Below are 56,951 nucleotides of genomic sequence, written 5' to 3'. Positions count from 1 at the left end.
TTCGACGCGTTCGGCAGCGGCAGCGGTAGCGGCAGCAAGGGGTGGGTGGGCGAGCCGTTGTCCCACTCCGCGGCCGAGACCCGGCTGATACCCGAGCAGCCGGAGACACGGTCGTTTCTGGAGGTCCCGGAAGTCACGGAGGCCACGGGAGTCCCGGCCGCCCTGACCGACCCGGCTGCCGGAACGCAGTCCCTCCGGTCCTCCGGCAACGGCAAGCAGCGGGCCGACAAGCCGGCCCCGGCACCGAGCGGTTGGCCGGAAATACGCCGCGGCAAGGCGCCCGGCACGGGTCCGGGCCCGAGGTCGGACACACGAGCGAGCGTCAGGCCGGACACCCGGACCTTCGTGGACCCGGACACCCGGCAACTGGGGCGGCTTTCGGTCCCCCCGGCCGTCCCGACCGCCCCGGCCACTCCGCACGGCTCCTCGGCGCCGGCCGAGGACACCGGCCACACCCACGACCCCCACGAGGTCACCGTCCAGATGGACGTGGTGGGCCCCCAGATGCAGGACTGGCTCGTCCAGCAGGCCAAGGGCGCGCCGGGCGGCAACGACTCGGAGGCCGCCCCGGTCTTCGTCGACGAGTCCGGCCGCCGCGCGGGCTGGCTGCGCCGTCTAGGCATCCTCGTCGGCGTGGCCTGCGCGGTCTACGCCGTCGTCATCGTCGCCACGCTCCTGTCGGGCAACTCCGACGCGCCCTGGGTGCCGGTGGAGAGCCAGGAGGGCGACAAGCCGGCCGGCCAGGTCGACAGCTCCCCGCAGCCCGACGTGTCGGCCGACCCGTCCGAGACGGCCGACGTGCCGCCGCAGGCGGACCCGACCTCGACCGTCGACATCGTCCCGGCCCCCGGGACCGGTACCGTCGTGGACCCGTCGGACGAACTCCCGGCGCCGGAGGCTTCCCCCGACCCCGAGCTGCCGGCCGGTGGGGAAGCCGACACGGCGCCCTCCGGCGGCGACCAGGACGTCGAGTCGCCCGTCGCCCCGACGATCACGGCGCCGTCCGGCTCCGTCGACTCGCCCGACGCCTCACCCGAGGTCACGGACAGTCCGTCCGCCGAGGAGGCCCCGCTCGACGGCCTCGCCGCGGGTGACCGTTCCGGCACCGCCGCCGGCGGCTCCGCCTCCCGCAAGCCCGCGCTCGCCGCGGCGGGCACGTCCGACTCCCCCGACTCATCGCCCCCGGAGAACATCGTCTGATGGCCCGCTCCCCCCGCCACGGCTCGGCCTCGCGAGCCCGGCGCCGTCGGCTCCCCCTGCGTTACCTGCTGCCCGTCCTCGTCCTCACCGCGCTGATGGCGATGCTGATGCTGCGCGGGTACGTGCACAGCGAGATCCTCGCCGACCACCGCGTCCGCCCCCCGGCCGCCACCGACCAGGTGCCGAAGGAGATCCTCGAGGGCGACCCGGTCATCGACACCCGCGACGGCACCCCCAGCACCCTGAGCGTGCCCGACCGCCGGCTCGTCCTCACCTTCGACGACGGCCCGGACCCCGAGTGGACGCCCAAGGTCCTCGAGGTACTGAAGAAGCACGACGCGCACGCCGTCTTCTTCATCACCGGCACCATGGCCTCGCGCTACCCCGACCTCGTCCAGCGCATGGTCGACGAGGGCCACGAGATCGGCCTGCACACCTTCAACCACCCCGACCTGTCGTACCAGTCGCAGGCGCGCATCGACTGGGAGCTGTCGCAGAACCAGCTGGCGCTCGCGGGCGCCGCCGGCATCCGCACCTCGATCTTCCGGCCGCCGTACTCGTCGTTCTCCGCCGCCATGGACAACAAGTCCTGGCCGGTCACCGACTACATCGGCAGCCGCGGCTACCTCACCGTCCTCAACGACGCCGACACCGAGGACTGGAAGCGGCCGGGCGTCGACGCGATCGTCCGCGCGGCCACGCCGAAGGGCGGCGAGGGCGCCATCGTCCTGATGCACGACTCCGGCGGTGACCGCAGCCAGACCGTCGCGGCCCTCGACCGGTTCCTGCCGGACCTCGCCGCCCAGGGGTACGAGTTCGACAACCTGACCGAGGCCCTCGGCGCGCCCAGCGCGCACACGGAGGTGGCGGGGCTCGAGGCGGTCAAGGGCAAGGCGTGGATCGTCCTGGTCCAGGCCTCGGAGCACATCACCGCCGTCCTGACGGTCGGGCTCGCCGTGATCGGCGTCCTCGTCTTCTCCCGCTTCGGCCTGATGCTCCTGCTGTCCGGCATCCACGCGCGCCGGGTACGGAAGAAGAACTTCCGTTGGGGGCCGAGGGGCCCGGTCACCGAACCGGTGTCGGTGCTGGTGCCCGCGTACAACGAGGCCAAGTGCATCGAGAACACGGTGCGCTCGCTGATGGCTAGCGACCACCCCGTCGAGGTCATCGTCATCGACGACGGCTCGAGCGACGGCACGGCCCGGATCGTGGAGAACCTGCGCCTGCCCAACGTCCGCGTCGTCCGCCAGCTCAACGCGGGTAAGCCCGCCGCGCTCAACCGGGGCGTCGCCAACGCCCGCTACGACCTGATCGTGATGATGGACGGCGACACGGTGTTCGAGCCGTCCACCGTCCGCGAGCTGGTGCAGCCCTTCGCCGACCCGAGCGTCGGCGCGGTCGCGGGCAACGCCAAGGTGGGCAACAAGGACTCCCTGATCGGTGCCTGGCAGCACATCGAGTACGTGATGGGCTTCAACCTCGACCGCCGCATGTACGACGTCCTGCGCTGCATGCCGACGATCCCCGGTGCGGTCGGCGCGTTCCGGCGCACGGCCCTGGAGCGCGTCGGCGGCATGAGCGACGACACGCTCGCCGAGGACACCGACATCACCATGGCGATGCACCGCGACGGCTGGCGCGTCGTCTACGCGGAGAACGCCCGCGCCTGGACCGAGGCCCCCGAGTCCGTCCAGCAGCTGTGGTCGCAGCGCTACCGCTGGTCGTACGGCACGATGCAGGCGATCTGGAAGCACCGCAAGGCGCTCGTCGAGAAGGGCCCGTCGGGCCGCTTCGGCCGGGTCGGCCTGCCGTTCGTGTCGTTGTTCATGGTGGTGGCGCCGCTGCTGGCCCCCCTGATCGACGTCTTTCTCCTCTACGGCCTCATCTTCGGCCCGACCGGCAAGACGATCGGCGCCTGGCTGGGCGTCCTCGCCATCCAGGCGGTCTGCGCGGCCTACGCGTTCCGCCTCGACAAGGAGCGCATGACCCACCTCATCTCGCTCCCGCTCCAGCAGATCCTCTACCGCCAGCTCATGTACGTCGTCCTGCTCCAGTCCTGGATCACCGCCCTCACCGGCGGCCGCCTGCGCTGGCAGAAACTGCGCCGCACGGGCGTGGTGGGGGCGCCCCCGCCGGAGGCGTCGATGCCGGGCCAGCGGACGTACGGCGCTGACGAGCGGAGGCCGGTGGGATGACTCAGCAGCATCAGGGTGCGCAGGGTCACCAGGGGTCCACCGGTACGGAGGACCTGTACCTGCAGCCGTACGGCGGAGTCCCGTACGACCTCCCGCAGCAGCGGGGGGAGCAGCCGCCGCTGCCCGGGGGCGCGGAGGGTGCCGGAACGCGAACGGGGACCGAGCCCGCCGAGCCGGCCGGGTCGACCGAGCCCTCCGCGCCACCGAGGCCCGCGAAGCCCGGCCGCGACCGCTACCTCGACCTGCTGCGCACCATCGCGCTGGTCCGTGTCGTGGTCTACCACGTCTTTGGCTGGGCGTGGCTGTCGATCCTGTTCCCCTCGATGGGCGTGATGTTCGCGCTGGCGGGCTCGCTGATGGCGCGTTCGCTGAGCCGCCCGGCACTCGGAGTGATCCGGGGCAGGGTGCGCCGGCTGCTGCCCCCGCTGTGGGTGTTCGGCGCGGTGGTGGTGACGCTGCTCCTCCTGGGCGGCTGGAACCCCGCCGACGGGGGCACCTGGAGCCTGGCGAGTGCGCTGAACTACGTGTTCCCGCTCGGCGCTCCCCCCTACCCGGAGGAGATCGGCTTCCCGGGCGGGCTGCTGGACGCGAGCTGGGCGGCGCAGGCGGCGGAGGTGCTGTGGTACCTGCGCACCTACCTTTGGTTCGTGCTCGCGTCCCCGCTGCTGCTGTGGGCGTTCCGCCGGGCGCCGTGGGTGACGCTCGCCGCGCCGATGGCGCTGACGGCGGTCGTGGGCACCGGACTGGTGCCCATCCCCGGCGAGACCGGCAACGCCGTCACCGACTTCGCCGTCTACGGCAGCTGCTGGGTCCTGGGCTTCGCCCACCAGGAGGGCCTGCTGGCGAGGGTGCCCCGCTACCTCGCCGTCTCGGTCTCCGCCCTGATCATGGCCTTCGGCCTGTGGTGGGCGTCCGGTCACCTCACCGAGGACGGCTGGGACCTGAACAGCATCCCGCTCGCCCAGGCGACCTGGTCCTTCGGCTTCGTGGTCATCCTGCTCTCGTACTCGCCGTCCTGGCAGGAGCTGCCCGGCCGCCTCGCCAAGTGGGACTGGCTCGTGACGCTCTTCAACAACCGGGCCGTCACGATCTACCTCTGGCACAACCTGCTGATCGCGGTCACGTCCCCGATCATCGACCAGTTCTACAGCCTGCCGTTCATGGACGAACGGATGATGGACGCGCTGACGACGACGTACTCGATGTGGATGTTCGTCCTGGTCTGGCCGCTGATCGGACTGTCGATCGTGGCGGTGGGCTGGATCGAGGACATCGCGGCGAAGCGGAGCCCGAGGCTGTGGCCGATCGGGGTGGAGCGGGGGCAGGGTCGGCGCAAGGGCTGAGCGATCGGCCCAGGCAAGACAGTGATGCACCCCTTTGCGCTGGCAGCGCGAACTGCTCACACGCCGGTGGTCGGTGAAATCGCCCTCGGCATCGTCTTGATGTGCTTGGGAGGATTCGCGGCGTCCAACTTCCGGGGATGGTCGGAGAGCACATCCGACTACATCGGAAGTCGCTACGTCTCGGCGCTCTACGGCAACGGAAGCCTGTTGAGGATCGTCGCCGGGTTCTTCTGTGTCATCGGCATCGTGCTGATCGTCATGAACGCCAGGCTGCACTTCATGGATTTCTGACGGCGCTGTCACCTCGGTTCAGTGCAGCGTGCGTCGTGGTGCGCTCTCTGCGACGTACGCGAGGAACGAAGTCCACGCGGTGGGGGACAAGGAGACCCGCCGGGCTTCGGGTGTGGTGGAGTCGCGTAGGTGAATGGCGGTGGGGTGAGTGGCTACTTCCAGGCAATTAGCGGCTTCGGCGCTGTAAGTCGATCTCCGCCAGGCGAGTTCGGGCATCGGGGTCCTCACAGGTCTTGGAAGATGCGTTGGATGAGGGCTCGGGGCCGGCCATCGGACGCTGAGGCACTCATCGTGCGGAGCGCGGACCGGCAGCGTCAGGGTCGAGCGACGCAGCCAGTCTGAGTACGCGTACGCAGGGACAGCCGTCTCCGAGTGTGCCAGGCGGTGAGCCTTGCCTTGCTCAACGCGACGTAAACCGTGGTGCGTTCCCTGCGACGTACGCGAGAAACAAATTCCACGCGGTGGAAGACAGGGAGACCTGCCGAGTCTCGGGTGTCTTTGAGTCGCGTATGAGGATGGTGGTGGGCGTAACGGCGACCTCCACGCAGTTGGAGCCGTCGCCGCTGTAAGTCGACTTACGCCAGTGGGTGGTCTGCACGGTCGGTCTCCTTTAGATGTCCTGGAAACGGCGCTGGATGAAGTCGCGTGATGCTGCGCTGCTCAAGGCGCACGAGTTCATGGCGTCCAGTACCGCGCGGTACGTGCACAACTGAGTGTCCGCGTCGAGAAAGTCACAGCCTCCATGCTGAGAGTCCAGTTGCACCGTGTCGAGCTGCGCGACCGGTCCCTCGGCGTAGTCGAACGACTGCCCCGTGGTCGGGAAGCGGATCGCTCCGAACGGGATGACGCGGATGAGGGCGGCAGCCGCCGTACCCATGGCACACGGCCGCTGCCGCTGCCGGTCCCGTCAGTCGACAGGTGCCACCCGGATCAGGTTCCCGTCCGGGTCCGCGACGACGAAGGTGCGGCCGAAGACGTCGTCGTGGGGCTCGCTGACCGCTCGGGCCCCCTTCGCCACCCACTGCTCGAAGAGGCGGTCGACGACGTCGGGGCCGTCGCCCAGGGTGAGGCAGATTTCGCTGGTGCGCGGGGTCGCCGGGGTCACGGTGTCGGTCTGTCCGCTCCAGAGGGCGAGTTCGGCGCCGTCGCCGAGGTTGAAGGCGATGTAACGGGGGGTCTCGAAGGTCGGCTCGATGTCCAGGAGGTCCGCGTAGAAAAGGGCAGCCGCGGGGGCGTCGTTGACGTAGACGATGAACGCGATCGACTTCTTCGGCATCGCTCACTCCATGAGTCGGTGGGTCGGTGGGTCTGTTGCGACGGACCACTGGAGCGTGCCGGGCAATCATGACGGGATCCGTCGTGTTTCCCGGGAAGTCCTGGGAATCTTGGTTGCGTGACCCCTGACCGCTTCTTCTCGCTGCTGCTGGCACTGCAGTCCCGACAGACCACGACGACCGCCGACCTGGCGGCTCAGGTCGGTGTGTCGGTCCGTACCGTCCTGCGGGACCTGCGGTGGCTGCAGGAGGCGGGCTTTCCGCTGCTGGTGCGGCGCGGTCGCACGGGTGGGGTGACGCTCCTGCCCGGGGGGCGGCTCGACGCGGCGCGGCTCACCCCGGACGAACGGGACCACCTCGCGCTCCACGGCCTCGACGACCAGCAGCGCGAGCAACTGGGAGCCGCGGGCCAGACCCGGCGCGCGCACCAGAAGGTGCGGTCGGTGCTGCGTCCGTCCGTCGTCGACGGGCTGCCGCTCAGCGCGGTCGTCACCACCGACAACCGGCCGTGGTTCCTCCGAGACGCGGAGAGCGAAGATCTGCCGTCGGCAGCTCTGGTAAGTGATCTGCGGCGCGGTGTACGACTGCGTGTTCGTTACCGCCGGTCCGAGGAGAACGCGCCCACGTGGCGGGTCGTCGATCCCTACGGCCTGCTGGCCAAGGCCGGGCGGTGGTACCTCGTGGCGGACTGCGCGGGCCGTCCCCGACTGCACGCCCTGGAGCGGCTGAGTGAGTGGGAGGCCCTGCGCGTACCCCGTCGACTGCGGCCGGAGGCGACCCTGAACAGCGTCGCGGCACAGCTGACGGCGAGCTGGGAGAGTCCGGACGGCCCGGACACCGTCCGGATCCACGCCGAGCTCGACGCGGACCAGCTCGACAGGGCGAGGCGTATCCTCGGCCGCCGGCTGACCGTTCAGGACGCCGTGGACTCGCGGCGCGTGCGCATCACGCTCTCCGGCCGGAACGTGGACGACGTCCGCATGCTCCTGCAGTTCGGCGACCGGGTCACCGTGACCGGCCCTCCGGCAGCGCGCGAGCGCGTCCGGCAGCTGGCTGCGGAGCTTCTGCGGACACATGCGTGAGGCGAGGCGCTCCTGCGCCTGCTCCACGGGTCGTTCCGGCAGGTAGCGACCGTGTAACCGTGTACGGGACGCACTTGCGAGCGTGCGTGGCGTGGTGGTTGTTTGGAGCGTGGGGCGGGTGTTCCTTCGACTCGCCGACGTGATCCGAGGAGTGACACCCGCCGATGACCCAGCCTCCCGGCCCGCCGCCGCAGGACGACGGTTACGAGCTTCAGCCGCCGCAGCCTCCTCAGCAGCAGCAAGCGCAGCAACCACAGCAGCCGCCGTATCCCGGGTCGTACGGCCAGTCGCCGCAGCCCCAGCAGCCCTACGGCGCCCCCGTGCCGCCCCCCTACCCGGGCCAGGCCCCGCCCCCGTACGGGGCGCCGTACGGCAGCTACCCGCCCCCGCCCGCGCCGCCGGGCGACGGGGGCGCCAGGAAGAAGACGGCCCTGATCGTCGCGGCCGCCGCGGTGATCGTGGCGGTGTGCGGCGTCGGGATCTTCCTCGCCACCGGCAGCGGGGGCGACGACGGCGAACGCACGGCCGGCGGCAGCGTCTCGGCGGCGCCGAGCGTGACCGCGGGGGAGAGCGAGGCGGCGGCCGGCCTCCCGTCCCCGTCGGTGGAGGAGTCGGACGAGGAGCCGTACGGCCTCGGCTCCGGCGGCGCCTCGGACGACGAGGCCGGTGACAAGGCCGGTGACGCGCCGGCCGAGCCCGCCGTCGAGGGGCAGTGGCAGGACGCGGAGATCAGGACCCTCACGGTCGGCTCGAAGTACGAGTCCGGCGACATGAAGGACAAGTACGCCCTCTCCTACATAGACATCGCCGGCGGCAAGGGCATCCTGACCGGTCTCGGTGCCTATCGCGACGACGACTCCTTCCGCATGGCCCTGAAGCCCATGGGGACGGCGAGCACGGACGACTCCGACCTCATCTACGGCACGGTGCGCCGTGACGGCGACGACGTGGTCATCAGCTGGGACGAGGGCGGCAGCGACACCCTCGAGTACATCGGGGCGGTGCCGTGAGCAAGCGGCAGACGCGGAAGATGCTCCAGCTGATGGCCACGGGAGAACCCGTCGAGGTCACCAGCGCCATGGCGTCCGTGACGAAGCTGGCCCGACTGGCCTACGTGGCGCAGCAGTTCGGGTACGAGTACGCGGACGTACGGCAGGGCAGCGGTCACAACAGCGCGCTGAGGATGCTCATCGTGCCCGACCCGAGCCCCCGGGCGCGGGAACGGGCCGCGCGCACCTGGGCGCAGTACCCGAACGCCGGGGACGGCACCTCCCTGCCGCCGGCCCCACCGGACGCCCTCGAACTGCTCAAGGCCCGCATCAACTTCGACCTGACCGGCCGGAGCGCCGAGCGGCGCGTGGTCCTCGGCGCGCTCGGGCTGACCGTCGGCATGGTCATCGGCCTGGTGCGGGTGGGCGAGGGCGGACGGCCCTTCGTGCTCGGGGTGTGGGGCGCGCTCATGGCCGTGCTGGGCATCGGGTTCCTCGTCAACCGCAAGCGCAACGCGCGGTTCGCGGCCCGGCTCCGGGCGGCCGGTTTCGTCGCGGTGACGGACGAGCGGGGACGGGTCCGCCAGGTGCCGCCCGGCGGACAGCTGCCGGGCCACGGGAACCCGTTCGCGGCACAGCAGCAAGGGCAGTACCAAGGACACCAGCCGGGGCAGTACCACGGACAACCGTACGGTTCGTTCCCGCAGCAACCGAACCCCTACCAGCAGCCCGGCCCCTACGGCTACGCCCAGCCCAACCCCTACCAGCAGCCCAGCCCCTACCAGCAGCAGCCGGCTCCACCGCCACCGCCTCCCCCTGCCCCTCCCCACCCCCGGCCCTGACCGCCTCCACCTCACCGCCGCGCCCGCGGGCCGGTGAGAGCAACGTTCCCTACCGGTCACCCATGGCCACAGGGCGGAAACGCGCCCTCCCTACCTTCGGATCTCGTCACCCCAGGCGAGCACCGGAGAACGTGGAGGCGTCATGACAGCCCCGAGCACGACCCCCGCACCGCGCAGGGGAGGCCGCTGGATCGAGCACTGGGATCCGGAGGACGAGGCCTTCTGGAACGAGACCGGTGAGCGCGTCGCCCGCCGCAACCTGTGGTTCTCCGTGCTGTCCGAGCACATCGGGTTCTCGATCTGGACCCTGTGGTCGGTGATGGTGCTGTTCATGGGCCCGGAGTACGGGCTCGGCGCGGCCGACAAGTTCACCATCGTGTCGATGGCGACGCTGGTCGGCGCGATCGTGCGGGTGCCGTACACCTTCGCGGTCGCCGTGTTCGGCGGGCGGAACTGGACGATCGTCTCGGCGGGACTGCTGCTCGTGCCGACGGTCGCCGCGTTCGTGGTGATGGAGCCGGGGACGTCGTTCACCACGTTCCTGGTGTGCGCCATGCTCGCGGGCATCGGCGGCGGCAACTTCGCCTCCAGCATGACCAACATCAACGCCTTCTTCCCGCTGCGGAAGAAGGGCTGGGCCCTCGGCCTCAACGCGGGCGGCGGCAACGTCGGCGTGCCCGTCGTCCAGCTCATCGGCCTCGCCGTCATCGGGGCGAGCGGCGGCCCGCGCGTGCTGCTCGGCATCTACATCCCGTTCATCGTGGTCGCCGCCGTGCTCGCCGCGCTGCGCATGGACAACATCGCCTCCCTGTCGAACGACACCGGCGCCGCCAAGGACGCCGTGCGGGAGCCGCACACCTGGGTCATGTCGTTCCTGTACGTCGGCACGTTCGGCTCGTTCATCGGCTACAGCTTCGCGTTCGGTCTCGTGCTGCAGACCCAGTTCGGCCGTACGCCGCTGCAGGCCGCGTACGTCACCTTCATCGGCCCGCTGCTCGGCTCGCTGATCCGGCCGGTGGGCGGCGCGCTCGCCGACCGTTACGGCGGGGCGCGGATCACGCTGTGGAACTACGTCGGCATGGCCGCGGCCACCGGTGTCGTCGTGATCGCGTCCATGCGGGAGTCGCTGCCGCTGTTCACCGTCGCGTTCATCGCCCTGTTCGTGCTCAGCGGCCTCGGCAACGGCTCGACGTACAAGATGATCCCCGGCATCTTCCAGGCGAAGGCGCTGGCCGAGGGGATGCGGGGCGAGGAGGCGGCCGCGTACGGGCGCCGGCTGTCCGGTGCCTCCATGGGGCTCATCGGCGCGGTGGGCGCGCTCGGCGGGCTCGGCATCAACCTCGCCTTCCGGCAGTCCTTCCTCTCGGTCGGCTCCGGCACCGGCGCCTTCGTCGCCTTCCTCGCCTTCTACGCGGTCTGCTTCGCGGTCACCTGGGCCGTATACCTTCGCCGTCCGGCGGGCGAGGGTGCGCAGGTCACGGCCACCGCCGAGGCGAAGCCGCAGCGGAGCTACGCGGAGGTGTGACGGGAACCCGCCCCGTCCGGGGGACACTGGAACGAGAGCCGGTGACGGTGGCGGAAGAGCGCAGCCGGCCCCTTCGCACGCACGGGGCGGCATCGGTAACGCCGCCGACATGAACCGGAACCGAGTCTGTCACGCGCCGTTGACAGGCTCGTTTCCGCACGCAGGCGCAGGGCAGGCGCACCGAGTCGACCGCGGGACGGGGCATGCACGACGTACAGCAGCGACCAGAGCGTCCGGACCACGGGCCCCTCGCCGGGTTCACCGTGGGCGTGACGGCAGCGCGGCGCGCCGACGAGCTCGGCGCCCTGCTCCAGCGGCGTGGTGCGTCCGTCCTCCATGCCCCCGCCCTGCGCATCGTGCCGCTCGCCGATGACAGCGAACTGCTCGCCGCCACCAAGGACCTCCTCGACCGGGCGCCGGACGTCGTCGTCGCCACCACGGCCATCGGCTTCCGCGGCTGGATCGAGGCCGCCGAGGGCTGGGGGCTCGGCGAGGCCCTGCTCGGCCGGCTCGGAGAGGTGGAGCTGCTGGCCCGCGGACCCAAGGTCAAGGGCGCCATACGGGCCGCCGGGCTGACGGAGGAGTGGTCGCCCTCCTCGGAGTCCATGGCGGAGGTGCTCGACCGGCTGCTGGAGGAGGGGGTGGACGGCCGGCGCGTCGCCGTCCAGCTGCACGGCGAACCGCTGCCCGGCTTCGTCGAGGCGCTGAGGGCCGGGGGAGCGGAGGTGGTGGGCGTCCCCGTCTACCGCTGGATGCCCCCGGAGGACCTCGGCCCCGTCGACCGGCTGCTGGACACGACGGTCGCCCGCGGTCTGGACGCGGTCACCTTCACGAGCGCGCCCGCGGCGGCCTCCCTGCTGTCCCGGGCCGAGGACCGCGGGCTGCTGCCGGAGCTGCTCGCCGCCCTCCGCCACGACGTGCTGCCCGCGTGCGTGGGCCCGGTCACCGCGCTGCCCCTGCAGTCGCGGGGCGTGGACACGGTGCAGCCCGAGCGGTTCCGGCTCGGGCCGCTGGTGCAGCTGCTCTGCCAGGAGCTGCCCGGGCGGGCCAGGGTGCTGCCCGTCGCCGGTCACCGGCTGGAGATCCGCGGCCACGCGGTGCTCGTGGACGGCGCGCTGCGGCCCGTGCCGCCCGCCGGGATGTCCTTGCTGCGGACGCTGTGCAAACGGCCGGGCTGGGTCGTGTCCCGGGCGGAGCTGCTGCGGGCGCTGCCGGGGGCCGGGCGCGACGAACACGCCGTGGAGACGGCGATGGCCCGGCTGCGGACGGCGCTCGGGGCGCCGAAGCTGGTCCAGACGGTGGTCAAGCGGGGGTACCGGCTGGCGCTGGACCCGGCCGCGGACTCGAAGTACGGGGACGGCTGAGCGCGTCCGGACGGGGGCCGGCCCGGCGACGGCGGCGTGGCAGAAGTGGGTGCGCGGCCTTCCGGTCGGGCGCGCGTGCGGGCACTGTAGGGGGTACGAACCGTGGGTGACCCCAAGGCGGTGACAGGCACATGGCACCCGGCACGGCATCCGGCACAGCCACGGCCCCGGCCACGACTTCGCGCGTGTCCTCCCCCTCCTCTCCCTCCTCTCCCTCCTCTCCCTCCTCTTCTTCCGCACCCCCGCCCCCGTACGAGCCCCGATTCGACTGCGGCAGGCTCTGTCTCGACCTCCTCGCGACCACGCACCCCGAGGAACAGCTCCGCTCGCCGGACCGGCTGCGGGCCTGGATCGCGGGGGCCGGCCTCGTTCCCGCGGGGACGCCGCTGGCGGAGACCGACGCGTCCTGGGTGACGGGCTTCCGGCACCTGCGCGGCAGTGTCGGTCTGCTGGTGCGGGGCGCGGGGGACGCCCGGCTGTACGAGGCCGCGCTCGGCCGGGTCAACGCGTTCGCGCGCGCGGCGACACCGACACCGCGTGCCGTACGGACGGACGAGGGGACCCTGGTCCGGGTGCTGGAGACGCCGCCGGACTGCGCGGCGCTGCTGGCCGTGGTCGCGCGGGACGCGGTGGAGCTGCTGACCGATCCGGTGGCGTGGGGCGGGCTGCGGCAGTGCGCCGGGGACAACTGCCCCCTCGTGTACGTCGACACCTCCCGGGGCCGGCGGCGCCGGTGGTGCTCCAGCGACACGTGCGGCAACCGGGAGCGGGTGGCCCGGCACCGGAGGCGGGCCGCCGCGCTGGCGCGCACCTGACGTATTCGCGTACTCCGTAATCAGGAGTCACCGGGAAAAATTCGCCGAAGGTCATTCCTTCCCGACCGGTGCGCGCCTTCCGCTAGAAATGCGCGACAAATGGACAATTGGCCGCGCGAAGCGAAGAAACCTGCGAACCCCCTGGTCACATGCGGTCCGCAGGGGGAATTCCCCTACCTTGTACCCCGAGGTCTCGGCGAGATCACAGAAATGTGCGCGTCCTTTGAACATGCGGCCGGTCCCCTCCGTACCTCGGGATGAGCGACCGACTGGGGGACCCCGGTCGAATCGGGGACACCGGAGGTAGCCGTGCGCAAGGATTCCGCTGTGGCCGATGACCGCCCGCACAGGGCCCGACATCGAGCGTCACAGTCGTCATCGGAGCCCGATGAGGAACTGATGCGTGCGCTCTACCGCGAACATGCGGGACCGTTGCTCGCGTACGTGCTGCGTCTGGTCGCGGGGGACCGGCAACGTGCCGAGGACGTGGTGCAGGAAACGCTCATCCGTGCCTGGAAGAACGCCGGTCAGCTCAACAGAGCGACCGGTTCGGTACGCCCCTGGCTGGTGACGGTCGCACGCCGCATCGTCATCGACGGCCACCGCAGCCGGCAGGCCCGGCCGCAGGAGGTCGACCCGTCGCCGCTGGAGGTCATCCCCGCGGAGGACGAGATCGACAAGGCGCTGTGGCTGATGACACTCTCGGACGCACTGGACGACCTGACCCCTGCCCACCGGGAGGTCCTGGTGGAAACGTACTTCAAAGGACGTACCGTCAATGAGGCGGCCGAGACGCTGGGCATCCCCAGCGGCACGGTCCGCTCACGGGTGTTCTACGCCCTGCGGTCGATGAAGCTGGCTCTCGAGGAGCGCGGGGTGACGGCATGAACATGTACGGGGGACACGGAGCCGCCGGCGGTTCCGGTCCACTGCGGGGCCTGCAACCGGGCGACGGTCCCGGCGACATCCACGAGACCGTGGGCGCCTACGCCCTCGGCATCCTGGACGACGCCGAGGCGTCCCAGTTCGAGGCGCACCTCGCGGGCTGCGAATGGTGCGCCCAGCAACTCGACGAACTGGCCGGGATGGAGCCGATGCTGGCCGCGCTCGCGGACCTGCCCGGCGCGCAGGGCAGCCCCGCCCTCGGGGAGACCCTGGCGGCCAAGCCGAGTCCGCGGCTCACCGAGCGGCTGGTCGACGAGGTCGCCGAACGCCGTGCGCGCAAACGCCGGCGCAACTACTACATGGTCGCGGCCGCGGCCGCGCTCATCGTCGGCGGGCCCGTGACGGCGATCGCGGTCACCGGCGGCGACGGGAGCACAAACGTTCAGGCGGGGGAGACCCGGAGCGCCACCAGCCCGGCCAAGGACGCGTTCCTGAACCGGGACGACAAGGTGACCGCCACCGACCCGACCACCGAGGCCAGCGCCACCGTCGCCGTGGAGTCCAAGGCCTGGGGCACCGACACCGTGCTCGAACTGAAGAACATCAAGGGCGAGGAGAAGTGCTCGCTGATCGCCGTCGGCAAGAACGGCGAGCGGGAGACCGCGACCACCTGGTCGGTCCCCGCATGGGGCTACGGCCTTCCCGACGCCACCACCGAAGAGGCCAAGGAACCGCTCTACGTGCAGGGCGGCGTGGCCATGGAGGTGAACGACATCGACCACTTCGTGGTGATGACCTTCGGCGGGGAGAAGATCGTCGAGGTGGACATGTAGGGCGGATGTGCAAGGGAGACGAGGACGTCCGGTGGGCGTTCCGTCGGACATCCGCGGTGGACCGGTGAACACACCCCGGGAGGACGCGTAGCCTCCCGGGGTCCCCTTCGCGTACGGTTGACGGCTGCCCAGCACGTCAGAAGGGACCCCGGTGGCCGCTCAGGTTCAGCAGGAGGCCGCGCTCGGCCCGGCTCACGATTCGGTTCGTGAGCGGGAGATCGGCATCGAACAGGAACACCTGGACCGGGTGTACCACCGCCTCGAGGAGAAGATCCACGAGGCGGAGTTCCTGATGGACGACGCCGTCAAGCGCGGTCAGGTCGGCACGCCCGGCGCACTCGCCGAGCGCGACGCGCAGGTCTTCCGGGCGGGCATCCACCTGAACCGGCTGAACAACGAGTACGAGGACTTCCTCTTCGGTCGCATCGACCTGCTGCTCGGCAAGGACGGCGAGAAGGGCCCCGACGGCGCGTACACGGCGGTGGAGCCCGCGGAGGGCGCCGTCCGGGACGATGCCACCGCCGACATCGCCGAGACGCTGCACATCGGCCGCATGGGCGTCCTGGACGAGGACTACGCGCCGCTGGTCATCGACTGGCGGGCGCCCGCCGCCGCCCCCTTCTACCGCTCGACGCCGGTCGACCCCGGCCGGGTGGTCCGCCGCCGGGTCATCCGCTCCAAGGGGCGCCGGGTGCTCGGCGTCGAGGACGACCTGATGCGCCCCGAGCTGACGGCGTCCCTGGACGGGCGCGAGCTGGCCGTGGTCGGCGACGGCGCCCTGATGGCCGCGCTCGGCCGGGCCCGCAGCCACTCCATGCGGGACATCGTCTCCTCCATCCAGGCGGAGCAGGATCTCGTCATCCGGGCGCCCGCCGCCTCGGTGACGTACGTGGAGGGCGGCCCCGGCACCGGCAAGACCGCCGTCGCCCTGCACCGGGCCGCCTACCTGCTCTACCAGGACCGCCGCCGGTACGCGGGCGGCATCCTCATCGTCTCCCCGACCCCGCTCCTCGTCGCGTACACCGAGGGCGTCCTGCCCTCGCTGGGCGAGGAGGGCCAGGTCGCCATCCGCGCCCTGGGCTCCCTGGTCGACGGCGCCGGGGCCACCCTGTACGACTCCCCGGCGGTGGCCCGCGCCAAGGGCTCCTCCCGCATGCTGAAGGTGCTGCGCAAGGCCGCCCGCGGAGCCCTGGAGGGATACGATTCGCCGACCCGGCTGCGGGTCGTCGTCATGGGCCGCCGGCTGGAACTGGAGGCCGACGAGCTGGACGGGATCCGGCGCACCGCGCTCACCGGAACGGCCCCCGTCAACCTGCTCCGCCCGCGCGCCCGCAAGCTGCTCCTCGACGCCCTGTGGGCCCGCTCCGGCGCGGCCGGCCGCCACTCCGACCCGGAGCTCGCCGCCGAACTGCGCTCCTCCTTCGACGAGGACGTGACGAGCGAGGACGACTTCCTCACGTTCCTCGACACCTGGTGGCCCGAGCTCACCCCGCGCGGGGTCCTCACCGCCATGGCCGACGAGAAGCGGCTGGGCCGCTGGGCCCGGCGGACCCTCAACCCCGGTGAGGTCCGCAAGGTCGCGCGGTCGCTGAAGCGGGACGGGCTGTCCGTGCACGACGTGGCCCTGCTCGACGAGCTGCACGCGATCCTCGGCCTGCCCGCCCGCCCGCGGCGCAGGCGCGAGCTCGACCCCCTCGACCAGCTCACCGGCCTCGAGGAGCTCATGCCGGTCCGCGAGGAGTCGCAGCGGGAGCGCGCGGAGCGCCTGGCACGGGAGCGCACCGAGTACACCCATGTCATCGTCGACGAGGCCCAGGACCTCACGCCGATGCAGTGGCGCATGGTGGGCCGCCGCGGCCGGCACGCCACCTGGACGGTGGTCGGCGACCCCGCCCAGTCCTCCTGGTCCGACCCGGACGAGGCCGCAGAGGCCCGCGAGGAGGCCCTCGGCACCCGCCCCCGCCGCCGCTTCACCCTCACCGTCAACTACCGCAACCCCGCCGAGATCGCCGAGCTGGCGGCCCGGGTGCTGGCGCTCGCGATGCCCGGCTCCGAGGCCCCGACGGCGGTGCGCTCCACGGGGGTGCGGCCGCGGTTCGTGACGGCGGGCGACGGCGCGGAGGACGCGGGCGAGGGTGCCCTCGCCCGTACGGTCCGCGAGGAGGCCGCACGGCTGCTGGACCTCGTCGACGGCACGGTGGGCGTCGTCGTCGCCATGAACCGGCGCGAGCAGGCCGCCCGCTGGCTCGCCGGGCTGGGCGGCCGCGTGGTGGCGCTGGGCAGTCTGGAGGCCAAGGGGCTGGAGTACGACGCGACGATCGTCGTCTCGCCCGCGGAGATCGCCGACGAGTCCCCGGCGGGGCTGCGCGTGCTGTACGTGGCGCTGACCCGGGCCACCCAGCAGCTGACCGTGGTCTCGGGCGAGCGGGACGAACCGGACGCGGCGGGCGTACCGGACCTGCTGCGCGACTGAGGGAAGAAGAAAGGACGGGGCCCGCACCAACCGGTGCGGGCCCCGTCCTTCACGTTGATGACACCGGCCCGCCATGCTCGCCTCGCGGCAAGTGGTCGCTCGTAGCGACGAAGGTTGGGCCCGGGGGCTTGGATCGGGCCGGTGCCACATCCAAGGTAACAAACGATCCCCGCAAGGCAATTCCCGTCCCGAGTGTTCACCTCGTTCCAGGGGGCCGGGCGCACCCGTAGGACACGAACAAAACGTTCGCAATCCGGGGCGGCTACCACGTACTCGACGGTAGGTGCGACGATCGGACGGCACAAACGCGCCTGGAGCGCGAGCGCAGCACAGCAACACACCGTGAAAGCAGAGGAAGTCGGCCATGGCAACGGCGCCCAGCGTCTCCTACTCGATGACCATCCGGCTGGAGGTGCCGGCGAGCGGGACCGCCGTCTCGCAGCTCACCACCGCGGTGGAGTCCTCCGGAGGCTCGGTGACCGGCCTCGACGTCACGGCCTCCGGCCACGAGAAGCTCCGCATCGACGTCACCATCGCCGCCAGCTCGACCGCGCACGCCGACGAGATCGTCGAGCAGCTGCGCACCATCGAGGGCGTCACGCTCGGCAAGGTCTCCGACCGTACGTTCCTGATGCACCTCGGCGGCAAGATCGAGATGGCGTCCAAGCACCCCATCCGCAACCGTGACGACCTGTCCATGGTCTACACGCCGGGCGTGGCCCGCGTCTGCATGGCGATCGCCGAGAACCCCGAGGACGCCCGCCGCCTCACCATCAAGCGCAACTCCGTCGCGGTCGTGACGGACGGCTCGGCGGTCCTGGGCCTCGGCAACATCGGTCCGAAGGCCGCGCTGCCGGTCATGGAGGGCAAGGCGGCCCTGTTCAAGCGGTTCGCCGGCATCGACGCCTGGCCGATCTGCCTGGACACCCAGGACACCGACGCGATCGTGGAGATCGTCAAGGCGATCGCCCCCGGCTTCGCGGGCATCAACCTGGAGGACATCTCCGCGCCCCGCTGCTTCGAGATCGAGGCCCGGCTGCGCGAGGCCCTGGACATCCCCGTCTTCCACGACGACCAGCACGGCACCGCGATCGTCGTCCTGGCCGCCCTGACCAACGCGCTGCGCTGCACCGGCAAGGCGATCGGGGACATCCGGGTGGTGATGTCCGGCGCCGGCGCCGCGGGCACGGCCATCCTGAAGCTGCTGCTCGCCGCGGGCGTGAAGAACGCCGTCGTGGCCGACATCCACGGTGTCGTCCACTGCGACCGCGAGGACCTGGTGAACGCCGACGCGGACTCGCCGCTGAGCTGGATCGCCCGCAACACCAACCCCGAGAACCTCACGGGCACGCTGAAGCAGGCCGTGCGCGGCGCCGACGTGTTCATCGGCGTCTCGGCCCCGAACGTGCTCGACGGGGACGACGTGGCCGCCATGGCCGACGACGCCATCGTGTTCGCGCTCGCCAACCCCGACCCCGAGGTCGAGCCCACGATCGCCCGCCAGACGGCCGCGGTCGTGGCCACCGGCCGCTCCGACTTCCCCAACCAGATCAACAACGTGCTGGTCTTCCCGGGCGTCTTCCGCGGCCTGCTGGACGCCCAGTCCCGCACGGTCAACACGGACATGATGCTGGCCGCCGCGGCCGCCCTCGCGGACGTCGTCACCGAGGACGAGCTCAACCCGAACTACATCATCCCCAGCGTCTTCAACGAGAAGGTCGCGGGCGCGGTGGCCGGAGCGGTCCGCGACGCGGCCAAGGCCGCCAACGCGACGGTCCAGGGCTGAGGACCCGCGGCATCCACCGGGCCGGCCGTCGCGGTCTGTGACGGTCGCCACGGTGGGTGCCGTACCGGCGCGTCGCGGCGCGGGGGGCGCCGGACGGTCCCTTAGGGTGGCGGCCGAATCGTATGGGTCAGGCTGTCAGGACTTACGACTCCGCCACCCTCCGCGAGCGGAGCGTCACCGCTGCGTGGCCGTGGCGCTTTCCGTGTGACTCCCATGGGTGTTCGTGTGACTCCCAGGGGTGCCGGATTGGCTTTACCGCCGCAGGTGGGGGCAGGATGCCTCCCTGGGCGCAAGGGTCTGACGACGGACCCGTGCCCGGGACCTCACCGAGGACCCTGGCAGCATCGGCTTCGCCGTGCCCGACATGCGGCTCCGCCGCGTGGCACGCCTCAACGGCAAGAAGAACACGGGAGTAACAACATGAACCGCAGTGAGCTGGTGGCCGCGCTGGCCGACCGTGCCGAGGTGACCCGCAAGGACGCCGACGCCGTGCTGGCCGCGTTCGCCGAGACCGTCGGCGAGATCGTCGCCAAGGGCGACGAGAAGGTCACCATCCCCGGCTTCCTCACCTTCGAGCGCACCCACCGTGCCGCTCGCACCGCGCGCAACCCGCAGACCGGCGACCCGATCCAGATCCCGGCCGGCTACAGCGTGAAGGTCTCCGCGGGCTCCAAGCTCAAGGAAGCCGCCAAGGGCAAGTGACCCTGCCGCCCGCACGCCGCCGAAGGACTGGCGCGTACGGGGCGCAGTGACGCCAAGGGGGCGGCCACCCGGTACCGGGTGGCCGCCCCCTCGTCGTGCGCGGGAGCCCGCGGGGTCAGCCGAGCGCCTTGCCCGGCAGCTCGACCTTCGCGCCCAGCTCCACCAGCTTGTCCATGAAGTTCTCGTAGCCGCGGTTGATCAGGTCGATGCCGTGGACCCGGGAGGTGCCCTGGGCCGCGAGCGCCGCGATCAGGTACGAGAAGCCGCCGCGCAGGTCGGGGATGACCAGGTCGGCGCCCTGCAGCCGGGTCGGCCCGGAGACCACCGCGGAGTGCAGGAAGTTGCGCTGGCCGAAGCGGCAGTGGGAGCCGCCCAGGCATTCGCGGTACAGCTGGATGTGGGCGCCCATCTGGTTCAGCGCCGAGGTGAAGCCGAGCCGGGACTCGTAGACCGTCTCGTGGACGATCGACAGGCCCGTGGCCTGGGTGAGGGCCACCACCAGCGGCTGCTGCCAGTCGGTCTGGAAGCCGGGGTGGACGTCCGTCTCCAGCGCGATGGACTTCAGCTGGCCGCCGGGGTGCCAGAAGCGGATGCCCTCGTCGTCGATCTCGAAGGCGCCGCCGACCTTCCGGTAGGTGTTCAGGAAGGTCATCATCGAGCGCTGCTGGGCGCCGCGCACGTAGATGTTGCCCTCGGTCGCCAGCGCGGCGGACGCCCAGGAGGCGGCCTCCAGGCGGTCCGGGAGCGCCTGGTGGTTGTAGCCGCCGAGGCTGTCGACGCCCGTGATGCGGATGGTGCGGTCGGTGTCCATCGCGATGATGGCGCCCATCTTCTGCAGGACGCAGATGAGGTCCTCGATCTCGGGCTCCACCGCGGCGTTCGACAGCTCGGTGACGCCCTCCGCCAGCACCGCCGTCAGCAGCACCTGCTCGGTCGCGCCGACCGACGGGTACGGCAGCGCGATCTTCGTGCCGCGCAGCCGCTGCGGGGCCTCCAGGTACTGGCCGTCCGCCCGCTTGTCGATCTTCGCGCCGAACTGCCGCAGCACGTCGAAGTGGAAGTCGATGGGCCGGCCGCCGATGTCGCAGCCGCCGAGGCCCGGGATGAAGGCGTGGCCGAGGCGGTGCAGCAGCGGGCCGCAGAAGAGGATCGGGATGCGGGAGGAGCCGGCGTGCGCGTCGATGTCGGCGACGTTCGCGCTCTCCACGTGCGTCGGGTCGAGCACCAGTTCGCCCGGTTCCTCCCCCGGGCGGACCGTCACCCCGTGCAGCTGGAGCAGGCCGCGTACGACGCGCACGTCGCGGATGTCGGGGACATTGCGCAGCCGGCTCGGAGCGCTTCCGAGCAGCGCGGCGACCATTGCCTTGGGTACGAGGTTCTTCGCACCGCGGACCCGGATCTCGCCCTCCAGCGGGGTCCCGCCATGGACAAGCAGTACGTCGTCAGAGCCGTTGACGGTCATGAATCTCGCGTTCCGTGGGGTCGGGCAGGGGGGATCGGCACCCGAACGGCCCGTCGTGCGGACCGAAGCGGCATGAGCCGAACAGCAAGCGTAATGGCCGCCAACCCCCGTGAAGTAAGCGTGCGCTGGTACGACGTACGTCATGATTTCGCCACAACACGAAACGTCCCCCGGCGGACACCCTTGGTCACCGGGCGGGCGTCCGGCCCTCCCTACCCGCGGGTACGGTGATTGGCTCCCCGATCGAGGGAAAGATGCGGGATCATGTCAGGCATGACCGAGGTGTCCTCGCTGACAGGGCGGCTGCTCGTGGCCACGCCCGCTCTGGCGGACCCGAACTTCGACCGCGCGGTGGTGCTGCTCCTCGACCACGACGAGGAGGGCTCACTCGGCGTCGTCCTCAACCGGCCGACCCCGGTGGGGGTCGGCGACATCCTGGAGGGCTGGGCGCAGCTCGCGGGGGAGCCCGGCGTCGTCTTCCAGGGCGGTCCGGTCTCGCTGGACTCCGCGCTCGGTGTCGCGGTGATCCCCGGCGGGGGTTCCGCCGAGCGGACACCGCTGGGCTGGCGCCGCGTGCACGGCGCGATCGGGCTGGTCGACCTGGAGGCCCCGCCGGAGCTGCTCGCCTCGGCGCTGGGCTCGCTGCGGATCTTCGCCGGTTACGCGGGCTGGGGGCCGGGCCAGCTGGAGGACGAGCTCGTCGAGGGCGCCTGGTACGTGGTGGAGTCCGAGCCCGGGGACGTCTCCTCGCCGGCCCCCGAGCGGCTGTGGCGCGAGGTGCTCCGCCGCCAGCGCAACGAGCTCGCGATGGTCGCGACGTACCCGGACGACCCTACGCTCAACTGATGGGGGCGGCCTTCAGTACCCTTGGCGCTATGAGCACTCTCGAGCCCGAGCGCGGCACCGGTACGGGGACCCTCGTGGAGCCGACGCCGCAGGTGTCGCACGGCGACGGTGACCACGAGCGCTTCGCCCACTATGTCCAGAAGGACAAGATCATGGCGAGCGCCCTCGACGGGACGCCCGTCGTGGCCCTCTGCGGCAAGGTGTGGGTTCCGGGCCGCGACCCGAAGAAGTACCCGGTGTGCCCCATGTGCAAGGAGATCTACGAGTCCATGAGCGCCGGGGGCGACGGCGGCAAGGACGGCAAGGGCGGCGGCAAGAAGTAGCGCCACCGCCGCTCCTGGCGGCATGCGAACGGACTGACGGAACACGGCCGCGGCCCCGCTGAGCGGGGACCGCGGCTTCGCTGTGCCCGGGGGCGGTGCCCCCGCTGTGCTCGCGGACAGCGGGTCACAGATTGGTAGAGACCTCTTGTGGGTACGTTCCGGTGGTCCCTAGCCTCCTCCCAAGTTGTGCAGAGCAAAACCCCCATTGCGCATGCTGCAACGTTCGGAGGAGTAGCCGTATGAAGCCCGCTGCCCGAAACCGCCTGGGAGCCCGTCTGACCGCTCCCCTCGCCGCCCTCGTCCTCGCGGGAGTCACCGCCACCGCCTGCGCTCCCCAGACCTCCGGCACGTCCTCCCCGGAGAAGAGGACGAGAAGACCGGCACCCTGCGCGTCTGGCTCTTCCAGGAGGTCGGCAACGGGCCGAAGGAGAAGGTCGTCGACGAGGCGGTCGCCGCCTTCGAGGAGGAGCACGGCGAGGACGGTGCCGTCGACGTGACCGTCGAGTACATCCCGGTCGAGAGCCGCGCCCAGCCCATCACGGCGGCCTTCAACGACCCGGAGAGCGCCCCGGACGTCATCGAGTACGGCAACACGGACACCGCCGGCTATGTGAAGGACGGCGGACTCCTCGACGTCACCGAGGAGTTCACCTGCTTCTGCCGAGGAAGTCCCGGCCTTTCAAGGCCGGGGAGGCATTGACTTCCCGGGCCGGAGCCACGTAGCGGCGGAGCACGTTCCGTTACGCCAGGGGAACAGGTTGTGTGCCGAGCGGCAGCCTCACTAGGGTTTTCTACGTGAAGATTGTCGCGCAGGTGAAACTTCTGCCCGCGTCCGCTCATGACGCGGACGCGCTGGCGGCGACCCTGCGCGCCTGCAACCGGGCCGCGAACGCGGCCTCCGACGTGGCTTTCGCCCGCGGCCTGAAGCGGCGCAACGGGCTGCAGGATGCCGTCTATCACCAGCTCAAGGCCGACTTCGACCTCGGGGCGCAGGCCGCCGTACGGACCGTCAAAAAGGTCTGCGACGCCTACACCACGCTCCAGGCCAACATCAGGGCCGGCCATCACGGGCCGGAAGGCTCCAAGCGCCGGGCCAGGACCGAGTCCAAGCCGATCCGTTTCCGTGAGACGTCGGCGCAGCCGTACGACGACCGGATGCTGACCTGGAACCTGGACCGGCAGACCGTCTCCATCTGGACGGTGGCCGGACGCCTGAAGGGCATCCCCTTCGTCTGCTCGCCGGACGCTTGGAAGTTGCTGGCTTCCCGCAGGGGCGAGTCGGACCTGCTGATGCGCGACGGGATGTTCTTCCTGACCGCCACCGTCGACGTGCCCGAACCGCCGGTGTACGAGCCGGACGGGTTCCTCGGGGTCGACCTCGGCATCGTGAACATCGCCACCACCTCGGACGGCGACATCATGTCCGGCCGCCAGGTCGACCGCTACCGCCGGCGCAAGCGTGACCTGCGCGCCAAGCTGCAGAAGAAGCGCACCAAGAGCGCGGCCCGCGTCCTCAAGCGCAACCGGCGCAAGGAAGCCCGGTACGCCACCCAGCGCAACCACATCATCGCCAAGAAGCTCGTCGCCACCGCTGAACGCACCTCGCGGGGTATCGGACTGGAAGACTTGTCCGGCATCCGGCAGAGGGTCACGGCCAGGAAAGACCAGCGGGCACGACTGCACTCCTGGGCCTTCGCCCAGCTCGGCGCCTTCGTCGTGTACAAGGCCCGGCGGGCCGGTGTCCCGGTGGTCCACGTGGATCCCCGAAACACCTCCCGCCAGTGTTCGGAGTGTTGGCACACCCACCGCACCAACCGGGTGTCCCAGGCACGGTTCGCCTGCCGGTCCTGCGGGACCGTCCTGCACGCGGACCACAACGGCTCCCGCAACATCGCCCACCGGGCCGATGCCGCGTGGCAGCGGGGCGCAGTCAACCGCCCCAGTACCGCCCAGCGGTACCGGACGCAGGGGACCACAGTGGAGCTTCCAGCCTCACTCTGCCTGCAAGCCCGGCCCTTCGCGGCCGGGTAGTTGACGCAGATCTACGTCATGACGAACGGCGGCGGTATCGCCGGGCAGAATCTCGTGCTGAACGTGTACGCCTGTCAAATGGCGTTGGCCTCCTCCCAGTACAGCCTCGGTTCGGCGATCGGCGTGGTGATGCTGCTGATTCTGCTGGCGATCACGCTCGGCTATCTGCGGCTGCTGCGCAGACAGGGGGAGGAACTGTGAGTACGGCGCTCGTACGTCATTTCGCACGTCGTTCCGAGGCGGGTACCGCGGCGAGTTCCGGGGTGGGTACCGCGAGGCGTTTCGTGAAACGCCCCTGGCGGCTCGCCGCGGAGGTGTCCGCGCTGGTCATCGCGGTCGTGGTGGCCTTCCCGCTGTACTGGATGGTGCTCAGCGCGTTCAAGTCGACGGGGGAGATCGAGTCGTCCGAGCCACGGCCGTGGACGCTGTCGCCGACGCTGGATTCGTTCCGCCGTGTCTTCGGGTAGCAGGAATTCGGCCGCTACTTCCTCAACAGCCTGCTCGTGGCGGGCACCGTGGTGCTCGTCTCGGCGCTGATCGCTTTCCTCGCGGCGACCGCGGTGACCCGATTCCGCTTCCGTTTCCGCACCACCCTGCTGATCATGTTCCTGGTGGCGCAGATGGTGCCCGTGGAGGCGCTGGCGATCCCGCTCTTCTTCCTGCTGCGGGACGCCGGCCAGCTCAACACCCTGGGCGCGCTGATCCTGCCGCACATCGCCTTCTCGCTGCCGTTCGCGATCTGGATGCTGCGGGGTTTCGTGAAGGCCGTTCCGGAGGCGCTGGAGGAGGCCGCGTACCTGGACGGGGCGAGCCGTGCGCGATTCCTGTGGCAGATCCTTTTCCCGCTCGTCCTCCCGGGACTGGTCGCCACCAGTGTGTTCTCCTTCATCTCCGCCTGGAACGACTTCCTGTTCGCCAAGTCGTGCATCATCAGCGACACCTCCCAGTCCACACTGCCGATGGCCCTCCTGGTCCTCTACAAGCCGGACGACCCCGACTGGGGCGGAGTGATGGCGGCGTCCACGGTGATGACGATCCCGGTGCTCATTTTCTTCGTACTCGTACAACGACGACTCGTCTCCGGTCTCGGCGGAGCGGTGAAGGATTGAGGACATGACAGAGATCGCGTTGATCCCCGCCCCCCGCCGGACGTGGCCGTCGCGGTCCCACGCCGGAACGGGCTGCTCCATCGACGAGGAGACCGGGATCGAGGCGCGCCCCGGTACCGAACGGGTCGCGCGCTGGCTGCGCTCCACCATCGGCGCGGCGACCGGGTACCCACTGCCGCCGCACAGCGACGACCGGACCCGCATCCTCTTGCGGGTCGTTCCCGGGCTGGCCGGGGAGATCGGCGGCCCCGAGTCGTACCGCCTGAGGACCGACGGACACGTCGTCGCGATCGAGGGTGCGAGCGAGGCGGGCGTCTTCTGGGGCGCCCAGACCCTTCGCCAGCTGCTCGGCCCGGACGCCTTCCGGCGTGCCCCGGTGCGGGACAGGGCGGAATGGGGCCTTCCCCCGATCTCCGTCGACGACGGCCCGCGCTTCCGCTGGCGCGGCATGATGCTCGACGTGGCCCGGCACTTCACGCCGAAGGAAGGGGTGCTCCGCCACCTCGACCTGATGGCCGCGCACAAACTCAACGTCCTCCACTTCCACTTGTCGGACGACCAGGGCTGGCGCGTGGAGATAGAGCGGTACCCGAAGCTCACCGAGATCGGTTCCTGGCGCCCGCGCACCAAATTCGGCCACCGCGCCTCACCGCTGTGGGACGAGAAACCGCACGGGGGCTTCTACACCCAGGACGACATACGGGAGATCGTCGCCTACGCGGCCGAGCGGCATATCAGCGTCGTCCCCGAGATAGACGTCCCGGGACACTCGCAGGCCGCCATCGCCGCATATCCGGAACTCGGCAACACCGACGTCATCGACACGACCTCCCTCACCGTCTGGGACACCTGGGGCATCTCCCACAACGTACTCGCCCCCACTGACACCACCCTCCATTTCTACGAGGGGGTGTTCGAGGAACTCCTGGACCTGTTCCCGGCGGACGCCACCGGGCCCGCCGGATTCTCGGAATTCGTGCACATCGGCGGCGACGAGTGCCCCAAGGACCAGTGGCGGCGCTCACCGGCCGCCCGGGCGCGCATGCGGGAGCTCGGACTCGCGGACGAGGACGAGCTGCAGTCGTGGTTCGTCGGGCACTTCGCCGGCTGGCTCGCCGCGCGCGGGCGCCGTCTCATCGGCTGGGACGAGATCATCGAGGGCGGCCTCGCCCCGGGCGCCGCGGTGTCCTCCTGGCGCGGACACGGCGGCGGCGTCGCGGCGGCCCGCGCGGGCCACGACGTGGTGATGTGCCCGGAGCAGCAGGTCTACCTCGACCACCGCCAGGACGCGGGCCCCGACGAGCCGGTCCCCATCGGCTACGTGCGCACCCTGGAGGACGTCTACCGCTTCGAGCCGGTCCCGCCGGAGTTGACCCCCGAGGAGGCGCGGCACGTCCTCGGTGCGCAGGCCAACGTGTGGACGGAGGTGATGGAGGATCCCGCGCGCGTGGACTATCAGACGTACCCGCGGCTCGTGGCCCTCGCCGAGGTCGCGTGGAGCTCCCTGCCCGCCCCCGCCGACCGGGACTTCCCCGGCTTCGAGCGGCGGATGACGGCCCACTACCGGCGACTTGACGCGCTCGGCGTGGCCTACCGGCCCCCCGCGGGCCCCCGGCCCTGGCAGCGGCGCCCCGGTGTGCTCGGACGCCCGATCGAGGGGCCGCCGCCCGCCCGGTGAACTGACGCCCCGGGCGTACAACCCGCATGTACGCCCGGACGGGGCGAGCGCCCCGGGCGCCACCGCCTCCGCGAGGAGGAGGGGGCGAAAAGGTTGCGAGGAAGAGGTGAGAACGACCCGCAAGGATCACCGAAGGGTGCCAATCCGAAGACCCGGGTGATGCCGGTGGAAAAGCCCCATCACCATGCTGAGGTGGGCGAATGCCTCCTACCGGACCCCCGCGTTCGGGTTCCGCGAGAATGTGCCAGAGTTGCCACGTCCGCCCTGTCAGCACGTACCGTACGGCAGCACAGGTGGGACCAGGTGGGGCAGCGGGAAGGGGCAGCCGGTTTTGACCACGCACGCACCGCAGGCGGCGCAGGCCGTCACGCTGCCCGGCTCACTGGACGAGGCCGTGGCGGCCCTCGCGGCCATGCCCGCCGCCGTCCCCGTGGCGGGCGGCACCGACCTCATGGCCGCGGTCAACTCCGGGCAGCTCAGGCCCGCCGCGCTGGTCGGCCTCGGCCGGATCAGCGAGATCCGCGGCTGGCAGTACCAGGACGGGCACGCCCTGCTGGGCGCCGGCCTGACGCACGCGCGCATGGGGCGGCCCGACTTCGCCGCCCTCATCCCCGCGCTCGCCGCCTCCGCCCGTGCCGCGGGCCCGCCGCAGATCCGCAATGCGGGCACCCTCGGCGGCAACATCGCCTCCGCCGCGCCCACGGGCGACGCGCTGCCCGTACTGGCCGCCCTGGAAGCCACGTTGATCATCGCGGGCGCGGGCGGCGCCCGCCGCGAGATCCCGGTCTCGCACCTGCTGGCCGGCATGGAGATGCTGCGCCCCGGTGAACTCATCGGTTACGTGCGCGTGCCGCTGCTGCACGCCCCCCAGGTCTTCCTGAAGGCCACCGGACGCACCGGCCCCGGGCGGGCCACCGCGTCCGTGGCGCTCGTCCTCGACCCCGCCCGCCGCGGGGTGCGGTGCGCCGTCGGCGCCATAGCGCCCATGCCGCTGCGGCCCCTGGACGCCGAGGCCTGGGTCGCCCAGCTGATCGACTGGGACGGCGGGCGCACCCTGGTGCCCGAGGCGCTGCACGCGTTCGGCGAGTACGTCGCCGCCGCCTGCATCCCGGACCCGGCCCCCGTCGAGGACGGTTCCGTACCACCGCTTCCGCCCGCGGTACTGCAACTGCGGCGCACCGTCGCCGTACTGGCCCGACGAGCACTGGGGAGGGCACTGTCGTGACCGACGACCAGCACGGAGAGGGCACGCCCCCGCAGGGCGCGCACGGCGGCTGGGAACGGCTGCCCCAAGGGGACTACGACGACGGCGCCACCACGTTCGTCCAGCTCCCCGAGGGGGGCATCGACGCGCTGCTGGCCGCGAACAGCCCGCTCGCCGCCCCGGGGCAGGGTTACGTGCCCCCGCCGATAACGGTCACCCCCGCCACCACCGCGGGCACCGATCCGTCGGCCACGGGCACCTGGACGGTGCCGGCCGAGGGCGCGCAGTGGCCCGACCCGAACGCGGTGCCCCAGGGCACCGGCGGGCACGAGCACGAGTACGGGTACCAGCCGGGCGGCGCCGGCCAGTGGAACTACGGGGAGACCGGCCAGTACGGCGGCGACGGTCAGTACGGCGAGAACGGCTCGTACGAGGAGACCGGCCAGGAGGGTCCAGAGGCCCCCGGGCACGACGTGACCGGCCAGTGGTCGATCCCCGTCGCCGGCGGCGAGCTGCCGGACGAGTCCGGCGAGTTCACACAGTCCTCGCTGGTCGAGCAGTGGGGCGGCACCCCTCCGGCGACGCTGCCGGGCGGCGCGCCCGCGCCGTGGGCCACGGAGGCGATCGGCACGGCGTGGACGGCCCCGCCGCCGGAGCCGGCCGGGGAGCGGCCGGGGTATCCCGGCGGTGCGCCCGACGCGTACGCGCCGGGAGTGCCCGAGGAGGCGCCCCGAGAGCCGTCTGCCGAGCCGTACGCCCACGCACCGGCGGAGATGCCCGGCGAGGCCCCCGAGGGCGCTCAGGAGGCCGCTGAGGGCTCCGCGACGGCTTCCGGGCCGGCCGCCGCCGCGGAACACCCGCGGGTCCCGGACGTCACGGAGACGCTCAAGTTCCCGCAGGTGCGGATCGGTGGGTCCCCGGACGACCCGGAGGCCCTGGCCGCCATGAGGGCCGCGCACGCACCGGAGGCGCCGGAACCGTCGACGGCACCGGACGCGCCGGGCGCGCCGGTCGGTGCGGAGGACACGGGCACGGCGGACGGTGCGGACGCCGCGGAAGAGCCCGTGACGGAACCCGGCACCGACGACGACCCGGCCACCACCGCCACCGAGGCCGAACCGGCCGCCGCGGAGGTGCCCGACACGCTCGACGCCCCCGACGACGCCGACGCCGCCGACGCGTCCGTGGTGCCGGTGGACGGAACCGAGGACGCGGCGGCCGAGCAGCCCGCGGCCCCGCACGAGGACCACCCCCTCGCCTCGTACGTGCTGCGCGTGAACGGCACGGACCGGCCGGTCGCCGACGCGTGGATCGGCGAGTCGCTGCTGTACGTGCTGCGTGAGCGCCTCGGCCTCGCCGGTGCCAAGGACGGCTGCTCGCAGGGCGAGTGCGGCGCCTGCAACGTGCAGGTGGAGGGGAGGCTCGTGGCCTCCTGCCTGGTGCCCGCGGTGACCGCCGCGGGCAGCGAGGTCCGCACCGTCGAAGGACTCGCCGAGGGCGGGCAGCCCTCCGACGTGCAGCGGGCCCTCGCCACGTGCGGTGCCGTGCAGTGCGGTTTCTGCGTGCCCGGCATGGCCATGACCGTGCACGACCTGCTGGAGCGCAACCCCGCGCCGACCGAGCTGGAGACGCGCGCGGCCCTGTGCGGCAACCTGTGCCGCTGCTCCGGCTACCGGGGCGTCCTGGAGGCCGTGCGCGAGGTCGTCGCCGAACGCGAGGCGCACACGGCCGACGGGCCCGGCGTCGCACAGGACACCGGCGAGGCACGCATCCCGCACCAGGCCGGCCCCGGAGCGGGCGGCGTCAACCCGGCGGCGTACGAGGACGCGTCCGGGTACGAGGACCCGTCCCGGTACGACCCGCAGGGGCAGCCCCCGGAACCCCCGGCACAGCACGACCAGTCGTACGGCCCGGACGGAGGAAGCCAGGCGTGAGCAACGAAGCAGCCACCGCGACCCCCGCGGAGGCCGCACCGGTCCCCGATCCGCTGCCGCACGGCCTCGGCGCGTCCCTGCCGCCCGCGGACGCCCGAGCCAAGGCCGAGGGCACCTTCCCGTACGCGGCCGACCTGTGGGCCGAGGGACTGCTGTGGGCCGCCGTCCTGCGTTCCCCGCACCCCCGCGCGCGCGTGCTGTCCATCGACACCACCCACGCGCGCGAGATGCCCGGCGTACGGGCCGTCATCACCCACGAGGACGTACCGGGCGTGCCGCTGCACGGCCGCGGCAAGGCCGACCGGCCCGTCTTCGCCTCCGAGGTCGTACGGCACCACGGCGAACCCCTCGCGGCCGTCGCCGCCGACCACCCCGACACCGCGCGCATGGCGGCCGCAGCCGTCATCGTCGAGTACGAGGCCCTGGACCCGGTGACGGATCCGGAGCAGGCCTTCGAGGCCGAGCCGCTGCACCCCGACGGCAACCTGATCCGCCACATCCCGCTGCACCACGGCGACCCCGAGGCGGCCGGTGACATCGTCGTCGAGGGCCTGTACCGCATCGGCCGGCAGGACCCCGCGCCCATCGGCGCCGAGGCCGGACTCGCCGTGCCCCGCCCCGACGGCGGCGTCGAGCTGTACCTCGCCTCCACCGACCCGCACACCGACCGCGACGCGGCCGCCGCCTGCTACGGCCTCACGCCCGACCAGGTGAAGATCGTGGTCACCGGTGTCCCCGGCGCCACCGCCGACCGCGAGGACCAGGGCTTCCAGCTCCCGCTCGGCCTCCTCGCGCTGAAGACCGGCTGCCCGGTGAAGCTCGCCGCCACGCGCGAGGAGTCCTTCCTCGGCCACGCCCACCGCCACCCGACCCTGCTGCGCTACCGCCACCACGCGGACGCCGAGGGCCGGCTGGTGAAGGTGGAGGCGCAGATCCTGCTGGACGCGGGCGCGTACGCGGACACCTCCGCCGAGGCGCTGGCCGCCGCCGTGGCGTTCGCCTGCGGCCCGTACGTCGTGCCCAACGCCTTCATCGAGGGCTGGGCCGTGCGCACCAACAACCCGCCCTCCGGCCATGTGCGCGGCGAGGGCGCGATGCAGGTCTGCGCGGCCTACGAGGCGCAGATGGACAAGCTGGCGAAGAAGCTGGGCACGGACCCGGCCGAGCTGCGCATGCGCAACGTCATGTCCACCGGGGACGTGCTCCCCACCGGCCAGACGGTGACCTGCCCGGCCCCCGTCGCCGAACTCCTGCAGGCCGTCCAGGACTTCCCGCTGCCCACCCTCCCCAAGGACACCCCAGAGGAGGACTGGCTGCTCCCGGGCGGGCCCGAGGGCGCGGGCGAACCGGGCGCGGTGCGCCGGGGTGTGGGCTACGGGCTCGGCATGGTGCACATGCTGGGCGCCGAGGGCGCGGACGAGGTCTCGACGGCCACGGTGAAGGTCCAGGACGGCGTCGCGACGGTGCTGTGCGCGGCCGTGGAGACCGGCCAGGGCTTCTCGACCCTCGCCCGGCAGATCGTCCAGGAGATCCTCGGCATCGACGAGGTGCACGTGGCGCCGGTCGATACCGACCAGCCCGCCGCGGGCGCGGGTTCCCGGAGCCGGCACACCTGGGTCTCGGGCGGCGCGGTGGAGCGGGCGGCCAAGATGGTCCGCACCCAGCTCCTCCAGCCCCTGGCGCACAAGTTCGGCCTCTCCACGGAGCTGCTCCAGATCACCGACGGCAAGATCACCTCGTACGACGGCGTCCTGTCCACCACCGTGACCGAGGCGATGGACGGCAAGGAGCTCTGGGCCACCGCCCAGTGCCGCCCCCACCCGACCGAACCCCTCGACGGGGCGGGCCAGGGCGACGCCTTCGTGGGCCTGGCGTTCTGCGCGATCCGCGCGGTCGTGGACGTCGACATCGAGCTCGGCTCCGTACGCGTCGTGGAGCTCGCCGTCGCCCAGGACGTCGGCCGGATCCTCAACCCCGCCCAGCTCGCCGCCCGCATCGAGGCGGGCGTCACCCAGGGCGTCGGCGTGGCCCTCACGGAGAACCTCCGCACGGCCCGCGGCCTGGTCCGCCACCCCGACCTGACGGGCTACTCCCTCCCCACGGCCCTGGACGCGCCGGACATCCGTATCGTCAAGCTGGTCGAGGAGCGCGACGTGGTCGCCCCCTTCGGCGCGAAGGCGGTCAGCGCCGTCCCGGTGGTGACGTCCCCCGCGGCCATCGCCTCCGCGGTCCGCGCGGCCACCGGCCGCCCGGTCAACCGCCTGCCGATCCGGCCGCAGGCGGCGGTGGTGACGGGCGCGTGAGCGGGGACCGCCGACGGCTGACGGCCGATGGCTGACCGCTGACCTCGAACGTCCGCCCGTACCCGCAAGTGCTCCGGCGTGCCCGACCCGAAATTCCACGGCGTTGTCAGTGGGGCAGCGTAAGGTTTCCGGTCAGTGGTCAATGGGAACTGCCGCGCGGACGACGCGAGTTCCCGACCGATGCCGGGGGAAGCACGACGGGTGTACGGGGGCGCGATGGAGACGACGGGCATGACGGGTACGACGACGGTGGGCGGTGGAGCGCCCGTACCGGGCGCGGCGTGGACCGGTATCCGGCTGCGACGGGCCGTGGAGCTGGTGACCGAGGCCGGGGGCCTCGCCCGCAGGCTGCGGGACCAACTGGTGCTCGGCTCGCTCTGCACGCTGGACAGGGACCTGGAGGCGATCGTCACCGACGGCACCGTGCACCGCGCCCGGACAGTCCTGTCCTCGCCGACTCCCTCCCTGGAAGCCCTGCTGCGGTTAGCGTCGGCCGCCGATGACCTGGCCGAAGGGTCGGCCCGGCTCCTCGCGGGCGGCGCCACCGGCGCCCTCGCCCGCATCGGGCGCCCCGGCGCTGACCTGGCCTCGAACCTGCCGGCCCGGCTGCCGACCGGCGCACCGCGCGCCGACCGGACCGTCCGCTTCCCGCGCTTCCTGCGCTTCGAGGACCTGGACCTCCCCTCGACCCTCACCCACGTCCCGACACGCCGCTTCCTCACGGAGACCGGCCTTCCCGAGGACGGCTTCCTGTTCCAGCTGGACACGGAAGTGGCCCTGCCGACCCTCCCCGAGTACTACGCGGAGGAGCACTGGGACCAGCACACAGTGGCCGAACTGCCCAGCCGGGCGGCCCACCTGATCCGCCTCGGCCACCTGTCGCACACCACCCACCTGGTCCTCGACGGCACCACCGGCGCGGTCCTCTGCTGGAGCGAGCCCGACCGCGCGCTGCGCCCCCTCGACACGGACCTCCCCATGCTGGTGTTCACCGTCCGGCTGATGCACTGCGACCAGGTGCTCAGCTCCGTCGTCTGCGACCCGGTCACCTGCGACACGCACCAGTGACGCCCACTTGGTGTAGCTAGCCGGCTCCCGGTGCGTACGCGGGGACCCGTCGGCCCCGGCTCTCGGCGACGTTGAGCACGTCCGTCAGCGACTCGCAGAGACGGCGGCAGACGAACCGCAGCTCACCGGTGGTGAGTCCGGCCGCCTCCTCGACCATCGCCCGCGCCAGGCCCAGCACCACAGCTGCCGCTTCGATCTGCTGCTCCTCGACGTCGTCCGCCAGCAGGGCGAGCGGAGTGGCGGTGCCGTCCGTGACGAGATGAGCGGGCTTGCCCTCCGGGCCGGGCCAGGGGAGGAGGCGGAGGTGTGTGGAGGTCTGCTGCTGAGGATTCATACCGCCGCCTCCCGCAGCGCACCGAACCCGACCGCTTGCTCGTACCACAGGAGGTAGGGCCGTACGGCGGGGAGGCCGTCGGCCCAGATGTCGTCGTGCACGCAGTACGGGGAGCGCGGGACCGGAAGCGGGGTGCGTCGAGGCTGGGGAGGGCACACGTGCCGTTGCGCCGGGGACAGCGAGTTGTTCCGTGCGCGGTGCCTGCCGGTCGAGGGCAAGAGCCATGCGAGAAGGAGAGTCAGTAGAGTTCGCACTTGTCGGTCACTCCTGAGGTGATCGGCCGTGCCCCGGGAGGTCTAGCCACCTCGCCGGGGTTTCGTCCGTCACGCACCTGGGTGCGTGCTGGTCGTTGCGCTCACAGGGTACGCGTAATCGCGATACCGCACTACCGCACTACCGCGGTATCACAATCTCGTGTAAGCGCGGACACTCGTTCCATGGATCTCGATCGCTCCGTGCCGGTATGGCCCCAGCTGGCAGACGAACTGCGCAGGCGACTGGATGCCGGGATGTACCCGACCGGCGAGCGATTCCCAGGCACCGTGGACATCGCCGCCGAGTTCCGGGTGAGCCAGTCCACTGCCCAGAAGGCCGTGGTCGCCCTCCGCAAAGAAGGGCGTCTGTACACGGTGCTCGGTCAGGGCTCGTTCGTCGCCGAGGCGTAGGGGCGAGCGGCAGATTCGCTGTCACCAGCTCGAAAAGCCAGGCGCATCACCGCTCCGGACTTCAGCCAACTGGGGACGCGCATGCGAGGAGTGGTCCGGCTGCCTTGCTCCACGACTCGCCTCGCGCAAGGGCGGCTGCCCCTTCAGTGCGAAGGGCTTCGACGACGGGCCCGATGAATGTCGCCCGGAAGTGCCGCTTCGCCCTCGGGGGCATGCTGCTCGCGTCGACCACGGCCCCCACCTTGGCTTCGAGGGCGGCCGCGCCCTCGTCCGCGGTCGCGCCTGTCCACTCGTCCACGTGCTCGGCTATGAGCGCCCAAGAGATCTTGATCATGACCCGGATCGTATGACCAACGGCGTACCGACTGGGGCAAGCGCACCACCCTGGCCGTCCTGTTCCGCGGGCGGAACCCGGGGAAGCAGTTGGTACGTGTGCAGCCCCGCACGCACGCCATCGAGAGGAGCGGCCCCGTGAGTGAATGGCAGCTGTCCGAGACGTTCCGCAGCACGTCGGGCGGAGTGCGTTGGGGGAGTCTCGGGGAACCCGGGCAGGATCCGGTCGTGCTGCTGCACGGCACGCCCTTCTCCTCGTACGTCTGGCGGGCTGTCGCCCGTGCGCTCGCCCGGCACCACCAGGTGTTCGTGTGGGACATGCCCGGTTACGGGGAGTCGGAGAAGTTCGACGGCCAGGACGTCTCCCTGGCCGTGCAGGGGCGAATCTTCACCGAGCTCCTGGCGCACTGGGGGCTGGACGAACCGCTGGTGGTCGCCCACGACTTCGGTGGTGCCGTCGCCCTGCGGGCGCATCTGCTGCACGGGGCGCGCTACCGCGCGCTCGCGCTGGTCGACCCGGTCGCACTGGCCCCGTGGGGTACCTCGTTCTTCCGGCTCGTCGAAGAACACTCCGGGGTGTTCGACCAGCTGCCGCCCGCCCTGCACCAGGCCCTGGTGCGTGAGTACGTGGGCTCGGCCAGCAGCCGCGGTCTGCACCCCGCCGTCCTCGACCGACTCGTCCGGCCCTGGCTCGGCGGCCAGGGACAGACGGCCTTCTACCGGCAGATCGCGCAGGCCGACCGGCTCTACACCGACGAAGTGCAGGACCGGTACGGCGAGATCGGCATCCCGACGCTGGTGTGCTGGGGCCAGGAGGACACCTGGATCCCCGCGGTGAAGGGACAGGAGCTCGCCGACCGGATCCCGGACGCGCGGTTCGAACCGATCGCCGGTGCGGGCCACCTCGTACAGGAGGACGCGCCCGCCGAGCTCACCGCCGCCCTCATGGCGTTCCTGGCGTCGGTGCCGGGGGCGGGGGCGGCGCCGAGGTGAGCGGACGTGCCTTGTCGGCGGTGCGGGCCGGCCCGCCGTCGCGAACAGCGGCACCCGTGAGTGAACGGCAGCCGCCCGGGGCGTTTCGCAGCGCAGCCCGTGAGGTCAATTGCGGCTGACGGCTCCGCTTTTTCGGACGTTGCACTTCCGAGTCGGCCAATATCTGTGTTCGCGGGATGAGAGTTCAACGGTCCGCGCAGTAAGAGTGTCTGCCGTGGGGAGCGGGAAGGGAGATATCGGCCGACGAGGGTCGTTGCGGCGTGCTACTGTCGATCTCAGTTGCAGTTTTGGTTCCCAGACTTCAAGCGCCTCCACTCGGCTCCTGCCGGCGGGAGCGTCGTTGTGCTTCCGGTCGTTTTCCGGACGGGGTAATCATCGCGGCGACACGGTGTCCGTGCTCTGCGGATTCCGATGTACTGCCCCAAAGGAGATATGACATGGCTACCGGTACCGTGAAGTGGTTCAACTCGGAAAAGGGCTTCGGCTTCATCGAGCAGGACGGTGGCGGCCCCGACGTGTTCGCCCACTACTCGAACATCGCCGCCCAGGGCTTCCGTGAGCTGCTCGAAGGCCAGAAGGTGTCCTTCGACATCGCGCAGGGCCAGAAGGGCCCGACGGCCGAGAACATCGTTCCGGCCTGACGCTGACGCGCACTCTGCAGCTGGGACCCGCATCCTTCGGGGTGCGGGTCCCAGCTGTACGCGTTTTCCGCGTAGACGGTCTCATCGGCGGGACGGCGCGAGGATAATTCGCTCGCGTTCCCATCGCGCCATCGCGCCATCGCGCCACCGAATTGAGTACCGCAGCACTGACGTCCGCGTGAGTTTCCGTCGGACGCATGTGCTTTCTTTTTCCATCGGTCCATACATGTGTTTCCCTGTGTTGCTCATCGCTGAGGGATTCCTTGATATGCGCCGCATCGCCGCATCGCCGCCGCATCGAGGAAGGTTCCGTATGAACCGCACACGCAGGAACGACCGCTCCGCCCGCACCCGTAACGGCAGTGGCGCCGCCGCTGGAAAGGGTGGCAGCCGCTTCGGCGCGCCGGCACCGCGCCGTTCCGGCGGGCCGGCCCGTTCCGGCGGCCATGGCCGGCGGCCCGCCGCGGCGCAGGGTGAGTTCGCGCTCCCCAGGACGATCACTCCTGCGCTGCCCGCCGTCGAGGGATTCGCCGAGCTCGGCATGCCCGAGCAGTTGCTGGCCGAACTCGGCAGGCAGGGCGTGAGCGCACCGTTCCCGATCCAGGGCGCGACGCTGCCCAACTCCCTGGTGGGCCGAGACGTCCTGGGGCGCGGGCGCACCGGTTCCGGCAAGACCCTCGCCTTCGGTCTCGCTCTGCTCGCCCGCACCGCCGGACAGCGTGCCGAGCCCCGCCAGCCGCTCGGTCTGATCCTCGTACCGACGCGCGAACTGGCGCAGCAGGTGACGGATGCGCTCACTCCGTACGCCCGCTCCGTCAGGCTGCGGATGGCCACCGTGGTGGGCGGGATGTCGATCGGCAAGCAGGCCGGCGTACTGCGGGGCGGGGCCGAGGTCGTCGTCGCGACCCCGGGCCGGCTCAAGGACCTCATCGACCGTGGCGACTGCCGACTGAACCAGGTGGGCATCACGGTGCTGGACGAGGCCGACCAGATGGCTGACATGGGGTTCATGCCGCAGGTCACCGAGCTGCTCGACCAGGTGCGTCCGGAGGGGCAGCGGATGCTGTTCTCCGCCACCCTCGACCGTAACGTCGACCTGCTGGTACGCCGCTACCTGACCGACCCGGTCGTGCATTCGGTCGACCCGTCGGCCGGTGCGGTGACGACGATGGAGCACCACGTCCTGTACGTGCACGGTGCCGACAAGCACGCCGCCACCACGGAGATCGCCGCGCGCGACGGCCGCGTGATCATGTTCCTGGACACCAAGCACGCCGTCGACCGGCTCACCCAGGACCTGCTGAACAGCGGGGTACGGGCCGCCGCGCTGCACGGCGGCAAGTCACAGCCGCAGCGCACCCGTACGCTGGCGCAGTTCAAGAAGGGGCACGTCAGCGTGCTGGTGGCGACCAATGTCGCGGCGCGCGGCATCCACGTCGACCATCTCGACCTCGTCGTCAACGTCGACCCGCCGACCGACCACAAGGACTACCTCCACCGAGGCGGCCGCACCGCTCGCGCCGGCGAGTCCGGCAGCGTCGTCACCCTCGTCACACCGAACCAGCGCCGAGCCATGGACCGCCTCATGTCGGACGCGGGCATCCGGCCGCAGACCACCCAGGTCCGCTCGGGCGACGAGGCGCTGAGCCGGATCACCGGTGCGCAGGCCCCGTCCGGCATCCCGGTGGTCATCAGCGCGCCGGTGACCGAACGCCCCAAGCGCGGGGCCTCCTCCCGAGGCCGAGGCCGACGTCGCCCCGCTCCGGCGGTCCGGCGCGCTCCCGTACGCAAGTCCGTGGGTGACGCGGCGGCCTGAAGCGTGGGGAGTCGTGGAGCTCCTGTGGGAGTTTCTGTCCCCGTCCTCGTATCCGTCCCCCTCCCCGTCCTCGTATCCGTCCCCGTCCTCGTATCCGTCCCCGTCCCCGTCCTCGTATCCGTCCCCGTCCGTATCAGGTCGCGGTGGGCGGGTTCGGCGACTCCGGGTCCCGGTTCGAGTCCGGGTGGGACGACTCCGCGGCGCGGCGGTATTCCTCGTTTATCCGCCGGGCTTCTTCGAGCTGGTCCTCGAGGATGACGATGCGGCAGGCGGCCTCGATGGGGGTGCCCTGGTCGACGAGTTCGCGGGCACGGGCGGCGATGCGCAGCTGGTAGCGGGAGTAGCGGCGGTGGCCGCCGGCGGAGCGGAGCGGGGTGATGAGGCGGGCCTCGCCGATGGCGCGGAGGAAGCCCTGGGTGGTGTTGAGCATCTCGGCTGCCCGGCCCATCGTGTAGGCGGGGTAGTCGTCGTCGTCGAGACGGCCGTACGAGTCGTCTGCTGTCATCGAACCTCTCTCATGGAAACGCGTTGAGGGGCCCGGATGCCGTACTGGCACCCGGGCCCCGAAGGAACTGCTACACCATCTGCCGGCCCTGGTACTGCGCCGGCCCTCTCTGTCCGTCGGCCCGACCGTAATGCTGTCGGGGCTGCGGGGATCGCGGTTGCTCGACCGGAGACCACCTCACTATCGATGTCCTGCGGTACCCGGGCTCGATGACGTACGCCCGGGCGATCCTGATGGCGCTCGGTTCCTCCGTTCTTCCCTCGGTGATCAATTGTGTATTACCGGTGACGCGAACTGCTCATCGGCCTATGACAGCGCCGATTTTCACTGCTCACTTGCCTTCACTGCGGGGTACTGCCACTGCGGTACTGCGTAGGCGGCCCCTGATCACTGCGGGCCACCCGGTCCGGCCGTCAGTCCCGTCGCCGTCCTGCAACAACCCTGGCTTCGAAACTCCACCGCCGCACCGTCCTGCGCACTGCACTTGCGGTACTGCTGCCCGGCAGTTCGTCTCTGCCGGACCCTACGGTCTCTCTGGGCTACGAGAGAAACCATAACCGCGCCGCTGGTCAATGTCTACTGCGGCCGACATAGATTTTCGCGAGTCCGGCGGTGAGGCAATCGGCATCGGGCGGGCGGTGGGGCGGGCGGTGGGGCGGACGCTCAGGCCAGGGCGCGGCCGAGGAAGTCCCGGATGTGCTCGGTGATGACGCCGAGGTGGCTCTCCAGTGCGAAGTGCCCGGCGGACTCGAGCAGGTGGATCTCGGCATCGGGCAGGTCCCGGCGGAACGCCTCGGCGCCGTCCGGACCGAAGATCTCGTCACCCGCTCCCCAGACGGCCAGCAGCGGGACCTGGGAGTCGCGGAAGTACTGGTGGAGGGCCGGGTAGAGGTCCACGTTGGTGGGATAGTCGCGGAACAGTCGGAGCTGGATCTCGTCGTTGCCGGGCCGGGCCAGCAGCGCCAGGTCGTGCGTCCAGGTGTCGGGGCTGACCAGGCTCGGGTCGGCGACTCCGTGCACGTACTGCCAGTGGACGTCCTCGTAGGTCAGGGCCTTGCGCAGGGGCGGCTCGGTGTCCGGTCCGGGTGCCGCGGCGTAGCCGAAGAGGCCGTCCCAGAAGGAGGCGACGAAGCCCTCCTCGTAGGCGTTGCCGTTCTGGGTGATGATCGCGGTGATCCGCTCCGGGTGCTTCAGGGCGAGCCGCCAGGCGATGGGGGCGCCGTAGTCCTGCACGTAGGTCGCGAACCGGCCGATGCCCAGGTGCTGGAGCAGCCCGGAGGTGACCTCGGCGAGGGCGTCGAAGGTGTACGGGAAGTCCTGCGGTGCGGGCATCGCGGACCGGCCGAACCCGATGTGGTCGGGGGCGATCACGTGGTAGCGGTCGGCGAGCGCCGGGATCAGGTGGCGGAACATGTGCGAGCTGGTCGGGAAGCCGTGGAGGAGGACCACCGCGGGCGCGCCCGGGTCACCCGCCTCGCGGTAGAAGACCCGCAGGCCGTTGACGGTGGCGGTGCGGTGGTGGACTGCGGGAATCATGACTCTAACCCCTTCGCTGCGCTTGGATGGTTACGGGGGCAGTCGAGCACGGTGCACCCTAACCGGTCAAGGGGCTGTAACCGGTTAGGCTGCGGATGGGTGTGCTCGTCCCGGGCGGCTCTCGCTCGCGTAACCTGTTACGCACTCCAGTCCGGTTAGGGGATGTCGGTCATGTTCGATCCAGGGCGGCAGGACATGCTGCTGGCGCTTCTCAACACCACACCGGTGATCGACGGAACGGGAGCGGTCCGGGACGAGTTGGCGGATCCCGAAGCGGCCGCGGCGTGGCAGCGGGCGCACGGCGGCAACGGCAGCGGCGAGGAGCGCAGGCACCTCGTGCGGGCGCGCGACGCCCTCCAGGCCGTGGTGGGCGGCGGCCGGCCGGTCGCGTCACTGGCCCCGCTCCTCGAAGGCGTCCGGTACCGACCGCACGTCTCCCCCGAGGGCGTGACCTGGGAACTGGACGCCCCCGCGGAGCGCCGGCTGGCAGTGGAACCGGTCCTCACCTGGTTCGCGTTGCAGGAGGAGAAGCCCGGCCGACTGCGCCCGTGCGCCAACCCGGAGTGCCGCCTGTTCCTCCTCGACCGGAGCAGGACCAACAAGGCCCGGTGGTGCTCCATGGCCGTCTGCGGCAACAGAATGAAGGCCAGGCGGCACTACCAGCGCACCCGCGACGGCGCGGCTGAGTGAGGCCGGCGTGCGGCAGGCGTCTCAGAGCCTGTGCCATATCCCCGGCCGGGCGCGCGACGCCTGGCACGCACGCTCGCCGCGTTACCGAAACGCCCTAATAGCTCCTCCCCCAGGCCTGAACGGCCCGGGGGGACCCCCATTGAGGACGCTCCGGCGCCTTGCGATCGCACGCACCAGACGCCGCGCGCTGATCCGACCGGGGATATGGCACAGGCTCTCAGTGAGCCTCGTGGCGCACCGGGGCGGGGAGGCCGGCGTCGCTGCGGACCCGTACGGCGAGGCGCTCGATGGACTTGAGGGCGCTGACCACGTCCTCGCCGCGGACCTCGAAGGGCATGGAGTGGATCGTCTCGCCCTCGGCCGTGGCGGCGTCCGCGACCTTGGTCAGGGCCGCCTCGTCGTCGACCGTCAGTCCGACCTCGGTGAGGGTGGTGGGCAGGCCGACCCGGGTCGTGAACTCGATGAACTCGCGGATGTCACCGGCCGGCGCGCCCTCCAGGACGAGCTGGGTGAGGGAGCCGATGTTCACCTTCTGGCCGTGCGCCAGGCCGTGGGTGTTCGGGACCGCGGTGAGGCCGTTGTGGATCGCGTGGGCGGCGGCCAGGCCGCCGGACTCGAACCCCAGACCCGACAGCAGCGTGTTGGCCTCGATGACCTTCTCCACGGCGGGGGTCACCGTGTTGTCCTTGACCGCGTCGATCGCGGGGAGCGCGTTCTCCCAGAGGATGTCCCAGCTCAGCTGGGCGAGCGCGGTGCCGGTGAGCGTGGGCAGGCCGCCGGCCATCGTCGCCGAGTTCGACCGTGCGGTGGCGCGGGCCTCCAGCCAGGTGGCGAGGGCGTCCCCCACCCCGGCGACGAGCGTGGAGACGGGCGCGTTGGCGACCACCTGGGAGTCGACCAGGACGAGGTCGGGGTTACGGGGGAAGAACCGGTACTCCTCGAACTCGCCGCCCTCGGTGTAGATGACGGAGAGCGCGCTGCAGGGCGCGTCGGTGGAGGCGACGGTCGGGCAGTTGGCCCAGCGGATCCCGGCGAGGTGGCCGGCGGCCTTGACCGCGTCGATGGTGCTGCCGCCACCCACGGCCACCGCCACATCGGCCCCGGCGGCCTTGATGGCCTCGACGAGCCGGTCCACCTCACCGGCGCTCGGTACTCCCAGGGACCGCTCACGTACGACGGGGAGCCCGGCCGACTTCAGCGAGGCCTCGACGTCGTGCCCGACCAGGCCCCACACCAGGTCGTCGGCGATGATCAGCGGTGTCGACCCGAGCGGCTTCAGGTAGTCACCGAGCTGGTGTATCGCTCCCCTGCCCTGGACGTACCGGCCGGGGCTGATGACGGTACGGAGCGCGCGCGTCATGGAATCTCCTGGTGGTGAGTACGGCTTGTGCGGCTCTTTCGGCTCTTGCATGAGGCGATGCCGCCTGAAGGCTAGGACTCGATTTCCAGGAACGACAAGAATCAGCCGGGCCGGAAAGTCGCGATTCTCAGATTGAGACGAACAAGGGTGGACGGAACAGTGACGGTACGCGCTCAGCTATAGCGTGCGGGCGTTCTCCGGTCGACGCACTTCGGCGCCCCTGCGCGAGCGTCGTTGCGAAGACCGGCTACAGGGACTCCCGCATTTTCCGGATTCCGTAGTACTTGATGCGGCGGTACACGGTCGCCCGGGAAATGCCGAGATCAGCCGCGGCGCCGCCGACATCGCCGCCGGTGCGGGTCAGCGCTTCCTGGATCGCGTCGCGCTCCAGCGTCTCGATGCGCGTCAGTCGGTGCTTCAGTCGGTCGCAGCCGTGGCCCGCTCCGGATCGGCCGGTGAACTGCGCCTCGATGTTCATCGCCGTCTGCGCGGCAAGGGCCGGCAGCAGGTCATCGGGGGTGCTCGACCAGACGGTCAGGCTGAGCGCTCCCACGATCCTCCCGTCGACGGGATCGTGAATCGGCGCTCCGGCGCATGTGTAGTCACGCAACGACGAATTGTAATGATCCTGGGAGGCCACGAGTGACACCCGGTCGTCCGCGAGGGCGAGACCGAAGCCGTTCGTCCCGACGGCTTCCTCCGAATAGGTGGCGCCCGGCGTCAGGGTGACGTCGTCCAGTGCTTTCACGAATGCCGGATCGTCGCATTCCCGGCTGAGAACGAGACCGGACCGGTCCGACAGCAGGATGGCTATCGGCTCGTTGGCGAGGGTCGACCTCAAAGCCGCCAGCACCGGTGACGCGCAGCGAACCAGTGGCGACTCGTCATCTATGTCGGCGCGGAAAGGAACGCGGAGGAGGTCGACCGCGAGACCGCGTTCCGCGCAGCGGGTCCAGGAGGCGCGGATGCGTTCCTGACGGCGGGGTGGCTCGTCGGCCGTGTGCCATGAGTCCGGCGGCGTGGGCGGGAGCGCGTCGAGGGTCACCGTGCCGCCTTTCCGGGACATCACATGCCGAGCCGTCGCAAACATGTGCAGGTACATGTTACTGAGGGGCCGGGCTGTGCTGTCGCCGCCTTCCCGCCGCCTGACCAGGCCAAACGAAAGGGTGGCACCCCAGGAGGGGCGCCACCCTTCTCGGCCGGGACGGAGCCGAGGCGAAGCCGATGCGGAGGCCGTGGCGGGAATCGAACCCACGTAACTCGCTTTGCAGGCGAGCCCCTGAACCACTCGGGCACACGGCCGGGCCGGGAGCGGAAGCGGTCGACCGCTCCGAACTCGATGACTCGACGGTAGGCGGGGCCGTGCGGCGGCTCAAGGACTCCGGGCGGCGTGCAATGCGACTGCCACACGCCGTTCATGAACGGGGAGCGGAGTGAGCGGGGGGCGAGCGTGGGACGAGCCCGCAGTCGTAGGACCAAGGTCCCGCGGGAACGGCGACCTCCGACAGGAGTCAACGCCGTCAGCGACCCTTACCCTGACGTCCATGAGCACCCGTGAACCACGTGACACAGACGTCGCGGACAAGGCGGACAAGGCGGACAAGGCGAACGAGGCGAACGAGGTGAACGAGGCGAACGAGGCTGAAGCGGCCGAACCCGCGCCCGTCCCCACCGTCACCACCACCGAGCGTGAGGGTGTGCTCGGCCGTTCCTACCGTGCCCTCAGCATCGGCATCGTCTCCGTCGTGCTGCTGATCGCCTTCGAGGCGACGGCCGTGGGGACGGCGATGCCGGTGGCGGCGCGGGAGTTGGACGGGGTGTCGCTGTACGCGTTCGCGTTCTCGGGGTACTTCACGACGAGCCTGTTCGGGATGGTGCTCGCCGGGCAGTGGTCGGACCGGAAGGGGCCGCTCGGGTCCCTGGCGACCGGGATCGCCGCCTTCGGGGTGGGGCTGCTGCTGTCCGGGACCGCCTCGGTGATGTGGATGTTCATCCTCGGCCGGGCCGTGCAGGGGCTCGGCGGCGGACTGGTGATCGTCGCGCTGTACGTGGTCGTGGGGCGGGCCTACCCGCCGAAGCTCCAGCCGGCGATCATGGCGGCGTTCGCGGCGTGCTGGGTGCTGCCGTCCGTGATCGGCCCGCTCGCCGCGGGCGCGGTGACCGAGCACCTGGGCTGGCGGTGGGTGTTCCTCGGCATCCCGGTACTGGTGCTGCTGCCGCTGGGGCTCGCGCTGCCGCAGATACGGCGGCTGGCCTCCGGGCCGCCCGACGGCGCCGTGCCCGCCCCCTTCGACCGGCGCCGCATCCGTCTCGCGTTCGCGATCTCGATCGGCGCGGCGCTGCTCCAGTACGCCGCGCAGGACCTGCGGTGGCTGTCGGTCGTGCCGCTCGTGGCGGGTGCCGCGCTGCTCGTCCCTGCGGTGCTGGGGCTGCTGCCGCGCGGCACCTACCGGGCGGCGCGCGGGCTGCCCTCCGTGGTGCTGCTGCGCGGGGTGGCGGCCGGGTCGTTCATCGCGGCCGAGTCCTTCGTACCGCTGATGCTGGTCACCCAGCGGGGGCTGTCGCCGACGCTCGCCGGGCTGTCGCTGGCGGCCGGCGGGGCCACCTGGGCGCTGGGCTCGTACGTGCAGTCGCGGCCGCGCGTGGAGCCGTACCGGGAGCGGCTGATGACGGCCGGGATGGTGCTGGTCGCCGCGGCGATCGCCACCGCGCCGAGCGTGCTCATCGAGGCGGTGCCGGTCTGGACCGTGGCCGTGGCCTGGGGCTTCGGCTGCCTCGGGATGGGGCTCGTGATCTCCTCCACGAGCGTGCTGCTGCTCAAGCTCTCCGCGCCGGAGCAGGCGGGCAACAACTCCGCCGCGCTGCAGATCTCCGACGGGCTGTCCAACGTGCTGCTCCTCGCCGCGGGCGGCGCCGCCTTCGCCGCCCTCGGGGGCGGCGCGGCGGGCCACGCGGTGACCACGGCCGACGCCGCGACGGGTTCCCACCCGGCGGCCTTCGCGGCGGTGTTCCTGCCGATGGCGGTGGTGGCGCTGGTGGGGGCGTGGGTGACCACTAGGGTGCGGGCGGTATCCCGCTGACACCAGGTGGTACCGGACGGTACCGTTGAAGTATGGCCGGACTGAACCTGCGATTCACGGACGAGGAACTGGACGCGCTGCGCGAGCGCGCGGCAGCGGAGGGGCGCAGCATGCAGACCTTCGCGCACGACGCGGTGATGGCAGCCATAAACGAACACTCGCGGCTGTTCGACGAAGCGGCCGACCACGTGCTGAAGGTCAGCGCCGAGCTGAACAAGAGGCTCGCCTGATGCACTACCTCGCGCTGCCCCAGCTGCTGAACCTGACCGAGCGGCTGGGGGTGGCCGAGGTGCGCGACTACGGGCTCCTGGACTCGGCACTCGCCCGCCCGCAGTCGAGCGTGTTCGGACAGGACGCCTATCCGGACGTGTGGCAGAAGGCTGCGGCCTTGATGGAGTCCCTCGCCCGCAACCACGCCCTCGTCGACGGGAACAAGCGCATCGCCTGGTACGCGACCTGGGTCTTCCTGCACCTGAACGGGCATCCCCTGGACGCCGGCTTCGATGTGGACGAGGCCGAGACATTCGTGCTGGACGTCTGCCAGGGGGCCCTGGACGTACCCAAGATCGCCGCCCAGCTCCCGCGCTTCGCGCGCTGACCGCGTCCCCGTGTGAGGTGGATCCCATCCACCTCACACCCCGCGTCGTTCACGCCGGACCGTCTCCCCGGCGCCGGTAGGGTGGCCCGGTTGTCATACGTGACCGAGCCGCTCTACCCCCATAGACCCGGAGACCGTGACTACCACCGCCCCCAGCACCCCGACATCGCACCACCTCTCTCCCGCCTTCCCCGGCCGCGCTCCCTGGGGCACCGCCGGCAAGCTGCGTGCCTGGCAGCAGGGGGCGATGGAGAGGTACATCCAGCAGCAGCCGCGTGACTTCCTCGCCGTGGCCACGCCCGGCGCCGGCAAGACGACCTTCGCGCTGACGCTGGCCTCCTGGCTGCTGCACCACCACGTCGTGCAGCAGGTGACCGTGGTCGCACCGACCGAGCACCTGAAGAAGCAGTGGGCGGAGGCCGCCGCGCGGGTGGGGATCAAGCTGGACCCCGAGTACAGCGCGGGGCCGCTCGGCCGGGAGTACCACGGCGTCGCCGTGACGTACGCGGGCGTCGGCGTGCGGCCCATGCTGCACCGCAACCGCGTCGAGCAGCGCAAGACCCTCGTCATCCTGGACGAGATCCACCACGCCGGTGACTCGAAGTCGTGGGGTGAGGCGTGTCTCGAAGCATTCGAGCCCGCCACCCGCCGGCTCGCCCTCACGGGTACGCCCTTCCGGTCGGACACCAACCCGATCCCCTTCGTGGCGTACGAGGAGGGGTCCGACGGGATCCGGCGGTCCTCCGCCGACTACACGTACGGCTATGGGTCCGCCCTCGCCGACAACGTCGTCCGGCCGGTCATCTTCCTCTCCTACAGCGGCAACATGCGCTGGCGCACCAAGGCGGGCGACGAGATCGAGGCCCGGCTCGGCGAGCCCATGACCAAGGACGCCATCAGCCAGGCCTGGCGTACGGCGCTGGATCCGCGGGGCGAGTGGATGTCCAGCGTGCTGCGCGCCGCCGACCAGCGGCTGACCGAGGTCAGGAAGGCCATCCCGGACGCGGGGGCGCTCGTCATCGCCTCCGACCAGGACTCGGCGCGCGCGTACGCCAAGCTGATCCGGGAGATCACCGGGCACGGTGCGACCCTGGTGCTGTCGGACGACAGCGGGGCCTCCGACCGCATCGACCAGTTCAGTGCCGGCGACGACCGGTGGATGGTCGCGGTCCGCATGGTGTCCGAGGGCGTCGACGTGCCGCGGCTCGCGGTCGGGGTGTACGCCACCACCATCTCCACGCCGCTCTTCTTCGCCCAGGCCGTCGGCCGTTTCGTACGGTCCCGGCGGCGCGGCGAGACGGCCTCCGTCTTCCTGCCGACCGTGCCGGACCTGCTCTCCTTCGCCAACGAGATGGAGCGGGAGCGGGACCACGTCCTCGACAAGCCCAAGAAGGGCGGCGAGGAGGACCCGTACGCGGAGGAGGAGAAGCTCCTCAAGGAGGCCGAGCGGGAGCAGGACGAGGACACCGGCGACCAGGACATGCTGCCCTTCGAGGCGCTGGAGTCCGACGCCGTCTTCGACCGGGTGATGTACAACGGCGCCGAGTTCGGCATGCAGGCGCACCCGGGCAGCGAGGAGGAGCAGGACTACCTCGGCATCCCGGGGCTGCTGGAGCCCGACCAGGTGCAGCTGCTGCTGCAGAAGCGGCAGGCCCGCCAGATCGCCCACAGCAAGAAGAAGCCCGACTCCGAGGCCGACCTGGTGGAGCTGCCGGCCGAGCGGCGGCCCGTCGTCACCCACAAGGAGCTGCTGGAGCTGCGCAAGAAGCTGAACACCATGGTCAGCGCGTACTCGCACCAGTCGGGCAAGCCGCACGGGGTCATCCACAACGAGGTGCGCCGGGTGTGCGGTGGACCGCCGAGCGCGGAGGCCACGGCGGGTCAGCTGAGCCAGCGCATCGCCAAGGTGCAGGAGTGGGCGACCCGGATGCGGTGACGGTGACGCCCGCGGAGGCGTGGGGGCGTGCGAGAGCGCGTGAGGCGTGTGAGGGCGCGTGGTGCTTGTGTCGAGCACCGCGCGCCCTGTCGTATACCGGGACGAACGGCAGTGATCCGTACGGTGGTGTGACCGGATTCTGGACGGAGACTTCCGCTGAGCGGACCCACTCGCTACTGTCACCACACGCTTACGCCCCGTGGCAGCGCCGCCGCGGAGCCCAGCCGTGAAGCGACTCCGCCCGGGGAGCACCGAGTCCGGGTTCAGCCGACCGGCGGCCTTCGAAGCGCGTCGCCGACGGGACCGGCGGTGCATCCGCCGCGACGGAGGCCGCCGCCCTCACCACGAAGGAGTGGGCGTCGTGACCGCGGAGACCTCCCAGACCCTCGACAGGGGACTGCGCGTCCTGAAACTGCTCGCCGACACCGACCACGGCCTGACCGTGACCGAGCTGTCCCACCGGCTCGGCGTCAACCGGACCGTCGTGTACCGGCTGCTGGCCACCCTGGAACAGCACGCACTCGTCCGCCGTGACCTGGGCGGCCGGGCCCGGGTCGGCCTCGGTGTCCTGCGGCTGGGCCGCCAGGTGCACCCCCTGGTCCGGGAGGCCGCGCTGCCGGCGCTGCGGTCGCTGGCCGAGGACATCGGGGCGACGGCGCACCTCACCCTCGTCGACGGCGCCGACGCGCTGGCCGTCGCGGTCGTCGAGCCGACCTGGACCGACTACCACGTGGCCTACCGCCCCGGCTTCCGCCACCCCCTGGACCGGGGCGCCGCCGGCCGCGCCATCCTCGAGGCCCGGCGGCAGCCGGTCGCCGAGCCCGGCTACACGCTCACCCAGGGCGAGCTGGAGGCGGGGGCCAGCGGGGCCGCCGCCCCCCTGCTGGGGGTGACCGGCGTCGAGGGCAGTGTCGGCGTGGTCATGCTGGCGGACGCCGTACCGGAGCGGGTGGGCCCGCGCGTGGTCGACGCGGCGAAGGAAGTCGCCGAGGCGCTGCGCTGAGCCGGGCGGCCCGCCCTCTCCGGCCCCTCACGCGTCGAGCGACGCCAGCCACTCCAGCAGCACCGCGTTGAACGCCTCCGGCCGCTCCATGTGCGGATAGTGGCCGGTGTCCGGCAGCGTCACCGTACGGCTCTCGCCCGCGACCGTGGCCACCAGGCGCTCCGCGTTGCCGATGAGGTCGGCCGCGTCGAGGGCCCCGTTGACGGCGAGGACGGGGACCGTGATGCCCGCGGCCCTGGCCCAGGTGTCGGTCACGGGGACGGTCCAGTCGGTCTCACCGGCGGTGTGCTTGGAGATCGTGCCCCACGCCATCTCCCGCACCTTCCGCACGATGTCGGGATCGACGTCGTCGAGCGCGCGGTGCGGACCGGATACGGCGAGCGCGAACGCGTCGAGCCAGCCCTCGACGTCACCGGCCGCCATGGCGCGGGCCCACCGGGCGTTGAGCTCCAGCGTCCAGGGGTGCGAGTACTCGGGTTCGTGGGTCCCCGCGCCACTGACGACGAGCGCGCGCACGAGATCGGGGTGCTCCAGCGCGGTGTCGACCGCGGTGCCGGCTCCCATCGACACGCCGACCAGGACCGCGGGGCCGACGTCCAGGTGGCGCAGCAGCGCGGCCAGGTCGTCCGTCGGCCGGAACGGCTTGCTCGCGTTGGCGGACCGGCCGTGCCCGCGCGCGTCCGGCGCGATCACGCGGTGGTCCCGGGCGAACACGGGGATCTGGGCGTCCCACGCGCGGTGGTCGACGAAGCCGCTGTGCAGCAGTACGAGCGGTGGGCCCTCCCCGGTGTCGCGGTAGGCGAGGGGGCCGTCGTGGGAGGCGAACGTGTGCGTCTCGGAGTGAGCGGCATCCAGTGTCATGACAACCAAGGTGTCATCAGTCCCCCGACTTGGCAACCAAGGTGTCATCCTGTTCCGGTGAGTACCGACCAGGACGCCCCCCTCCCGCCCGACGACCTCGCTCCCCGCCTGTACGAGGTGTTCGCCGTGCTCGGCCCCCTGTACCGGCGCGTGACGCGCAAAGTGGAGCTCAATGAACCGCTCGAGGGCTTGTCGGTCGGCGTGCGCGCCGTTCTGGACCTCCTGCGCACGCACGGGCCGATGACCGTCCCGCAGATGGGCCGCGCCCAGGCGATCAGCCGGCAGTTCGTGCAGCGCATGGTGAACGAGGCGGCGGCCCACGACTTCGTGGAGGCCGTCCCCAACCCCGCGCACCAGCGGTCCTCGCTGATCCGGCTGACCGGCGCAGGGCGCACGGCCATCGACACGGTGATCGCCCGCGAGAGCGCGCTGCTCAAGAAGGTGGACGGCGACCTGACCGGCGCGGACGTGGACACCTGCATAAGGGTGCTGACACGGATGCTGGACGCCTTCGCGGACGTGGACGTGAACTGACCGGATCCGCGGGCCGCCCGGCCCCGTGGCACGACCGGCAGGCGGCGGCCGGTCGCCCGCGCGTTAGATTGACCCCGTGATCTCTCGTCTCTCCCGGCTTCCCCGCTCCCGGGCCGTCGCCGTCTGCGCCGCGCCGGTCGTGGCCCTGCTCGCCGCTGCCGCGTTCGCGCCACTGCCGTTCTCCCTGGCGCAGCCCGGCCTGACGGCGGATGTCCTGGGCGAGAAGAAGGGCGCCCCGGTGATCACCATCGACGGCGCGGCGACCCGGGAGACGAGCGGGCAGCTGCGGATGACGACGATCGAGGCGACCGGGTACGAGGCGCGCGTGGGCCTCACCGACGTGCTCGACGGCTGGTTCCGCACGGACCGGGCGGTAATGCCGCGCGACTCGGTCTACCCGAGCGGCGGCGACGCCGAGGAGATCGCGCGGTACAACCAGGCGGAGATGAAGGAGTCCCAGGACCTGGCGACCCGGGCGGCGCTCTCGTACCTGGGCGAGGACGGTGACGACGTCGAGGTCACCCTGGAGATGTCCGACGTCGGCGGCCCCAGCGCCGGCCTGCTCTTCGCGCTCGGCATCATCGACAAGCTGGACGGCGACGGCCGCGGCGGCGACCTCACCGGCGGCCGTGTCATCGCCGGCACGGGGACGATCGACACCGACGGCACCGTCGGCCCGGTCGGCGGGGTGCCCCTCAAGACCCAGGCCGCGCGCCGGGACGGCGCCACCGTGTTCCTGGTCCCGCGGGCGGAGTGCTCGGACGCGCAGTCCAACCTCCCCGACGGGCTGCGCCTCATCCCGGTGACGACCCTGAAGGGCGCCGTCAGCTCACTGGTGGCCCTGGAGAAGGGCGAGGGGTCGGTCCCCAGCTGCTGAGCGGCCGTTCCCTCCGGGCGGGCCCCGCACGGAGCACCGCCCTCAGTCCTCCTCCACTACGAACCCCTGTTCCACCATCCACTCCAGCGCCACCTGATGCGGATCCTGGCCGTCCACGTCCACCCGGGCGTTCAGCGTCCGGGCCACGTCGTTGTCGAGCTTCCTGGTGATGGGGGCCAGCACCTCGGCCACCTCCGGATGCCGCCGGTACGTGTCGGAGTTGATCATGGGGGTCGCGTTGTAGTTGGGGAAGAACTTCCTGTCGTCCTCCATCACCACCAGGTCCATCGAGCTGATGCGCCCGTCCGTGGTGTACACCTCCCCGTAGGTGCAGCTGCCCTTCGACGCCTGGGTGTAGACGATGCCGGTGTCCATCTGCGTACGGTTCCCGGCGGGCAGCCGCATCCCGTACGCCTCCTGCATGCCCGGCAGCCCGTCCGCGCGGTTGGCGAACTCGCTCTCCACGCACAGGGTCACGGCTCCGGGGTCCGACCTGCTGAGCGCGGCCACGTCGGAGAGCGTGCGCGTGCCGTACTTCTCGGCGTTGGCCTTGTTCATGGCGAGGGCGTAGGTGTTGTTGAGGGCGGCCGGCTCCAGCCAGGTCAGGCCCTCCTTCGCGTCCGCGTCGCGCACCGCCTCCCACTGCCGGCGCGGGTCGGTGAGGGGTTCGCTGTGGCCCAGGTAGGTGATCCACGCCGTGCCCGTGTACTCGTACATGGCGTCCGCGTCCCCGGTCCGCACGGCCTCCCGCGCGCCGATCGACCCCTGGATGCCCGTACGGTCCAGGACGTCCGCGCCGGCCGCCTGGAACGCGATGCCCATGATCGCGCCGAGTACCAGGCTCTCGGTGAAAGACTTCGACGTCACCGTCAGAGCGGCGCCCTTCAGCGGTTCGCCCCGTCCGACGGTGCCCGGTCGTACGTCGTCCGTCATCGGGGACCCGCTGTGCAGCCCGCACCCGGCCGCCAGGACCACCGACGCCGTGACGGCGACGGCGGACCGTACGCACCCCCGCCTCACGAGCCCGCCTCCAGACCCCGGGGCCGCAGCAGCACCTCGGCCAGCGAGGCCAGCCAGTCCACCAGCAGCGCCAGGGCGACCGTGAGGATCGAGCCGAGCACCAGGACGGGCATGCGCTGGTTGGTGATCCCGGTGGTGATCAGCACGCCGAGTCCGCCGCCCCCGCCGAACGTGGCCAGCGTCGCCGTGCCCACGTTCAGCACGAGCGCGGTGCGCACGCCCGCGAGGATGAGCGGTACGGCGAGGGGGAGCTCGATCCGGGTCAGCACACCGAACGGGGACATGCCGATGCCACGGGCGGCCTCCAGCAGGGTGGGTTCGTTGGCCTTCAGCCCGGCGATGGTGTTGGAGAGCACCGGCAGGACCGCGTAGGCGATGATGCCGATCAGGGCCGCCAGGCGTCCCGTACCGAGCCAGATGACCAGCAGGGACAGCAGGCCGATCGCCGGGGCCGCCTGGCCCGTGTTGGCGAGCGCCATCGCCACCGGGGTGGCCCGGCGGAAGGCCGGGCGGGTGAGCAGCACGCCCAGCGGGATCGCGATGACCAGCACGAAGACGGTGGAGATCACGGTCAGCTCGACGTGCTGGCGCAGTGCCTTCGCCACCTGGCCGCCCGAGAGCGCGTTGCGGGAGATCGGGTCCAGATCCGCCTGCCGGAACCACAGCCAGGTGACGAGGAGCAGCACCACCAGCACCGCGGGCAGCAGGGTCAGCTTCTGCCAGGTGACCCGGCGCGGACGGACGGCGGGCGGTCCGACGTCACGCACGTCGGCCTCCTCGGCCGACGTGTCCTCCGGGGCGCCGTCGCCCCGGTCGTCGAGCTCCTCGGCGCGCCTGGTCCCGGGGCCCCTCACGCCCTCTCCTCCCCGTCGGTCGAGCCCTCCTGCTCCGTGTGCGTCTGCTGGGCCCTCGCCTCCTCCAGGTCGTGCTGGTGGGCCAGCGCGTCGAGCCGGTCGGCCTCCAGCAGTTCGTGCACCGAGTTCATCAGCGTCTCCATGTCGACCACGCCCGTGTACTCGCCGCGCCGCCCCGTCACCGCCACCCGCCCCGTGGCGTCGGTGAGCACCGCCTCCAGCGCGTCGTGCAGCGTGGCGTCCCGGGTCACCGTGTCGTGCACCAGCGTCCCCGCCCGCGCCAGCGAACCGCGGGCGCGCATCAGGTCACCGCGCCGCAGCCACTTGTAGGGGCGGCCCCGCTTGTCCAGCAGCAGGATCTCGTTGGTGCCGCTGCCGCGGAGCCTGCCGAAGATCTCCTGCAGGGGGTCGTCCACGGTCACCGTCGGGTAGTCGGTGATCTCGACCTCGCCGACCCGGGTGAGGTTGAGCCGTTTCAGGGCGGCGCCCGCGCCCACGAAACCGGACACGAAGTCGTCCGCCGGGTTGGTGAGGATCGCCTCGGGGGTGTCGAACTGCGCGATGTGCGACCGCTCCCGCAGGACGGCGATCCGGTCGCCCAGCTTGATCGCCTCGTCGAAGTCGTGGGTGACGAACACGATCGTCTTGTGCAGCTCGCGCTGGAGCCGGATCAGCTCGTCCTGGAGGTGGTCGCGGGTGATCGGGTCCACCGCGCCGAACGGCTCGTCCATCAGCAGCACCGGCGGATCGGCGGCGAGCGCCCGGGCCACGCCCACGCGTTGCTGCTGGCCGCCGGAGAGCTGGCGCGGGTAGCGGCCGCGGAACTCCGCCGCGTCCAGTCCGACCAGGTCCAGCATCTCCTCGATCCGGTCCCTGATCCGTGCCTTCGGCCAGCCCAGCATCCTCGGCACCTGGGCGATGTTCTGGGCGACCGTCATGTGCGGGAACAGCCCGGACGACTGGATGGCGTACCCGATCTTCCGGCGCAGCCGCACCGGGTCCATGTCGGTGACGTCCTCGCCGTTGATGCGGATGCGGCCGCTCGACGGCTCGATCAGCCGGTTGATCATCTTCAGGGTGGTGGACTTGCCGCAGCCGGACGGGCCGACGAAGATCACCGTCTCCCCGGCCCTGATCTCCATGTTCACGCAGTCGACGGACGGCTGCGCGCTGCCCGGATACCGCTTGGTGAGGTTCTCCAGCTCGATGGTGGCGCCGGTGGGGGAGTCCTCCCCGGGGGGCGCGGACGTCTCAGACACGGGTCCCCCTCGGGATGGTCAGCCGCCCGACGAGCACATAGACGGCGTCGAACAGCAGCGCGAGGACGACGATCCCGAGCGTGCCGGCGAGCACCTGGTTGAGCGCGTTGCTGCTGCCGAGCGAGCCGAGACCGCGGAAGATCTCGTTGCCGAGGCCGGGCCCGGAGGCGTACGCGGCGATCGCGGCGATGCCCATCAGCATCTGCGTGGAGATCCGGATGCCGGTGAGGATCGGCGGCCAGGCCAGCGGCAGCTCCACCCGCACCAGCCGGGCGAGCCGCGACATCCCGATGCCCGTCGCCGCGTCGACCAGCGAGGGGTCGACCCCGCGCAGGCCCACGATGCAGTTCCGCACGATGGGCAGCAGCCCGTACAGGGTCAGCGCGACGACGGTCGGCGGTACGCCCAGGCCCACCACCGGGATCAGCAGACCGATCATGGCCAGCGACGGAACGGTGAGGATGACCGACGTACCGGTCGTGGCCAGCCCCGACGCCCAGCCGCTGCGGTAGGTGACGACCCCGATCAGCACCCCGATCACGGTCGCCAGGACCATGCACTGGAAGACCGCGCTGGCGTGTTGGTACGCGTCCATCAGAAGCTGCTCGTGCCGGTTGCCCAGGTAGTCCCAGAAGTTCACGCGGTCACCTCCGGTCTCGGGCAGGCCGAACACGAGTGCTAGGGCTCCCGGGCCGCCTGTTCCACCAGCGGGATGATCCGCAGCGGGACGGGGTTCTCCATGACGATCGCGGTGGCGGCCCGGACGATCCCATCGAAACCGACGACCCGGTCGATCACCCGCTGGAGATCCGCGTTCGAACGGGCCACCAGCCGGCACAGCATGTCCCCGCTGCCGGTCGTCGTGTGCAGCTCCAGCACCTCCGGCACGGTCGCCAAGTGCTCCCGCACGTCCGGCCCTTGGCCCTGCCGGATCTCCAGCGTCGCGAACGCCGTCACCGGGTAGCCCAGGGCCGCCGGCTCCACCTGCGGACCGAATCCGCGGATGACGCCATTCGACTGAAGCCGCTCCAGCCGGGCCTGCGCCGTGCCCCGCGCCACCCCGAGCCGCCGGGACATCTCCAGGACGCCGATCCGCGGCTCCCGGGCCAGCAGCACGATGATCCGTCCGTCCAGACGATCGATCCCCACGGCAGCCTCCGCGTCGTCCTCAGTGGTGGTCATCCTGTACAGAAAGCCCGGCGGAACGCGCCCTCCGCCGTACACAGTGCCCAGCGATCACGCGAACTATTGCGCACCTTGCGCGGGCCGGGCGAGGCTTCACGTATGACGCAGACCACAGACCACACTCCCGACACCGCACGGCAGGCAGACCCCTTCCCGGTCAAGGGAATGGACGCGGTCGTCTTCGCCGTGGGCAACGCCAAGCAGGCCGCGCACTACTACTCCACCGCCTTCGGCATGCGGCTGGTCGCCTACTCCGGACCGGAGAACGGCAGCCGCGAGACCGCGTCCTACGTGCTGGAGAACGGCTCCGCGCGCTTCGTGTTCACCTCCGTCGTCAAGCCCGCCACCGACCGGGGCCACTTCCTCGCCGACCACGTGGCCGCGCACGGCGACGGCGTCGTCGACCTCGCCATCGAGGTGCCCGACGCGCGCGCCGCCTTCGCCTACGCGGTCGAGCACGGCGCCCGCCCGGTCACCGAGCCGTACGAGATCAAGGACGAGCACGGCACCGTCGTCCTGGCCGCGATAGCCACGTACGGGAAGACCCGCCACACCCTCGTCGAACGCACCGGCTACGACGGCCCCTACCTGCCGGGCTACGCCGCCGCCGACCCGATCGTCGAGCCGCCCGCCCACCGCACCTTCCAGGCCGTCGACCACTGCGTGGGCAACGTCGAGCTCGGCCGGATGAACGAATGGGTCGGGTTCTACAACAAGGTCATGGGCTTCACGAACATGAAGGAGTTCGTGGGCGACGACATCGCCACCGAGTACAGCGCGCTGATGTCCAAGGTCGTCGCCGACGGCACCCTCAAGGTCAAGTTCCCCATCAACGAGCCCGCCGTCGGCAAGAAGAAGTCGCAGATCGACGAGTACCTCGAGTTCTACGGCGGCGCCGGCGTCCAGCACATCGCCCTGAACACGAACGACATCGTGCGGACGGTACGCACCATGCGCGCGGCCGGCGTCGAGTTCCTGGACACGCCCGACTCGTACTACGACACGCTGGGGGAGTGGGCCGGTGAGACGCGGGTGCCGGTGGAGACCCTGCGCGAGCTGAAGATCCTGGTGGACCGGGACGAGGACGGCTACCTGCTCCAGATCTTCACCAAGCCGGTCCAGGACCGGCCGACCGTCTTCTTCGAGATGATCGAACGGCACGGTTCCATGGGCTTCGGCAAGGGCAACTTCAAGGCGCTGTTCGAGGCGATCGAGAGGGAACAGGCCAAGCGGGGCAACCTGTAGGACCTGGTCACGCCCTGGCCGGTGCGTGGCGCGCGGACCCACGGAACCTGACGCCCGTGGGTCCGCGCG

At 71.3% G+C, this 56,951-nt stretch carries 53 protein-coding genes, 1 tRNA gene and 3 pseudogenes (1 of these 57 running past the window's edge); 39 read left to right on the top strand and 18 right to left on the bottom strand.

Annotated elements, in window-relative coordinates:
• The 4 genes in view from UW392_RS19680 to UW392_RS19665 are tightly spaced (at most 24 nt apart) and all read left to right on the top strand, a layout consistent with a single transcriptional unit that may run on beyond the window.
• Window positions 1-1,200 carry the 3' portion of a hypothetical protein gene (locus UW392_RS19680; protein WP_320776344.1) on the top strand. Its footprint begins 297 nt before the window's first position, so only the last 1,200 of its 1,497 coding nucleotides appear in the window; the start codon falls outside the window, past its left edge; its stop codon occupies window positions 1,198-1,200.
• Window positions 1,200-3,395 (top strand): glycosyltransferase, encoded by a 2,196-nt coding sequence (locus UW392_RS19675; RefSeq protein WP_320776343.1) that lies wholly within the window; start codon window positions 1,200-1,202, stop codon window positions 3,393-3,395. Before UW392_RS19680 ends, UW392_RS19675 begins: the two co-directional genes overlap by 1 nt.
• Complete coding sequence (locus UW392_RS19670; protein WP_320776342.1) at window positions 3,392-4,738, top strand: acyltransferase family protein; 1,347 nt, start codon at window positions 3,392-3,394, stop codon at window positions 4,736-4,738. Before UW392_RS19675 ends, UW392_RS19670 begins: the two co-directional genes overlap by 4 nt.
• Window positions 4,739-4,762: 24 nt before the next feature.
• On the top strand, window positions 4,763-5,029 hold the full coding sequence (locus UW392_RS19665) for a hypothetical protein (RefSeq protein ID WP_320776341.1): 267 nt from the start codon (window positions 4,763-4,765) through the stop codon (window positions 5,027-5,029).
• A gap of 18 nt (window positions 5,030-5,047) precedes the next feature.
• On the opposite strand, the gene UW392_RS19660 is transcribed toward UW392_RS19665, so the two are convergent.
• The 4 genes from UW392_RS19660 to UW392_RS19645 form a co-directional block, all read right to left on the bottom strand.
• A complete protein-coding gene (locus tag UW392_RS19660) occupies window positions 5,048-5,245 on the bottom strand; it encodes a DUF397 domain-containing protein (RefSeq protein ID WP_320776340.1) in 198 nt (65 codons plus the stop codon).
• Window positions 5,246-5,429: 184 nt separating this feature from the next.
• A complete protein-coding gene (locus UW392_RS19655) occupies window positions 5,430-5,573 on the bottom strand; it encodes a DUF397 domain-containing protein (protein WP_414496434.1) in 144 nt (47 codons plus the stop codon).
• Between the two features lie 66 nt (window positions 5,574-5,639).
• Window positions 5,640-5,906, bottom strand: a complete 267-nt coding sequence (locus UW392_RS19650) for a Scr1 family TA system antitoxin-like transcriptional regulator (RefSeq protein ID WP_320776338.1) — start codon at window positions 5,904-5,906, stop codon at window positions 5,640-5,642.
• A gap of 30 nt (window positions 5,907-5,936) precedes the next feature.
• Complete coding sequence (locus tag UW392_RS19645) at window positions 5,937-6,305, bottom strand: VOC family protein (RefSeq protein WP_320776337.1); 369 nt, start codon at window positions 6,303-6,305, stop codon at window positions 5,937-5,939.
• A gap of 117 nt (window positions 6,306-6,422) precedes the next feature.
• On the opposite strand from UW392_RS19645, the gene UW392_RS19640 reads away from it, so the two are divergent.
• The 11 genes from UW392_RS19640 (at window position 6,423) to UW392_RS19590 (ending at window position 19,599) form a co-directional block, all read left to right on the top strand.
• On the top strand, window positions 6,423-7,385 hold the full coding sequence (locus UW392_RS19640) for a helix-turn-helix transcriptional regulator (protein WP_320776336.1): 963 nt from the start codon (window positions 6,423-6,425) through the stop codon (window positions 7,383-7,385).
• Between the two features lie 164 nt (window positions 7,386-7,549).
• The gene (locus tag UW392_RS19635; protein ID WP_320776335.1) at window positions 7,550-8,395 is read left to right on the top strand and encodes a hypothetical protein; all 846 of its coding nucleotides are present in this window, start codon (window positions 7,550-7,552) and stop codon (window positions 8,393-8,395) included.
• Window positions 8,392-9,216, top strand: coding sequence for a hypothetical protein (locus UW392_RS19630; RefSeq protein ID WP_320776334.1), 825 nt, complete (start codon window positions 8,392-8,394; stop codon window positions 9,214-9,216). The genes UW392_RS19635 and UW392_RS19630 overlap by 4 nt, the downstream gene beginning before the upstream one ends.
• A 142-nt stretch (window positions 9,217-9,358) precedes the next feature.
• The gene (locus UW392_RS19625; RefSeq protein WP_320776333.1) at window positions 9,359-10,741 is read left to right on the top strand and encodes a nitrate/nitrite transporter; all 1,383 of its coding nucleotides are present in this window, start codon (window positions 9,359-9,361) and stop codon (window positions 10,739-10,741) included.
• Window positions 10,742-10,944: 203 nt separating this feature from the next.
• On the top strand, window positions 10,945-12,105 hold the full coding sequence (locus UW392_RS19620) for a uroporphyrinogen-III synthase (RefSeq protein ID WP_320776332.1): 1,161 nt from the start codon (window positions 10,945-10,947) through the stop codon (window positions 12,103-12,105).
• 185 nt (window positions 12,106-12,290) lie between these two features.
• Window positions 12,291-12,920: a CGNR zinc finger domain-containing protein gene (locus UW392_RS19615; RefSeq protein ID WP_320776331.1), complete on the top strand. Its 630-nt coding sequence runs from the start codon at window positions 12,291-12,293 to the stop codon at window positions 12,918-12,920.
• Between the two features lie 309 nt (window positions 12,921-13,229).
• Window positions 13,230-13,808 carry a sigma-70 family RNA polymerase sigma factor gene (locus UW392_RS19610; protein ID WP_320776330.1) on the top strand — a complete coding sequence of 193 codons (579 nt, stop codon included), beginning with the start codon at window positions 13,230-13,232 and terminating at the stop codon, window positions 13,806-13,808.
• Window positions 13,805-14,638 (top strand): zf-HC2 domain-containing protein, encoded by an 834-nt coding sequence (locus UW392_RS19605; protein ID WP_320776329.1) that lies wholly within the window; start codon window positions 13,805-13,807, stop codon window positions 14,636-14,638. Before UW392_RS19610 ends, UW392_RS19605 begins: the two co-directional genes overlap by 4 nt.
• A 151-nt stretch (window positions 14,639-14,789) precedes the next feature.
• Entirely contained in the window at window positions 14,790-17,111 is a 2,322-nt protein-coding gene (locus UW392_RS19600) for a HelD family protein (protein ID WP_320776328.1), read from the top strand.
• 364 nt (window positions 17,112-17,475) lie between these two features.
• Entirely contained in the window at window positions 17,476-18,897 is a 1,422-nt protein-coding gene (locus UW392_RS19595; protein ID WP_320776327.1) for an NAD-dependent malic enzyme, read from the top strand.
• A gap of 420 nt (window positions 18,898-19,317) precedes the next feature.
• Window positions 19,318-19,599 carry an HU family DNA-binding protein gene (locus UW392_RS19590; protein ID WP_007382399.1) on the top strand — a complete coding sequence of 94 codons (282 nt, stop codon included), beginning with the start codon at window positions 19,318-19,320 and terminating at the stop codon, window positions 19,597-19,599.
• Window positions 19,600-19,714: 115 nt separating this feature from the next.
• On the opposite strand, the gene murA is transcribed toward UW392_RS19590, so the two are convergent.
• Entirely contained in the window at window positions 19,715-21,061 is a 1,347-nt protein-coding gene (gene murA / locus UW392_RS19585; RefSeq protein ID WP_320776326.1) for a UDP-N-acetylglucosamine 1-carboxyvinyltransferase, read from the bottom strand.
• 273 nt (window positions 21,062-21,334) lie between these two features.
• Here murA and UW392_RS19580 point away from each other — a divergent pair, with 273 nt between their 5' ends.
• The 11 genes and pseudogenes from UW392_RS19580 (at window position 21,335) to UW392_RS19530 (ending at window position 33,557) form a co-directional block, all read left to right on the top strand.
• Window positions 21,335-21,907: a YqgE/AlgH family protein gene (locus UW392_RS19580; RefSeq protein ID WP_320776325.1), complete on the top strand. Its 573-nt coding sequence runs from the start codon at window positions 21,335-21,337 to the stop codon at window positions 21,905-21,907.
• A gap of 29 nt (window positions 21,908-21,936) precedes the next feature.
• Window positions 21,937-22,230 (top strand): DUF3039 domain-containing protein, encoded by a 294-nt coding sequence (locus tag UW392_RS19575; protein ID WP_320776324.1) that lies wholly within the window; start codon window positions 21,937-21,939, stop codon window positions 22,228-22,230.
• 239 nt (window positions 22,231-22,469) lie between these two features.
• Window positions 22,470-22,888, top strand: a pseudogene (locus UW392_RS19570) (ABC transporter substrate-binding protein); the annotation flags it as partial.
• A 137-nt stretch (window positions 22,889-23,025) separates the two neighbouring features.
• Entirely contained in the window at window positions 23,026-24,261 is a 1,236-nt protein-coding gene (locus UW392_RS19565) for a transposase (protein WP_320776323.1), read from the top strand.
• Window positions 24,262-24,264: 3 nt separating this feature from the next.
• Window positions 24,265-24,462: pseudogene (locus tag UW392_RS19560) on the top strand (sugar ABC transporter permease); the annotation flags it as partial.
• A 62-nt stretch (window positions 24,463-24,524) separates the two neighbouring features.
• Window positions 24,525-25,370: pseudogene (locus tag UW392_RS19555) on the top strand (carbohydrate ABC transporter permease).
• Window positions 25,371-25,374: 4 nt separating this feature from the next.
• On the top strand, window positions 25,375-27,048 hold the full coding sequence (locus UW392_RS19550) for a beta-N-acetylhexosaminidase (RefSeq protein WP_320776322.1): 1,674 nt from the start codon (window positions 25,375-25,377) through the stop codon (window positions 27,046-27,048).
• 331 nt (window positions 27,049-27,379) lie between these two features.
• The gene (locus tag UW392_RS19545; protein WP_320776321.1) at window positions 27,380-28,273 is read left to right on the top strand and encodes an FAD binding domain-containing protein; all 894 of its coding nucleotides are present in this window, start codon (window positions 27,380-27,382) and stop codon (window positions 28,271-28,273) included.
• Entirely contained in the window at window positions 28,270-30,186 is a 1,917-nt protein-coding gene (locus UW392_RS19540) for a 2Fe-2S iron-sulfur cluster-binding protein (RefSeq protein ID WP_320776320.1), read from the top strand. Before UW392_RS19545 ends, UW392_RS19540 begins: the two co-directional genes overlap by 4 nt.
• Window positions 30,183-32,489 (top strand): xanthine dehydrogenase family protein molybdopterin-binding subunit, encoded by a 2,307-nt coding sequence (locus UW392_RS19535; RefSeq protein WP_320776319.1) that lies wholly within the window; start codon window positions 30,183-30,185, stop codon window positions 32,487-32,489. Before UW392_RS19540 ends, UW392_RS19535 begins: the two co-directional genes overlap by 4 nt.
• A gap of 216 nt (window positions 32,490-32,705) precedes the next feature.
• The gene (locus UW392_RS19530) at window positions 32,706-33,557 is read left to right on the top strand and encodes an SUKH-4 family immunity protein (RefSeq protein ID WP_320776318.1); all 852 of its coding nucleotides are present in this window, start codon (window positions 32,706-32,708) and stop codon (window positions 33,555-33,557) included.
• A 16-nt stretch (window positions 33,558-33,573) separates the two neighbouring features.
• Here the strand turns inward: UW392_RS19530 and UW392_RS19525 are convergent, their stop codons facing one another.
• Window positions 33,574-33,891, bottom strand: coding sequence for a hypothetical protein (locus UW392_RS19525; protein WP_320776317.1), 318 nt, complete (start codon window positions 33,889-33,891; stop codon window positions 33,574-33,576).
• Window positions 33,892-34,328: 437 nt separating this feature from the next.
• Between UW392_RS19525 and UW392_RS19520 the strand changes: the two genes are divergently transcribed.
• Window positions 34,329-34,556 (top strand): GntR family transcriptional regulator, encoded by a 228-nt coding sequence (locus tag UW392_RS19520; RefSeq protein WP_320776316.1) that lies wholly within the window; start codon window positions 34,329-34,331, stop codon window positions 34,554-34,556.
• Window positions 34,557-34,617: 61 nt separating this feature from the next.
• Here the strand turns inward: UW392_RS19520 and UW392_RS19515 are convergent, their stop codons facing one another.
• Window positions 34,618-34,890, bottom strand: coding sequence for a hypothetical protein (locus UW392_RS19515; RefSeq protein WP_320776315.1), 273 nt, complete (start codon window positions 34,888-34,890; stop codon window positions 34,618-34,620).
• 137 nt (window positions 34,891-35,027) lie between these two features.
• Between UW392_RS19515 and UW392_RS19510 the strand changes: the two genes are divergently transcribed.
• The 3 genes from UW392_RS19510 (at window position 35,028) to UW392_RS19500 (ending at window position 38,339) form a co-directional block, all read left to right on the top strand.
• Complete coding sequence (locus UW392_RS19510) at window positions 35,028-35,882, top strand: alpha/beta hydrolase (RefSeq protein WP_320776314.1); 855 nt, start codon at window positions 35,028-35,030, stop codon at window positions 35,880-35,882.
• Between the two features lie 437 nt (window positions 35,883-36,319).
• Window positions 36,320-36,523, top strand: coding sequence for a cold-shock protein (locus UW392_RS19505; protein WP_006143946.1), 204 nt, complete (start codon window positions 36,320-36,322; stop codon window positions 36,521-36,523).
• Window positions 36,524-36,836: 313 nt separating this feature from the next.
• Complete coding sequence (locus UW392_RS19500; RefSeq protein WP_320776313.1) at window positions 36,837-38,339, top strand: DEAD/DEAH box helicase; 1,503 nt, start codon at window positions 36,837-36,839, stop codon at window positions 38,337-38,339.
• Window positions 38,340-38,472: 133 nt separating this feature from the next.
• Here UW392_RS19500 and UW392_RS19495 read toward each other — a convergent pair whose 3' ends face one another.
• Window positions 38,473-38,844, bottom strand: coding sequence for a MerR family transcriptional regulator (locus tag UW392_RS19495; protein ID WP_320776312.1), 372 nt, complete (start codon window positions 38,842-38,844; stop codon window positions 38,473-38,475).
• A 663-nt stretch (window positions 38,845-39,507) separates the two neighbouring features.
• Entirely contained in the window at window positions 39,508-40,380 is an 873-nt protein-coding gene (locus UW392_RS19490; protein WP_320776311.1) for an alpha/beta hydrolase, read from the bottom strand.
• 171 nt (window positions 40,381-40,551) lie between these two features.
• On the opposite strand from UW392_RS19490, the gene UW392_RS19485 reads away from it, so the two are divergent.
• Entirely contained in the window at window positions 40,552-41,070 is a 519-nt protein-coding gene (locus tag UW392_RS19485; RefSeq protein WP_320776310.1) for a CGNR zinc finger domain-containing protein, read from the top strand.
• A 217-nt stretch (window positions 41,071-41,287) separates the two neighbouring features.
• On the opposite strand, the gene UW392_RS19480 is transcribed toward UW392_RS19485, so the two are convergent.
• From UW392_RS19480 to UW392_RS19470, 3 genes are all read right to left on the bottom strand, one after another.
• Complete coding sequence (locus UW392_RS19480; protein WP_320776309.1) at window positions 41,288-42,430, bottom strand: glycerol dehydrogenase; 1,143 nt, start codon at window positions 42,428-42,430, stop codon at window positions 41,288-41,290.
• Between the two features lie 247 nt (window positions 42,431-42,677).
• A complete protein-coding gene (locus tag UW392_RS19475) occupies window positions 42,678-43,532 on the bottom strand; it encodes a helix-turn-helix domain-containing protein (protein WP_320776308.1) in 855 nt (284 codons plus the stop codon).
• 128 nt (window positions 43,533-43,660) lie between these two features.
• Window positions 43,661-43,732 (bottom strand) — tRNA-Cys (locus tag UW392_RS19470).
• Between the two features lie 242 nt (window positions 43,733-43,974).
• Between UW392_RS19470 and UW392_RS19465 the strand changes: the two genes are divergently transcribed.
• The 5 genes from UW392_RS19465 to UW392_RS19445 all read left to right on the top strand — a co-directional run bounded on the left by UW392_RS19465 (window position 43,975) and on the right by UW392_RS19445 (window position 49,047).
• On the top strand, window positions 43,975-45,510 hold the full coding sequence (locus UW392_RS19465) for an MFS transporter (protein WP_320776307.1): 1,536 nt from the start codon (window positions 43,975-43,977) through the stop codon (window positions 45,508-45,510).
• 32 nt (window positions 45,511-45,542) lie between these two features.
• Window positions 45,543-45,740 carry a hypothetical protein gene (locus UW392_RS19460; RefSeq protein ID WP_320776306.1) on the top strand — a complete coding sequence of 66 codons (198 nt, stop codon included), beginning with the start codon at window positions 45,543-45,545 and terminating at the stop codon, window positions 45,738-45,740.
• Window positions 45,740-46,108, top strand: a complete 369-nt coding sequence (locus UW392_RS19455; protein WP_320776305.1) for a type II toxin-antitoxin system death-on-curing family toxin — start codon at window positions 45,740-45,742, stop codon at window positions 46,106-46,108. Before UW392_RS19460 ends, UW392_RS19455 begins: the two co-directional genes overlap by 1 nt.
• A 136-nt stretch (window positions 46,109-46,244) precedes the next feature.
• On the top strand, window positions 46,245-48,044 hold the full coding sequence (locus UW392_RS19450; protein ID WP_320776304.1) for a DEAD/DEAH box helicase: 1,800 nt from the start codon (window positions 46,245-46,247) through the stop codon (window positions 48,042-48,044).
• 361 nt (window positions 48,045-48,405) lie between these two features.
• A complete protein-coding gene (locus UW392_RS19445; protein ID WP_320776303.1) occupies window positions 48,406-49,047 on the top strand; it encodes an IclR family transcriptional regulator in 642 nt (213 codons plus the stop codon).
• Window positions 49,048-49,074: 27 nt separating this feature from the next.
• On the opposite strand, the gene UW392_RS19440 is transcribed toward UW392_RS19445, so the two are convergent.
• On the bottom strand, window positions 49,075-49,908 hold the full coding sequence (locus UW392_RS19440) for an alpha/beta hydrolase (protein WP_320776302.1): 834 nt from the start codon (window positions 49,906-49,908) through the stop codon (window positions 49,075-49,077).
• 57 nt (window positions 49,909-49,965) lie between these two features.
• On the opposite strand from UW392_RS19440, the gene UW392_RS19435 reads away from it, so the two are divergent.
• Both UW392_RS19435 and UW392_RS19430 read left to right on the top strand, forming a co-directional pair.
• The gene (locus UW392_RS19435; RefSeq protein ID WP_320776301.1) at window positions 49,966-50,442 is read left to right on the top strand and encodes a MarR family winged helix-turn-helix transcriptional regulator; all 477 of its coding nucleotides are present in this window, start codon (window positions 49,966-49,968) and stop codon (window positions 50,440-50,442) included.
• Between the two features lie 76 nt (window positions 50,443-50,518).
• Window positions 50,519-51,319 carry a S16 family serine protease gene (locus tag UW392_RS19430; protein WP_320776300.1) on the top strand — a complete coding sequence of 267 codons (801 nt, stop codon included), beginning with the start codon at window positions 50,519-50,521 and terminating at the stop codon, window positions 51,317-51,319.
• Between the two features lie 42 nt (window positions 51,320-51,361).
• Here the strand turns inward: UW392_RS19430 and UW392_RS19425 are convergent, their stop codons facing one another.
• The 5 genes from UW392_RS19425 to UW392_RS19405 form a co-directional block, all read right to left on the bottom strand.
• Window positions 51,362-52,252: a glycine betaine ABC transporter substrate-binding protein gene (locus UW392_RS19425; RefSeq protein ID WP_320776355.1), complete on the bottom strand. Its 891-nt coding sequence runs from the start codon at window positions 52,250-52,252 to the stop codon at window positions 51,362-51,364.
• Between the two features lie 83 nt (window positions 52,253-52,335).
• Window positions 52,336-53,106: an ABC transporter permease gene (locus UW392_RS19420; protein ID WP_320776354.1), complete on the bottom strand. Its 771-nt coding sequence runs from the start codon at window positions 53,104-53,106 to the stop codon at window positions 52,336-52,338.
• A gap of 83 nt (window positions 53,107-53,189) precedes the next feature.
• Window positions 53,190-54,452 carry a betaine/proline/choline family ABC transporter ATP-binding protein gene (locus tag UW392_RS19415; protein ID WP_320776299.1) on the bottom strand — a complete coding sequence of 421 codons (1,263 nt, stop codon included), beginning with the start codon at window positions 54,450-54,452 and terminating at the stop codon, window positions 53,190-53,192.
• Window positions 54,445-55,092, bottom strand: coding sequence for an ABC transporter permease (locus UW392_RS19410; RefSeq protein ID WP_320776298.1), 648 nt, complete (start codon window positions 55,090-55,092; stop codon window positions 54,445-54,447). The genes UW392_RS19415 and UW392_RS19410 overlap by 8 nt, the downstream gene beginning before the upstream one ends.
• 38 nt (window positions 55,093-55,130) lie before the next feature.
• Window positions 55,131-55,601: an Lrp/AsnC family transcriptional regulator gene (locus UW392_RS19405; protein WP_320776353.1), complete on the bottom strand. Its 471-nt coding sequence runs from the start codon at window positions 55,599-55,601 to the stop codon at window positions 55,131-55,133.
• A 135-nt stretch (window positions 55,602-55,736) separates the two neighbouring features.
• Between UW392_RS19405 and hppD the strand changes: the two genes are divergently transcribed.
• Window positions 55,737-56,882 carry a 4-hydroxyphenylpyruvate dioxygenase gene (gene hppD, locus UW392_RS19400; RefSeq protein ID WP_320776297.1) on the top strand — a complete coding sequence of 382 codons (1,146 nt, stop codon included), beginning with the start codon at window positions 55,737-55,739 and terminating at the stop codon, window positions 56,880-56,882.
• Window positions 56,883-56,951 lie beyond the last annotated feature (69 nt).

This window comes from Streptomyces sp. CRN 30 (assembly GCF_034105845.1).
This window is presented reverse-complemented; position numbering and strand designations above follow the sequence as displayed.

Excerpts from the sequence above, each read along its gene's own strand:
- UW392_RS19675 (WP_320776343.1), top strand. The coding sequence starts at position 1,200 with ATGGCCCGCTCCCCCCGCCACGGCTCGGCCTCGCGAGCCCGGCGCCGT.
- UW392_RS19670 (WP_320776342.1), top strand. The coding sequence starts at position 3,392 with ATGACTCAGCAGCATCAGGGTGCGCAGGGTCACCAGGGGTCCACCGGT.
- UW392_RS19665 (WP_320776341.1), top strand. The coding sequence starts at position 4,763 with ATGCACCCCTTTGCGCTGGCAGCGCGAACTGCTCACACGCCGGTGGTC.
- UW392_RS19660 (WP_320776340.1), bottom strand. The coding sequence starts at position 5,245 with ATGCCCGAACTCGCCTGGCGGAGATCGACTTACAGCGCCGAAGCCGCT.
- UW392_RS19650 (WP_320776338.1), bottom strand. The coding sequence starts at position 5,906 with ATGGGTACGGCGGCTGCCGCCCTCATCCGCGTCATCCCGTTCGGAGCG.
- UW392_RS19645 (WP_320776337.1), bottom strand. The coding sequence starts at position 6,305 with ATGCCGAAGAAGTCGATCGCGTTCATCGTCTACGTCAACGACGCCCCC.
- UW392_RS19635 (WP_320776335.1), top strand. The coding sequence starts at position 7,550 with ATGACCCAGCCTCCCGGCCCGCCGCCGCAGGACGACGGTTACGAGCTT.
- UW392_RS19625 (WP_320776333.1), top strand. The coding sequence starts at position 9,359 with ATGACAGCCCCGAGCACGACCCCCGCACCGCGCAGGGGAGGCCGCTGG.
- UW392_RS19620 (WP_320776332.1), top strand. The coding sequence starts at position 10,945 with ATGCACGACGTACAGCAGCGACCAGAGCGTCCGGACCACGGGCCCCTC.
- UW392_RS19605 (WP_320776329.1), top strand. The coding sequence starts at position 13,805 with ATGAACATGTACGGGGGACACGGAGCCGCCGGCGGTTCCGGTCCACTG.
- UW392_RS19595 (WP_320776327.1), top strand. The coding sequence starts at position 17,476 with ATGGCAACGGCGCCCAGCGTCTCCTACTCGATGACCATCCGGCTGGAG.
- UW392_RS19590 (WP_007382399.1), top strand. The coding sequence starts at position 19,318 with ATGAACCGCAGTGAGCTGGTGGCCGCGCTGGCCGACCGTGCCGAGGTG.
- murA (WP_320776326.1), bottom strand. The coding sequence starts at position 21,061 with ATGACCGTCAACGGCTCTGACGACGTACTGCTTGTCCATGGCGGGACC.
- UW392_RS19580 (WP_320776325.1), top strand. The coding sequence starts at position 21,335 with ATGACCGAGGTGTCCTCGCTGACAGGGCGGCTGCTCGTGGCCACGCCC.
- UW392_RS19575 (WP_320776324.1), top strand. The coding sequence starts at position 21,937 with ATGAGCACTCTCGAGCCCGAGCGCGGCACCGGTACGGGGACCCTCGTG.
- UW392_RS19550 (WP_320776322.1), top strand. The coding sequence starts at position 25,375 with ATGACAGAGATCGCGTTGATCCCCGCCCCCCGCCGGACGTGGCCGTCG.
- UW392_RS19530 (WP_320776318.1), top strand. The coding sequence starts at position 32,706 with ATGGAGACGACGGGCATGACGGGTACGACGACGGTGGGCGGTGGAGCG.
- UW392_RS19525 (WP_320776317.1), bottom strand. The coding sequence starts at position 33,891 with ATGAATCCTCAGCAGCAGACCTCCACACACCTCCGCCTCCTCCCCTGG.
- UW392_RS19520 (WP_320776316.1), top strand. The coding sequence starts at position 34,329 with ATGGATCTCGATCGCTCCGTGCCGGTATGGCCCCAGCTGGCAGACGAA.
- UW392_RS19515 (WP_320776315.1), bottom strand. The coding sequence starts at position 34,890 with ATGATCAAGATCTCTTGGGCGCTCATAGCCGAGCACGTGGACGAGTGG.
- UW392_RS19505 (WP_006143946.1), top strand. The coding sequence starts at position 36,320 with ATGGCTACCGGTACCGTGAAGTGGTTCAACTCGGAAAAGGGCTTCGGC.
- UW392_RS19500 (WP_320776313.1), top strand. The coding sequence starts at position 36,837 with ATGAACCGCACACGCAGGAACGACCGCTCCGCCCGCACCCGTAACGGC.
- UW392_RS19495 (WP_320776312.1), bottom strand. The coding sequence starts at position 38,844 with ATGACAGCAGACGACTCGTACGGCCGTCTCGACGACGACGACTACCCC.
- UW392_RS19490 (WP_320776311.1), bottom strand. The coding sequence starts at position 40,380 with ATGATTCCCGCAGTCCACCACCGCACCGCCACCGTCAACGGCCTGCGG.
- UW392_RS19485 (WP_320776310.1), top strand. The coding sequence starts at position 40,552 with ATGTTCGATCCAGGGCGGCAGGACATGCTGCTGGCGCTTCTCAACACC.
- UW392_RS19480 (WP_320776309.1), bottom strand. The coding sequence starts at position 42,430 with ATGACGCGCGCGCTCCGTACCGTCATCAGCCCCGGCCGGTACGTCCAG.
- UW392_RS19475 (WP_320776308.1), bottom strand. The coding sequence starts at position 43,532 with ATGTACCTGCACATGTTTGCGACGGCTCGGCATGTGATGTCCCGGAAA.
- UW392_RS19465 (WP_320776307.1), top strand. The coding sequence starts at position 43,975 with ATGAGCACCCGTGAACCACGTGACACAGACGTCGCGGACAAGGCGGAC.
- UW392_RS19460 (WP_320776306.1), top strand. The coding sequence starts at position 45,543 with ATGGCCGGACTGAACCTGCGATTCACGGACGAGGAACTGGACGCGCTG.
- UW392_RS19455 (WP_320776305.1), top strand. The coding sequence starts at position 45,740 with ATGCACTACCTCGCGCTGCCCCAGCTGCTGAACCTGACCGAGCGGCTG.
- UW392_RS19440 (WP_320776302.1), bottom strand. The coding sequence starts at position 49,908 with ATGACACTGGATGCCGCTCACTCCGAGACGCACACGTTCGCCTCCCAC.
- UW392_RS19425 (WP_320776355.1), bottom strand. The coding sequence starts at position 52,252 with ATGACGGACGACGTACGACCGGGCACCGTCGGACGGGGCGAACCGCTG.
- hppD (WP_320776297.1), top strand. The coding sequence starts at position 55,737 with ATGACGCAGACCACAGACCACACTCCCGACACCGCACGGCAGGCAGAC.